Annotated in this window: 52 protein-coding genes, 6 tRNA genes and 1 riboswitch (1 of these 59 only partly in view); of the genes, 37 read left to right on the top strand and 21 right to left on the bottom strand. The window is 67.7% G+C overall.

Translation table 11 applies throughout. The features are described from left to right. The 10 genes from ABIB14_RS11035 to ABIB14_RS10990 form a co-directional block, all read left to right on the top strand. Nucleotides 1-135: the end of an APC family permease gene (locus tag ABIB14_RS11035; RefSeq protein WP_354235915.1), read on the top strand. Its footprint begins 1,842 nt before the window's first position; the window shows 135 of its 1,977 coding nt (coding positions 1,843-1,977); the start codon falls outside the window, past its left edge; it ends in the stop codon at nt 133-135. Continuing rightward, nucleotides 132-1,496, top strand: a complete 1,365-nt coding sequence (locus tag ABIB14_RS11030) for a class I SAM-dependent RNA methyltransferase (RefSeq protein WP_354235914.1) — start codon at nt 132-134, stop codon at nt 1,494-1,496. The genes ABIB14_RS11035 and ABIB14_RS11030 overlap by 4 nt, the downstream gene beginning before the upstream one ends. Nucleotides 1,497-1,687: 191 nt before the next feature. Next, nucleotides 1,688-4,501 carry an aconitate hydratase gene (locus tag ABIB14_RS11025; protein ID WP_354235913.1) on the top strand — a complete coding sequence of 938 codons (2,814 nt, stop codon included), beginning with the start codon at nt 1,688-1,690 and terminating at the stop codon, nt 4,499-4,501. A gap of 233 nt (nt 4,502-4,734) precedes the next feature. Then, nucleotides 4,735-6,708: a 1-deoxy-D-xylulose-5-phosphate synthase gene (dxs, locus tag ABIB14_RS11020; RefSeq protein ID WP_354235912.1), complete on the top strand. Its 1,974-nt coding sequence runs from the start codon at nt 4,735-4,737 to the stop codon at nt 6,706-6,708. A gap of 20 nt (nt 6,709-6,728) precedes the next feature. Beyond that, nucleotides 6,729-7,286: a hypothetical protein gene (locus tag ABIB14_RS11015; RefSeq protein ID WP_354235911.1), complete on the top strand. Its 558-nt coding sequence runs from the start codon at nt 6,729-6,731 to the stop codon at nt 7,284-7,286. Nucleotides 7,287-7,317: 31 nt separating this feature from the next. Then, a complete protein-coding gene (locus tag ABIB14_RS11010; protein ID WP_354235910.1) occupies nt 7,318-8,295 on the top strand; it encodes an aldo/keto reductase in 978 nt (325 codons plus the stop codon). A gap of 456 nt (nt 8,296-8,751) precedes the next feature. Then, nucleotides 8,752-10,269, top strand: a complete 1,518-nt coding sequence (locus ABIB14_RS11005) for an efflux RND transporter periplasmic adaptor subunit (protein ID WP_354235909.1) — start codon at nt 8,752-8,754, stop codon at nt 10,267-10,269. A gap of 2 nt (nt 10,270-10,271) precedes the next feature. Further along, nucleotides 10,272-10,988 (top strand): ABC transporter ATP-binding protein, encoded by a 717-nt coding sequence (locus ABIB14_RS11000; protein WP_354235908.1) that lies wholly within the window; start codon nt 10,272-10,274, stop codon nt 10,986-10,988. Further along, nucleotides 10,985-12,229, top strand: coding sequence for an ABC transporter permease (locus ABIB14_RS10995; RefSeq protein WP_354235907.1), 1,245 nt, complete (start codon nt 10,985-10,987; stop codon nt 12,227-12,229). Before ABIB14_RS11000 ends, ABIB14_RS10995 begins: the two co-directional genes overlap by 4 nt. A gap of 7 nt (nt 12,230-12,236) precedes the next feature. Beyond that, nucleotides 12,237-12,773 carry a hypothetical protein gene (locus tag ABIB14_RS10990; RefSeq protein ID WP_354235906.1) on the top strand — a complete coding sequence of 179 codons (537 nt, stop codon included), beginning with the start codon at nt 12,237-12,239 and terminating at the stop codon, nt 12,771-12,773. Between the two features lie 62 nt (nt 12,774-12,835). Here ABIB14_RS10990 and ABIB14_RS10985 read toward each other — a convergent pair whose 3' ends face one another. The 9 genes from ABIB14_RS10985 to ABIB14_RS10945 all read right to left on the bottom strand — a co-directional run bounded on the left by ABIB14_RS10985 (nt 12,836) and on the right by ABIB14_RS10945 (nt 23,076). Further along, entirely contained in the window at nt 12,836-15,016 is a 2,181-nt protein-coding gene (locus ABIB14_RS10985) for a 3-hydroxyacyl-CoA dehydrogenase NAD-binding domain-containing protein (protein WP_354235905.1), read from the bottom strand. Continuing rightward, nucleotides 15,013-16,278: a thiolase family protein gene (locus ABIB14_RS10980; RefSeq protein WP_354235958.1), complete on the bottom strand. Its 1,266-nt coding sequence runs from the start codon at nt 16,276-16,278 to the stop codon at nt 15,013-15,015. The genes ABIB14_RS10985 and ABIB14_RS10980 overlap by 4 nt, the downstream gene beginning before the upstream one ends. Nucleotides 16,279-16,461: 183 nt before the next feature. Next, a complete protein-coding gene (locus tag ABIB14_RS10975; RefSeq protein WP_502909649.1) occupies nt 16,462-17,901 on the bottom strand; it encodes an HRDC domain-containing protein in 1,440 nt (479 codons plus the stop codon). Nucleotides 17,902-17,964: 63 nt separating this feature from the next. After that, a complete protein-coding gene (locus ABIB14_RS10970) occupies nt 17,965-18,609 on the bottom strand; it encodes a DUF3000 domain-containing protein (protein WP_354235904.1) in 645 nt (214 codons plus the stop codon). Between the two features lie 69 nt (nt 18,610-18,678). Then, entirely contained in the window at nt 18,679-19,767 is a 1,089-nt protein-coding gene (locus ABIB14_RS10965; protein ID WP_354235956.1) for a threonine aldolase family protein, read from the bottom strand. 35 nt (nt 19,768-19,802) lie between these two features. Further along, nucleotides 19,803-20,549 carry an SDR family oxidoreductase gene (locus tag ABIB14_RS10960; protein ID WP_354235903.1) on the bottom strand — a complete coding sequence of 249 codons (747 nt, stop codon included), beginning with the start codon at nt 20,547-20,549 and terminating at the stop codon, nt 19,803-19,805. After that, nucleotides 20,549-21,943, bottom strand: a complete 1,395-nt coding sequence (locus ABIB14_RS10955; protein WP_354235902.1) for a DUF6421 family protein — start codon at nt 21,941-21,943, stop codon at nt 20,549-20,551. Before ABIB14_RS10955 ends, ABIB14_RS10960 begins: the two co-directional genes overlap by 1 nt. A gap of 147 nt (nt 21,944-22,090) precedes the next feature. Beyond that, nucleotides 22,091-22,570, bottom strand: a complete 480-nt coding sequence (msrB, locus tag ABIB14_RS10950; protein ID WP_354235901.1) for a peptide-methionine (R)-S-oxide reductase MsrB — start codon at nt 22,568-22,570, stop codon at nt 22,091-22,093. Between the two features lie 14 nt (nt 22,571-22,584). Then, on the bottom strand, nt 22,585-23,076 hold the full coding sequence (locus tag ABIB14_RS10945; RefSeq protein WP_354235900.1) for a hypothetical protein: 492 nt from the start codon (nt 23,074-23,076) through the stop codon (nt 22,585-22,587). A 220-nt stretch (nt 23,077-23,296) separates the two neighbouring features. Between ABIB14_RS10945 and ABIB14_RS10940 the strand changes: the two genes are divergently transcribed. Next, nucleotides 23,297-24,547, top strand: a complete 1,251-nt coding sequence (locus tag ABIB14_RS10940; protein WP_354235955.1) for an alpha/beta hydrolase family protein — start codon at nt 23,297-23,299, stop codon at nt 24,545-24,547. A 28-nt stretch (nt 24,548-24,575) separates the two neighbouring features. Here the strand turns inward: ABIB14_RS10940 and ybaK are convergent, their stop codons facing one another. Genes ybaK through ABIB14_RS10925 form a run of 3 tightly spaced genes read right to left on the bottom strand, consistent with a single transcriptional unit; the run spans nt 24,576 to nt 26,485 of the window. Continuing rightward, nucleotides 24,576-25,073: a Cys-tRNA(Pro) deacylase gene (gene ybaK / locus ABIB14_RS10935; RefSeq protein ID WP_354235899.1), complete on the bottom strand. Its 498-nt coding sequence runs from the start codon at nt 25,071-25,073 to the stop codon at nt 24,576-24,578. Nucleotides 25,074-25,083: 10 nt separating this feature from the next. Continuing rightward, complete coding sequence (locus ABIB14_RS10930) at nt 25,084-25,554, bottom strand: SufE family protein (RefSeq protein ID WP_354235898.1); 471 nt, start codon at nt 25,552-25,554, stop codon at nt 25,084-25,086. A gap of 10 nt (nt 25,555-25,564) precedes the next feature. Beyond that, on the bottom strand, nt 25,565-26,485 hold the full coding sequence (locus ABIB14_RS10925) for a sulfurtransferase (protein WP_354235897.1): 921 nt from the start codon (nt 26,483-26,485) through the stop codon (nt 25,565-25,567). 213 nt (nt 26,486-26,698) lie between these two features. Between ABIB14_RS10925 and zapE the strand changes: the two genes are divergently transcribed. Next, nucleotides 26,699-27,736 carry a cell division protein ZapE gene (zapE, locus tag ABIB14_RS10920; protein ID WP_354235896.1) on the top strand — a complete coding sequence of 346 codons (1,038 nt, stop codon included), beginning with the start codon at nt 26,699-26,701 and terminating at the stop codon, nt 27,734-27,736. Nucleotides 27,737-27,899: 163 nt separating this feature from the next. Here the strand turns inward: zapE and ABIB14_RS10915 are convergent, their stop codons facing one another. The 6 genes from ABIB14_RS10915 to ABIB14_RS10890 all read right to left on the bottom strand — a co-directional run bounded on the left by ABIB14_RS10915 (nt 27,900) and on the right by ABIB14_RS10890 (nt 28,882). Then, the gene (locus tag ABIB14_RS10915; RefSeq protein ID WP_502909648.1) at nt 27,900-28,166 is read right to left on the bottom strand and encodes an antitoxin; all 267 of its coding nucleotides are present in this window, start codon (nt 28,164-28,166) and stop codon (nt 27,900-27,902) included. 157 nt (nt 28,167-28,323) lie between these two features. Continuing rightward, a tRNA-Val gene (locus ABIB14_RS10910) sits at nt 28,324-28,398 on the bottom strand. Between the two features lie 48 nt (nt 28,399-28,446). Then, nucleotides 28,447-28,519 (bottom strand) — tRNA-Gly (locus ABIB14_RS10905). Nucleotides 28,520-28,576: 57 nt separating this feature from the next. Beyond that, nucleotides 28,577-28,651 (bottom strand) — tRNA-Val (locus ABIB14_RS10900). Between the two features lie 41 nt (nt 28,652-28,692). Continuing rightward, nucleotides 28,693-28,763, bottom strand: a tRNA-Cys gene (locus ABIB14_RS10895). Nucleotides 28,764-28,809: 46 nt separating this feature from the next. Continuing rightward, nucleotides 28,810-28,882: transfer RNA gene (locus ABIB14_RS10890), tRNA-Gly, on the bottom strand. Nucleotides 28,883-29,321: 439 nt separating this feature from the next. On the opposite strand from ABIB14_RS10890, the gene ABIB14_RS10885 reads away from it, so the two are divergent. Together ABIB14_RS10885 and ABIB14_RS10880 are read left to right on the top strand one after the other, a co-directional pair. After that, nucleotides 29,322-29,393 (top strand) — tRNA-Val (locus ABIB14_RS10885). A gap of 86 nt (nt 29,394-29,479) precedes the next feature. Beyond that, nucleotides 29,480-30,325, top strand: coding sequence for a cytochrome (locus ABIB14_RS10880; protein ID WP_354235894.1), 846 nt, complete (start codon nt 29,480-29,482; stop codon nt 30,323-30,325). Nucleotides 30,326-30,382: 57 nt separating this feature from the next. Here ABIB14_RS10880 and ABIB14_RS10875 read toward each other — a convergent pair whose 3' ends face one another. Together ABIB14_RS10875 and ABIB14_RS10870 are read right to left on the bottom strand one after the other, a co-directional pair. Next, the gene (locus ABIB14_RS10875; RefSeq protein ID WP_354235893.1) at nt 30,383-30,538 is read right to left on the bottom strand and encodes a hypothetical protein; all 156 of its coding nucleotides are present in this window, start codon (nt 30,536-30,538) and stop codon (nt 30,383-30,385) included. A 400-nt stretch (nt 30,539-30,938) separates the two neighbouring features. Beyond that, a complete protein-coding gene (locus tag ABIB14_RS10870) occupies nt 30,939-31,202 on the bottom strand; it encodes a hypothetical protein (RefSeq protein WP_354235892.1) in 264 nt (87 codons plus the stop codon). A gap of 222 nt (nt 31,203-31,424) precedes the next feature. On the opposite strand from ABIB14_RS10870, the gene def reads away from it, so the two are divergent. From def to hisF, 12 genes are all read left to right on the top strand, one after another. Next, a complete protein-coding gene (gene def / locus ABIB14_RS10865) occupies nt 31,425-32,000 on the top strand; it encodes a peptide deformylase (RefSeq protein WP_354235891.1) in 576 nt (191 codons plus the stop codon). Beyond that, on the top strand, nt 31,997-32,917 hold the full coding sequence (fmt, locus tag ABIB14_RS10860; protein WP_354235890.1) for a methionyl-tRNA formyltransferase: 921 nt from the start codon (nt 31,997-31,999) through the stop codon (nt 32,915-32,917). The genes def and fmt overlap by 4 nt, the downstream gene beginning before the upstream one ends. Then, entirely contained in the window at nt 32,914-34,536 is a 1,623-nt protein-coding gene (locus tag ABIB14_RS10855; protein WP_354235889.1) for an RsmB/NOP family class I SAM-dependent RNA methyltransferase, read from the top strand. Before fmt ends, ABIB14_RS10855 begins: the two co-directional genes overlap by 4 nt. 63 nt (nt 34,537-34,599) lie before the next feature. Next, on the top strand, nt 34,600-35,256 hold the full coding sequence (gene rpe / locus ABIB14_RS10850; RefSeq protein WP_354235888.1) for a ribulose-phosphate 3-epimerase: 657 nt from the start codon (nt 34,600-34,602) through the stop codon (nt 35,254-35,256). Between the two features lie 159 nt (nt 35,257-35,415). Next, nucleotides 35,416-35,567: riboswitch (FMN riboswitch) on the top strand. A 272-nt stretch (nt 35,568-35,839) separates the two neighbouring features. Continuing rightward, entirely contained in the window at nt 35,840-36,919 is a 1,080-nt protein-coding gene (gene ribD / locus ABIB14_RS10845) for a bifunctional diaminohydroxyphosphoribosylaminopyrimidine deaminase/5-amino-6-(5-phosphoribosylamino)uracil reductase RibD (RefSeq protein ID WP_354235954.1), read from the top strand. After that, a complete protein-coding gene (locus tag ABIB14_RS10840) occupies nt 36,919-37,557 on the top strand; it encodes a riboflavin synthase (protein ID WP_354235887.1) in 639 nt (212 codons plus the stop codon). Before ribD ends, ABIB14_RS10840 begins: the two co-directional genes overlap by 1 nt. Beyond that, nucleotides 37,554-38,234, top strand: coding sequence for a 3,4-dihydroxy-2-butanone-4-phosphate synthase (ribB, locus tag ABIB14_RS10835; RefSeq protein ID WP_354235886.1), 681 nt, complete (start codon nt 37,554-37,556; stop codon nt 38,232-38,234). The genes ABIB14_RS10840 and ribB overlap by 4 nt, the downstream gene beginning before the upstream one ends. Nucleotides 38,235-38,256: 22 nt before the next feature. Next, the gene (gene ribA / locus ABIB14_RS10830; protein ID WP_354235885.1) at nt 38,257-38,949 is read left to right on the top strand and encodes a GTP cyclohydrolase II; all 693 of its coding nucleotides are present in this window, start codon (nt 38,257-38,259) and stop codon (nt 38,947-38,949) included. A gap of 56 nt (nt 38,950-39,005) precedes the next feature. Beyond that, complete coding sequence (ribH, locus tag ABIB14_RS10825; protein WP_354235884.1) at nt 39,006-39,491, top strand: 6,7-dimethyl-8-ribityllumazine synthase; 486 nt, start codon at nt 39,006-39,008, stop codon at nt 39,489-39,491. Between the two features lie 80 nt (nt 39,492-39,571). Continuing rightward, nucleotides 39,572-39,835: a phosphoribosyl-ATP diphosphatase gene (locus ABIB14_RS10820; RefSeq protein ID WP_175321714.1), complete on the top strand. Its 264-nt coding sequence runs from the start codon at nt 39,572-39,574 to the stop codon at nt 39,833-39,835. A 99-nt stretch (nt 39,836-39,934) separates the two neighbouring features. Beyond that, nucleotides 39,935-40,777: an ATP phosphoribosyltransferase gene (gene hisG / locus ABIB14_RS10815; RefSeq protein WP_354235883.1), complete on the top strand. Its 843-nt coding sequence runs from the start codon at nt 39,935-39,937 to the stop codon at nt 40,775-40,777. A 64-nt stretch (nt 40,778-40,841) separates the two neighbouring features. After that, nucleotides 40,842-41,618 carry an imidazole glycerol phosphate synthase subunit HisF gene (hisF, locus tag ABIB14_RS10810; protein WP_354235882.1) on the top strand — a complete coding sequence of 259 codons (777 nt, stop codon included), beginning with the start codon at nt 40,842-40,844 and terminating at the stop codon, nt 41,616-41,618. A gap of 258 nt (nt 41,619-41,876) precedes the next feature. Here hisF and ABIB14_RS10805 read toward each other — a convergent pair whose 3' ends face one another. Further along, entirely contained in the window at nt 41,877-42,521 is a 645-nt protein-coding gene (locus tag ABIB14_RS10805) for a TIGR03085 family metal-binding protein (RefSeq protein WP_354235881.1), read from the bottom strand. 143 nt (nt 42,522-42,664) lie between these two features. On the opposite strand from ABIB14_RS10805, the gene hisI reads away from it, so the two are divergent. The 11 genes from hisI to ABIB14_RS10750 form a co-directional block, all read left to right on the top strand. Continuing rightward, nucleotides 42,665-43,105, top strand: coding sequence for a phosphoribosyl-AMP cyclohydrolase (gene hisI, locus ABIB14_RS10800; RefSeq protein WP_354235880.1), 441 nt, complete (start codon nt 42,665-42,667; stop codon nt 43,103-43,105). A gap of 85 nt (nt 43,106-43,190) precedes the next feature. Continuing rightward, nucleotides 43,191-44,759, top strand: coding sequence for an anthranilate synthase component I (locus ABIB14_RS10795; RefSeq protein WP_354235879.1), 1,569 nt, complete (start codon nt 43,191-43,193; stop codon nt 44,757-44,759). Continuing rightward, on the top strand, nt 44,756-45,385 hold the full coding sequence (locus tag ABIB14_RS10790; protein ID WP_354235878.1) for a Trp biosynthesis-associated membrane protein: 630 nt from the start codon (nt 44,756-44,758) through the stop codon (nt 45,383-45,385). Before ABIB14_RS10795 ends, ABIB14_RS10790 begins: the two co-directional genes overlap by 4 nt. A 102-nt stretch (nt 45,386-45,487) precedes the next feature. Next, nucleotides 45,488-45,775, top strand: coding sequence for an HGxxPAAW family protein (locus tag ABIB14_RS10785; RefSeq protein WP_354235877.1), 288 nt, complete (start codon nt 45,488-45,490; stop codon nt 45,773-45,775). 2 nt (nt 45,776-45,777) lie between these two features. After that, nucleotides 45,778-46,593, top strand: coding sequence for an indole-3-glycerol phosphate synthase TrpC (trpC, locus tag ABIB14_RS10780; protein ID WP_354235876.1), 816 nt, complete (start codon nt 45,778-45,780; stop codon nt 46,591-46,593). A 92-nt stretch (nt 46,594-46,685) separates the two neighbouring features. Next, complete coding sequence (gene trpB, locus ABIB14_RS10775) at nt 46,686-48,047, top strand: tryptophan synthase subunit beta (protein WP_354235875.1); 1,362 nt, start codon at nt 46,686-46,688, stop codon at nt 48,045-48,047. Beyond that, the gene (gene trpA, locus ABIB14_RS10770; protein WP_502909647.1) at nt 48,044-48,910 is read left to right on the top strand and encodes a tryptophan synthase subunit alpha; all 867 of its coding nucleotides are present in this window, start codon (nt 48,044-48,046) and stop codon (nt 48,908-48,910) included. Before trpB ends, trpA begins: the two co-directional genes overlap by 4 nt. Before the next feature lie 3 nt (nt 48,911-48,913). Beyond that, nucleotides 48,914-50,227, top strand: a complete 1,314-nt coding sequence (gene lgt, locus ABIB14_RS10765; RefSeq protein WP_354235874.1) for a prolipoprotein diacylglyceryl transferase — start codon at nt 48,914-48,916, stop codon at nt 50,225-50,227. Between the two features lie 263 nt (nt 50,228-50,490). Beyond that, nucleotides 50,491-55,107: a glutamate synthase large subunit gene (gene gltB, locus ABIB14_RS10760; protein ID WP_354235873.1), complete on the top strand. Its 4,617-nt coding sequence runs from the start codon at nt 50,491-50,493 to the stop codon at nt 55,105-55,107. Continuing rightward, complete coding sequence (locus tag ABIB14_RS10755) at nt 55,100-56,557, top strand: glutamate synthase subunit beta (protein WP_354235872.1); 1,458 nt, start codon at nt 55,100-55,102, stop codon at nt 56,555-56,557. Before gltB ends, ABIB14_RS10755 begins: the two co-directional genes overlap by 8 nt. 90 nt (nt 56,558-56,647) lie before the next feature. After that, a partial coding sequence (locus ABIB14_RS10750; RefSeq protein WP_354235952.1) for a pyruvate kinase occupies nt 56,648-56,802 on the top strand: 155 nt, incomplete at its 3' end.

Below are 56,802 nucleotides of genomic sequence, written 5' to 3'. Positions count from 1 at the left end.
GAGCAGCTGGTGCATAACCAGACGGCGCTGCGGATCAAGACCCGGCTTCACTTCGAGCCCGGCGTCATGGTGGCCAGTGTGCCGTGGCAGCTCAAATCGTCCGAAGAATCGAAAAACCTGCAGGATATCCAGTGAACACCGTCAGCACCGACCCGGCCCGTACCGAGCTCGTCGTCGACGTCGGCCCCGTCGCGCACGGCGGCCACTGCGTGGCCCGGCACGAGGGCCGCGTGATCTTCGTCCGGCACGGTATCCCGGGCGAAAAGGTCCGGATTCGGCTCACCGACGACGGCGGGTCCGCCAAGTTCTGGCGCGCCGACGTCGTCGAGGTGCTGGAGCCCTCCCCGGACCGGGTGGATCACTTCTGGCACGCTGCCGACGCGCAGCGCTCCTGGTCCCACGGCCACCCGCCGGTCGGCGGCGCTGAGCTGGGCCACATCTCGCTTCGACGCCAGCGCAGCCTCAAAGCCGAGGTCCTGGCCGAACAGCTGCGCCGGCTGGCCGGCGTCGAGCTCCCGGCGGCGGGGGAGTCGATAGTCGAGGCCGTGGGAGAGGCTGCGGCCCCCGCCGGGACTGCCACCGGCCTGGCCTGGCGGACCCGCGCCGGGTTCGCCGTTACGCCCGGCGGCAAGCTCGGCATGCACGCGCACCGCAGCGATGAGGTGTTTCCGGTCCGCGAGATGCCGCTGGCCGTTGAGGGCATCAATTCGCTGCGACTCTGGGACCTCGACCTGCAAGGCATCGAGCGGGTCGAGGTCGCGGCGCCCGGAAACGGTTCGCGGCCGCTGGTGCTCCTGGTGCCGGCAGCCGGGGCCCGGTCCAAGCGGCTCAGCGCCGCCCTGGCCCAGTTGCCGGACGACGTTTCGGTGGCCCGCGTGGACCCGGGCACGGGGGCGGTCACGCAGCTCCGCGGCCGCACCTGGGTGCAGGAAACCGCGGCGGGCCACGATTATCGGGTCACCGGGGACGGGTTCTGGCAAATCCACCGCGACGCCCCGGAGACCCTCGCGGCGGCGGTGACCGGCTTCCTGCACGACGGCGGCTACCTGGGCGCAGGGTCTGTGGTGGCTGACCTTTACGCCGGCGCCGGGCTTTTCACCGCGCCTCTCGCCGACGCCGTCGGCGTCACCGGCTCCGTACTGTCCGTGGAGGGCGCCCAGGGCACCAGCCGGGATGCCCGCAAGAACCTGCACGGCGCGTCCCAGGTCGAAATCGTCCAGGGCAAAGTTGAGCGGGTGCTGCGGCAGACGCCACGCAATTTTGATGCCCTGATCCTGGACCCGCCACGGGCCGGCGCCGGCAAGGCGGTGGTCAACCAGCTGGTTGCGGCGGGTCCCCGGGCGATCGCCTACGTCTCCTGCGATCCGGCGTCCTTCGCGCGGGACGTGGGCTACTTCCAGCAGGCCGGCTGGGGACTCGCGGGGCTGCGCGCCTTCGACCTCTACCCGCATACCCACCACATGGAAACTGTGGCGTTACTGACTCCGCAGCGCTGATGCCACTACTATGGCGGTAGTAGTCCGTCGTCGCGCCGGCGTCCCTTTTCCATGGCGGCTGTTGAGTCATCAGGGCAGTGCCCTGTGGTTTCAAGAGTTGTGTTCAAGTGTTTCGCCTTAGTTAGGCTTGCCTAACTAGCAAGGGGTCTGCGGCGCGGCAAAGATGAAACTGTTGCGAGAGGAGTCCTGCGATGAGCATTGTGGACAGCTTCGGTTCAAAAGGCAAACTTAATGTAGCCGGTACCGAATACGAAATTTTCCGGTTGAACTCCGTTGAAGGTGCAGAAAACCTTCCGTTCAGCCTCAAGGTATTGCTTGAAAACCTGTTGAGGACCGAGGACGGCGCGAACATCACGGCCGACCATGTCCGTGCACTGGCCGGTTGGGATCCCAACGCCCAGCCCGACACTGAAATCCAGTTCACGCCGGCGCGCGTGATCATGCAGGACTTCACTGGCGTGCCCTGCGTTGTGGACCTTGCCACCATGCGGGAGGCCGTGAAGGAACTCGGCGGTGACCCCAAGCGGGTTAATCCGCTGGCGCCGGCGGAAATGGTCATCGACCACTCCGTGCAGATCGACGTCTTCGGTAACTCCGGCGCACTGGAGCGCAACATGGAGATCGAGTACCAGCGCAACGGTGAGCGCTACCAGTTCCTCCGCTGGGGCCAGACCGCGTTCGATGACTTCAAGGTCGTCCCGCCGGGTACCGGCATCGTGCACCAGGTCAACATCGAGTACCTGGCCCGCACGGTGATGACCCGTGAGATTGACGGGGTGCTCCGCGCCTACCCGGACACCTGCGTCGGCACCGACTCGCACACCACCATGGTCAACGGCATGGGCGTGCTCGGCTGGGGCGTCGGCGGCATCGAGGCCGAAGCTGCCATGCTCGGCCAGCCCGTCTCCATGCTGATTCCGCGCGTCGTGGGCTTCAAGCTGACCGGGTCCATCCCGGCCGGCGCCACCGCCACCGACGTGGTGCTGACCATCACCGAACAGCTGCGCCAGCACGGCGTGGTCGGCAAGTTCGTGGAGTTTTACGGCGAAGGCGTCGCGGCCGTTCCGCTGGCCAACCGCGCCACCATCGGCAACATGAGCCCGGAGTTCGGCTCCACCGCCGCGATGTTCCCGATCGACGACGTCACCCTCGACTACCTGCGCCTCACCGGCCGGTCCGAGGAAAACGTCGCCCTCGTGGAGGCGTACGCGAAGGAACAGGGCCTCTGGCACAACCCCTCCCGCGAGATCAAGTTCTCCGAGTACCTTGAGCTGGACCTGTCCACGGTGGTCCCGTCGATCTCCGGCCCGAAGCGCCCGCAGGACCGCATCATCCTCACCGAGTCCAAGGCCCAGTTCCGTGAGGACCTGCGCAACTACGTGAAGGAAGACCTCGCCGACGGCAGCCTGGACGAAGCGATCGACGAAAGCTTCCCGGCGTCCGACTCGCCGTCGTTCACGGCCTCCTCGACGCACCTCACGGAGCAGGCGCCGCACGCACACGGACCGCACTCCAACGGACGCCCGTCCAAGACCGTGGCGGTCAAGACCGCCGACGGCCGGGAGTTCGAGCTGGACCACGGCGCGGTGTCGATCGCCTCGATCACGTCCTGCACCAACACGTCCAACCCGTCCGTGATGCTGGCTGCCGCACTCCTGGCCCGCAATGCCGTCGACAAGGGCCTGACCTCGAAGCCCTGGGTCAAGACCTCCGTGGCCCCCGGCTCCAAGGTCGTCACCGATTACTACAACAAGTCGGGTTTGACCCCTTACCTGGAGAAGCTCGGCTTCTACATCGTCGGCTACGGCTGCGCGACCTGCATCGGCAACTCCGGCCCGCTGGACGCGGAGATCTCCGAGGCCATCCAGGCCAACGACCTTTCAGTCACGGCCGTGCTGTCCGGCAACCGTAACTTCGAAGGCCGGATCAACCCGGACGTCAAGATGAACTACCTGGCCTCCCCGCCGCTGGTCATCGCGTACGCCCTGGCCGGCACCATGGACTTCGACTTCGAGAACGACGCCCTGGGCCAGGACGAGGCCGGCAACGACATCTTCCTGAAGGACATCTGGCCGAATCCGGTCGAGGTCCAGCAGGTCATCGATTCCTCGATCGACAAGGAAATGTTCGCCCGCGGCTACGAGGGTGTCTTCGAGGGCGACGACCGCTGGAAGGCTCTGTCCACCCCGGCCGGCGACACCTTCGCCTGGGACGAGAAGTCCACCTATGTCCGGAAGCCCCCGTACTTCGAGGGCATGCAGGCGACACCGGAGCCCGTCCAGGACATCACCGGCGCCCGTGTGCTGCTCAAGCTCGGCGACTCCGTTACCACGGACCACATCTCCCCGGCCGGTTCCTTCAAGTCGGACACCCCGGCCGGGCAGTATCTGCTGGCCAACGGGGTGGAGCGCAAGGACTTCAACTCCTACGGCTCACGCCGCGGCAACCACGAAGTCATGATCCGCGGCACCTTCGCGAACATCCGGATCAAGAACCAGCTTCTCGACGGCGTTGAGGGCGGCTTTACCCGCGACTTCACCCAGGCCGACGGCCCGCAGGCCTACGTCTACGACGCCGCGCAGAACTACCAGACCGCCGGCACCCCGCTGGTGGTCCTGGCCGGCAAGGAGTACGGCTCCGGCTCGTCCCGTGACTGGGCCGCCAAGGGCACCGCACTGCTGGGTGTCAAGGCTGTCATCGCCGAAAGCTACGAGCGCATCCACCGCTCCAACCTGATCGGCATGGGCGTCCTGCCGCTGCAGTTTCCGGCCGGCGAGAACGCCGCCGGCCTGGGCCTGACCGGCACGGAAACCTTCGCCGTTGAAGGCGTCACCGCCCTCAACGACGGCACCACGCCGAAGACCCTCAAGGTCACCGCGACGGCCGAAGACGGCTCCACCAGGTCCTTCGATGCGGTCCTGCGCATCGATACCCCGGGCGAAGCCGACTACTACCGCAACGGCGGCATCCTGCAGTACGTACTCCGCCAGATCTCCGCCCACTAGCGGTAGCTGAGCAGTACAGCAGGTCAGCAGTACAGCAACTGAGCAGTACAGCAACTGAGCAGTACAGCAGCTGAGCAGTACAGCAGCTGAGCAGTACGGCGCGAAAGCCCCGGCCCGTTCCGACGGACCGGGGCTTTCGCGTCCCCGGCGCCTCCCCGACAGGTGCCCGGCACCCGGTCCCGCTGCGAGGCGTTAGAGTTAAACGGCATGTCTACCACCCGAAGGAGGGGCCGTTGGGAATCTTGGAGACCATCCGGAGTCCGCAGGACCTGAGTAAGTTGTCCCAGGCGCAGCTGGATCAGCTGGCAGCCGAGGTCAGGGAATTCCTGATCGGCAACGTCTCCCAGACGGGAGGACACCTCGGGCCGAACCTCGGCGTCGTTGAACTCACCATCGCGCTGCACCGGATTTTTGATTCCCCCCGCGACAGCATTGTCTTTGACACCGGCCACCAGTCCTATGTGCATAAGCTCCTCACCGGGCGCCAGGACTTCAGCACCCTGCGCCAGCAGGGCGGCCTGTCGGGCTATCCGGACAGGGGGGAATCCGCCCACGACATCGTCGAGAGTTCGCACGCCTCCTCCTCGCTGTCCTGGGCCGACGGCATCTCCCGCGCCCGCCGGCTGACCGGTGACGGGGACCGCTACGTGATCGCCGTCGTCGGCGACGGCGCCCTGACCGGCGGCATGGCCTGGGAGGCCATCAACAACATCGCGTCAGATAAGAAGCGCCGCGTCGTGATCGTGGTGAACGACAACGGCCGCTCGTACGCGCCCACCGTCGGCGGCTTCGCCGACTACCTCGCGTCGCTGCGCCCCACCATCGATTCGCTCCGCGCCGCGCCCGCCTACGAACGTGCCCTGGACTGGTGGAAGAAGCGGCTGCAGAGCGGCGGGCCGGCCGGCCAGTTCACCTACAAGAGCCTGCATGCCATGAAGAAGGGCATTAAGGACTGGTGGGCGCCACAGGGCATGTTCGAGGACCTGGGCATGAAGTACATCGGGCCGGTGAACGGCCACGACCTGCAGGCCATGGAAAACGCCCTGTCCACGGCGAAAAACTACGCCGGCCCGGTGATCGTCCATGCCATCACCGAGAAAGGCCACGGCTACGCGCCGGCCCGGGCCAACGAGGCGGACCAGTTCCACGCCGTGGGCATCATCGACCCGGAAACCGGTGAGCCCACCGAGGGAGGCGGCGCGAAGTCCTGGACCTCGGTTTTCGCCGACGAGATCGCTGAGATCGCCGACGAACGCGAGGACATCGTCGGTATCACCGGCGCCATGCTGATCCCTGTGGGGCTGCACAAATTCGCCGCCCGCCACCCGGAACGGGTGTTCGACGTCGGCATCGCCGAGCAGCACGCCCTCACCTCTGCGGCCGGCATGGCCTTCGGGGGACTGCACCCGGTGGTTGCCGTCTACGCGACCTTCCTGAACCGCGCCTTCGACCAGCTGCTGATGGACGTAGCGCTGCACAAGGCCGGCGTCACGGTGGCGCTGGACCGGGCCGGGGTCACCGGGCCCGACGGCCCCAGCCACCACGGCATGTGGGACATGGCGATGGTCCAGATCGTTCCCGGCCTGCACCTGGCCGCGCCGCGCGACGCCAGCCGGCTGCGCGAGGAACTGCGTGAGGCCGTCGCCGTCGACGACGCACCCACCATCATCCGCTACTCCAAGGGCACCGTCGGCGCCGAAGTCGAAGCCGTTGAACGGCTCAGCGACGGCGTCGACGTGCTGGCGCGCCGCCCGGCCGGATCGAGCGACAACGACGTGTTGATCGTCAGCGTCGGCGCGATGTCCGAACTCGCGCTGGACGTCTCGAACCGGCTCGGCGCCCAGGGCATCAGCTCCACGGTGGTGGATCCGCGCTGGGTCCTCCCGGTCCCCAACTCCGTGATCGCCCTGGCCTCGCACCACCGCCTCGTTATCTGCATCGAGGACGGCGTGCGGGCCGGCGGTGTCGGGTCCCGGATCCGTCAGGAAATGCGGGCCGCCGGGGTTGACACAGCGCTCAACGAGGTGGGACTCCCGGTGGAGTTCCTGGGCCACGGGAGCCGCAGCCAGGTGCTGGAGCGGGTCGGACTGACCGCCCAGCAGATCACGCACGACGTCGTCGCGCAGGTCCTGGGGACCAAGGTGCCGTTCGCGCGGCCGCTGCCCGGACAGCAACACCCCAGCACCGGCAGCCTGCCGATCCTGTGACCGATTACGAGAGGACAGCCATGAGCGGCATCATCCGCGTCTACAAGAGCGACGAAGAGGGAGTCCTGCACTTCAGGGAAGCCTGGATTGATGAGGAGTTCCACGAGTTCGTGATGAACCACGGCGTCGTCGGTCACCAGAGCAGGACCGAGGAGACCGCCGTGGCGGACACCGCTGCCGGGGAGGGCCTGATGGCGGCCTTCGCGGCGCAGTGCGCCGAGGACGGCTACGCGGAGATACCGGACCGGGAACAGTTCTGGGTGGTGGCGCAGTACGCGCTCAAGACCAAGGACGGCACCAGCCGCGACCGCTACCTCGAGGAAAAGGCCAAGGATGCCCTGATCGGCCACCTCGCCTGGCGCGGCCTCGGGGTGGTGGACCGCTCCGAGTTCGCAGACGCCAAACTCAACATCTTCTGCCTCACACCGGACGTGAACAAGACCGTCAACGCGATCAAGGTCTGCATCCGCGGGGAGGACCTGGACTTCACCAAGTTGAGCATCGGCGCCGCACCGTTCGACGGGACCGACTTCAAGCTCAAGCACTCGGCCAAACCGTCGAACAGCTTCACGCTCTAACCCTGGCCGCGGCCGATATAGGCTGGATCCCATGACTGAATACCGCCGCGTAGGAAATTCCGGACTGACCGTCTCGGCTGTGGGACTTGGCTGTAACAACCTGGGCCGGGCGAACACCGCCACCGAGTCGCAGGCGGGCACCGACGCCGTCGTGCATGCGGCCCTGGACGCCGGCATCACCTTCTTTGACGTCGCCGACGCCTACGGGCGGGAGCCCGGACTGAGCGAATCCATGCTGGGCATCGCTTTGGCCGGACGCCGCGAGGACGCCGTGATCGGCACCAAGTTCGGTTTGGACATGGGCGGCTCCAACGGCAACGACTTCGACGCCCGCGGCTCCCGCCGGTACATCATCAGGGCGGCCGAGGCATCGCTGCGGCGGCTCGGGACGGACTGGATCGACCTCTACCAGTACCACACCCCGGATCTGCTGACACCCATCGACGAGACCCTCGCAGCCCTCGACGAGCTCGTGACCAGCGGAAAGGTCCGCTACATCGGACACTCCAACCATGCCGGCTGGCAGATTGCCGAGGCTGAATTCGTGGCCCGCGCCCGCGGCGGGTCACGGTTCGTCTCGAGCCAGAACCACTACAACCTGCTGGACCGCCGCGCCGAACTGGAGGTCACCCCGGCCGCCGTTGCCTACGGCCTGGGCGTGCTGCCGTACTTTCCGCTCGCCAACGGCCTGCTCACCGGCAAGTACTCAGCGGGCCGGGCACCGGCGGGATCGCGGCTGAGCCACACCCGGACCAACCTGGTCCACGACGCCGACTGGAAGCAGCTGGGCGCCTTCTCCGCTTTCGCCGCCGAAAGGGACCTGACCGAGATCCAGGTGGCCTTCTCCTGGCTCGCCGCCCAGCCGTCGGTCAGCAGCGTAATCGCGGGCGCCACCCGGCCCGAGCAGGTCCGGCAGAACGCCGCCGCCGTCGCCTGGGTCCCGGATGCCGCCGAGCTGGCCGAGCTCGATGAGATCTTCCCGCGCACACCCAAGGTCGCCTTATTCTGAGCGCGGCACTTCCGGAGGCTTCAGCCGCCGCGCAGTCGGTCCTGGCCTGCACCGCGGGTAACGTCGGGGCCCGGCAGGTGGCGCCGAACAGCCTGTCCCTGCTGGAATCGTGCGGACGGGAGGGGATTGAAGCCGCCCTCGGCGCCGGGTTGACGCTGAAGATTCCGCTCGTCACCACCGGAACCCGAACTGGTGCTGCCGGATAAGCCCGAGGGATTGCGGCACCTCCGGCAATCCGCTGGCGGCGTGCTTGTCCGATGCGGTCCGCTTCTACCGGGAGTTTCACCGGCGCTGCGGCCAACGACCCCGTGCAGTGTTTGAATGAGCTGATCTCCTCGGTGCGCCCTCTGGCCCGGTGGCTGGACGCGCGGTAGCCGCCGGGTCCCGGCTGGCGGTACCGGCGGCCTCCCACGAATTTCCCGGGCTTCGCTCAGGCACTGTGGATACTGTCCTGCCATGACCTCAAAAACCCTTGTCATCAATTCCGCCCTGGGCGCCGCTATTCTGGCGCTCGGCGCGGGGACCTACCTGTCCGTAACGGCCGCGGGGTCAACGTCCTCCGCGGCCTCGGCCCGGACGGTTGTGGTGAGCAAGGCCAGCATTTCCTCGGTCGCGACAGCATCGGGCAATGTTTCGCCCGCCACTACCACCGTCGTGAACGCCCAGAACTGCTCCGGCCCCATTGTGTCGGTCAGCGCCGCACTGGGTCAGCAGGTCACCGCCGGCCAGCAGTTGCTGACCATCGATCCGACGAACGCGCAAAATACGCTCAAGACGGCCCAGGCGCAGCTGGCTTCGGTGAGCGCGCAGGCCAATCAGCAGCAGGTCTCGGCTGCGGGCCAGGTCTACTCCGCCAACCAGACCCTGGTCAACGCCCAGCAGTCCGCCGACCTCGATGCCTCCCAGCAGGCCGCAGCCGTGGCGGCGGCGCAGAAGGCCGTCGACTCGGACACCAAGGCTGTCGCCGCAGCGCAGGCCCAGCCAGTGCCAAACCCGAAACCGGCCAGTTCGACGGACCCCGCCGCCGCGGCACAGATCCAGCTGGCGAAGGACCAGCAGGCCCTGTCGCAGGCGCAAAACCAGGCGGCCTCCGCCCAGCTCAAGGACAAGCAACAGGTTTCGACGGCCGCCACTACCCTCGGCAATGCTCAAAATACCGCCGCCTCCGCCGGCGGAACCAATGTCACCAGCGCCCAGCTTGCGGTCGAAACGGCCCAGACCAGCCTCGCCGCATGTGACCTGAACGCCCCAGTGGCAGGCACGATTACGGCGCTCAATGCCACGGTGGGCGCCCTGACGGGCTCAACCGGGTCCGGGACCGCAGCAGCTGCCGCCGGGGCCACGGGTTCGGCGGGCGGGTCCGGTGCTGCCGCCGCTTCAACGTCGTCCACGTCCGGCGGCGGCCTCGTCACCATCAGCGACACGGGTCATTTGCAGGTGGTTGCAGGATTCTCCGAATCGGATATTGCGACTATGAAGCCGGACCAGACCGCCCAGTTTGTCTTTCCAGCCCTGAGCCAGGACACCAACGCCACCCCTGTGACCGGCAAGGTGATCTCAATCGCCCAGACGTCCAGCACCACCAACGGCGTCGTAAGCTACCCCGTCATCGTGTCCATCGCCAACCCGCCGTCAACCCTGCGGCTGGGCCAGAGTGCCAATATCTCCGTTACCACCGCCGTCGCGGATAACGCGTTGCTTGTCCCCAGCCTTGCGGTGACCACCAGCGGGGGTCGCCAGAGCGTCAGTGTCCTCAAGAACGGGACGTCGACTGCCGCGCGTGTCACCACCGGGATCACCGCGAACGGCAGGACCCAGGTGCTCACCGGGCTCTCGGAGGGCGACCAAATTGAACTTCCCGCTATCTCAAGCACCGTGGACGGCAGCACCGGGAGCACCGGAAGCAACGGCTTCGGCGGTGCCGGATTCACGGGCAGCAACCGCGGCGGCGGCACCCGAAACGGGGGGCAGTAGGAATGGCGGTCATCGAACTATCCGGAGTTACTAAGGTCTACGGCAACGGTGAAGCGGAGGTCCGGGCGCTCGACGGCGTCAGCGTCAGCATCGAGCGCGGCGAGTTTGTGGCCATCATCGGGGCATCCGGTTCCGGCAAGTCGACCATGATGAACCTCATCGGCTGCCTGGATGAGCCGACGTCGGGCAGCTACCTGCTCGACGGCATCCACACGGCCGAGCTCGACGAATTCCAACAGGCGCAGATCCGCAACCGCAAGATCGGCTTTGTCTTTCAAAATTTCAACCTGATTCCGCGCACCAAGGCCGTTGAGAATGTGGCGATGCCACTGGCCTATGCCGGGATCGGACGGCCCGAACGGCGCACGCGCGCCCTGGCAATGCTCGATTCTGTCGGGTTGTCCTGCCGCGCGGACCACAAACCCTCTCAGCTCTCGGGCGGGCAGCAGCAGCGCGTGGCCATCGCACGGGCTCTCGTCACGAATCCCGTTCTCTTACTCGCGGACGAACCGACGGGCGCGCTGGATTCACGCTCATCCTCGGAAGTCCTTGACCTGTTCGAACGGCTGCACGCTGCGGGCCGTACCATCGTGATGATCACCCATGAGATGGACGTGGCAGAACGGGCCGGCCGGGTACTGCGGATGCAGGACGGCCGGATTGTCTCGGACGTCCCGCAACGGCCACTCGCCGGGCGCGCCCTGGCCGGGGTGCAGTGAGCTTCCTTGAGTCGGCGAGGTTCGCCGCCGCCGGAGTCGCGGCCAACAAGCTGCGTTCGATTCTGACCACATTGGGAATCCTCATTGGCATCGCCGCGGTGATTGTGTTGCTTGCCGTCGGAGCCGGTACCAGCAACGCCATCAAGGCCCAAATCGGCAAGCTGGGGACCAATGTGCTGACCGTGACCAGGTCAACGACCGTCGGCGGGCGTGCCGGCGCAGGCTCCCAGGTCGGGGGGTCCCGCACCCGCAGCACCAACCTCACGCTCGACGACGACAAGGCCCTCACCGACCAGGTGCTGGCCCCCGACGTGGCGCGAACGGCACCGATCGTGCAGGCGCAAAACGTGACCGGCACCTACAGCAGCGCAACTCATTCCGTGGCTAGCTTCCTCGGTACCACCCCGTCATATTTCGCGATCACCAACAGTGCCGTTGCGTCCGGTTCACTCTTCACCGAAGCGGACCAGCAGGCGGGAAACCCGGTGGCCGTAATCGGCAATACCGTCGCTGCCGACCTCTTCGGCAACAACACAGCTTCTGCCATCGGGGAGACCATCCAGCTGAACGGCCAGAACTTCAGCGTCGCAGGTGTGCTCAGCGCCAAGGGGTCCTCGGGACTTAGCGACCCCGACGACGTCGTGGTGGTGCCGCTGTCCACCGCCCAAAACAAGTTCACCGGATACGCACCGACGCTCGCGTCCATCACCGTGCAAGCCTCTTCGGCCGATGTCATGAACCAGGCGCAGAACGAGCTGCAGATGATCCTTGACGCCCGACACCGCGTGGACGCGACCAGCCGCGACTACCAGGTGCGCAACCAAGCCCAGATCCTGACGACGGCCACCAACACCACGCAGACCCTGACCATACTGCTGGGTGCCGTTGCAGCCATCAGCCTGCTGGTCGGCGGGATCGGGGTCATGAACATCATGCTGGTCACGGTCACCGAACGGACCCGGGAAATTGGCATCCGCAAGGCTATTGGTGCTTCCCGCGGGAGCATCGTGGCCCAGTTCCTGATCGAATCCTTGATCATCTCAGTCATCGGCGGCGTGGCGGGAATTGTCCTCGGTTTTGCCGGCAGCGCGTTTCCCGTGCTTGGGGTCCAGCCCGAGGTCCAGCCGTGGACGGTGTGGGTCTCCCTTGCCGTGTCCGCCGTCATTGGACTGGTGTTTGGTGTCTACCCCGCAAACAAAGCCGCGAAGCTGCGGCCCATCGACGCACTCCGCTACGAATAGGATTCCCATGAAGAGTTCCACCCCAGGTATAGGCCGCGCCGCGCGCGGCGTCGACGAATCCGCCCGGCAGCTCCCTACGGAAGCACTACCGGCAGCGGAGCCGACGGCGTTGATCAGCTGGCCCTTCGGCGCCCGGCCGGAAGCCGGCGCTGCCGCTGCTGAACCCGGCGTGCTGGCTGACCCGGACGCAGCCGCTGAGGCTCCGGCGCTGCCCGGTGCCGATGAAGAACCGTTCATCCCCAAAAGCAGGTACGTCCTGGGACGGTCCACGAAAGTCCTGGTCTGCCTGGTCCTCGTGGCAGCCGGCATGTTTGGCGGTTCGGTGATCCAGAAGCAGATCGATGCGGGAACACGCGCGTCCCGCAGCACCTTTGGCACCGTCCAGGGCCCCGGCGCAGGGACGGGATCCAGTTCCGGGACCCAGTCGCCGGCCCCGCGCCGTCGCGGCGGGGCTGCCGGGGGAGGGGCTGCGGAGGGAGGGGCGGCGGGGGGCGTCGGATCCAGTGCGCCGACCGCCGTTCCTTCCGTCGCCGCCGGTAAGTAAATGTCGGGGCCCCGCCTGCGCCGCTGAACAGCGGCGCAGGAGGGGCCCCGCAGGCGGCAGGCTCAGGCGGCCGGCGCCGAAGCCACCCCCGGTGCCAGGAACTTTTTGCCGGTGACCCGCTCCGAGGCGCCGACCCGGTCCAGGTAGGGGGTGATGCCGCCGAGGAACATCGGCCAGCCGGCGCCCAGGATCATGCAGAGGTCGATGTCCTCCGGCCCGGACACCACACCTTCGGCCAGCATCAGGCCGATCTCCTCCGCAAGGGCGTCCTGCGTGCGGCGCAGCACCTCTTCGGCGCTGGAGGGCGAGTTCCCGAAAGACATCAGGGCCAGGGTTTCGGCCGGGATGACGGGCTTGCCGGCCTTCACCGATGCCGGATCCCAGATGGATTTGACGCCGTTCTCGATCAGCGCTTGCAGGTTCTCCGAGACGGTGAAACGGGCACCGAACGCGGCGCGCAGGGATTCCTGGACGTGCTGCGCGACCGGCAGCCCCACCATGGCACCGAGCGTGAACGGCGTCATTGGCAGGCCCATCGGGCGCAGCGCGTTGTCGGCCACCTCGGCGGGGGTGCCCTCATCGAAGGCGGCAGTCACCTCGCCCATGAGGCGCAGCAGGAGCCGGTTGACCACGAAGGCGGCGGCATCCTTGACCAGCACGGCGGACTTCTTGAGCCCCTTGGCGAGTTCGAACGCGGTCGCCAGGACGGCGTCGTCGGTCTTCGGAGCGCGGACGATCTCCAGCAGCGGCATCACGGCCACCGGGTTGAAGAAGTGGAAGCCCACCACTCGCTCCGGGTTCTGCAGGTCCTCCGCCATGGCGGTGACGGACAGCGAGGAGGTGTTGGTGGCCAGGATGCATTCGGTCGAGACGATGGCCTCGACCTCCTTGAAGACCTGCTTCTTGACGTTGAGTTCCTCGAACACGGCCTCGATCACGAAGTCGGCGTCGGCGAAGGCTTCCTTGGAGACCGAGCCGCTGACCAGTGCCTTGGTCCGGTTGGCGGCATCCGGGCTGATCCGCTTCTTTGCCAGCAGCTTGTCAACCTCGGCGTGCACATAACCGACGCCCTTGTCCACGCGCGCCTGGTCGATGTCCGTCAGCACGACGGGCACCTTGAGCTGGCGGGCGAAGAGGAGTGCGAGCTGGCTGGCCATCAGGCCCGCGCCGACGACGCCGATCTTCGTGACAGGCCGGGCGAGTTTGCGGTCCGGGGCGCCGGCGGGACGCTTGGAGCGGCGCTGCACGAGGTCCAGGAAGGCGTACACCGTGGAGCGGAACTCGTTGGTCTGCATCAGGTCCGCGAGCGTCTGGCACTCAAGCTCCGCCGACTCCGACTGCGTCATGGTGCGGTTGGCTTCCAGCACGTCCAGCACCTTGGCCGGGGCCGGCGAGGCGTTGGAGGTCTTGGCCTTCACAAACGCGCGGCCGGCGGCGACGGCGGCCGCCCAGCGTTCGGCCACCTCCGGCGCGGCGGGGTCGACGGCGTTGGCGCGTTCCGGCGTGACGGTGCCGGCAATGACCCGGGCAGCCCAGGCGACGGACTGTTCAACGAAGTCGGCCGGTTCGAAGATGGCGTCGGCCACGCCGAGCTCGTAGGCCTGCGGGCCGGTGAGCGTGCGGTTGTTGCTCAGCGGGTTCTCGATCATCACCTTGAGGGCATTCTCGGGCCCGATCAGCCGCGGCAGGATGTAGACGCCGCCCCAGCCCGGGATCAGGCCGATGAACGCTTCCGGCAGGGCCAGTGCCCCGGCCCCGGTGGACACGGTGCGGTAGGTGGACTGCAGCGCGATCTCCAGCCCGCCGCCCAGGGCCAAGCCGTTGATGAACGCGAAGCTGGGCACGCCAAGGTTGGCCAGGGTGGCGTAGACGTCGTGGCCGAGCTGGGCCATCCAGAGGCCCTGCTCGCGGCCGCTGACCGACTTGACCGTGGACAGGTCCGCGCCGGCCACAAGGAAATAGGGCTTGCCGGTAACGCCGACGCCGACAATCTCGCCGCGGGCGGCGCGGTCCCGCAGCCCCTCCAGCGCGGTGCCGAGTTCGATCAGGGTATTCGGGCCCAGGGTGGTGGGCTTGGAGTGGTCCAGGCCGTTGTCGAGGGTGACCAGTGCGAAGGTTCCGGGGCTCGTGCCGCCATCCTTCGTCCCGCCTGCTGCAGGAAGCTGGATGTCCTGGACGTAGGAGTGCGTCACCGTTTCGTTCGGGAACAGCTCGGCAAGTTTGTGGAAATCGGCGGCGCTCATGCTGCGGCTCCAGTCTCGGTGGTGGCGTAGTCAGTGCCGTAATCGGCGTGGTGCGGGTTCTCCCAGATGACGGTGGCTCCCATGCCCAAACCGATGCACATGGTGGTCATCCCGAAGCGGACGGATGGGTCCTCCTCGAACTGGCGGGCCAGCTGGTTCATCAACCGGACGCCGGAGGAGGCCAGCGGGTGCCCGACGGCGATCGCGCCGCCGTAGCGGTTGACCCGGGGGTCCTCGTCCGCGATGCCGAAGTGGTCCAGGAAGCTCAGCACCTGGACGGCGAAGGCTTCGTTGATTTCGAACAGGCCGATGTCCTCGATGCCGAGGCCGGAATTCTTCAGGGCCTTCTCAGTGGCGGGGACCGGGCCGATGCCCATGACCTCCGGTTCGACGCCGGCGAAGGCGTAGCTGACCAGGCGCATCCTGACCGGCAGGCCGAGTTCCTCGGCGGCGTCTGCGGAGGCCAGCAGGGCCGCGGTGGCGCCGTCGTTGAGGCCGGCGGCGTTGCCTGCGGTGACACGTCCGTGGGCACGAAACGGGGTCTTGAGTGCGGCGAGGTCCTCAACCGTGGTTCCGGGGCGCGGCGGCTCGTCCGCGGTGTTGACGGTCCAGCCCTGACCGGGCTTCATGGTGGCGACCGGGACCAGGTCGGGCTGGATCTGGCCCTTGGCGTAGGCGGCGGCCAGCTTGTCCTGGGAGGCAACGGCGTAGGCGTCGGTGCGTTCCTTGGTGATGGCGGGGAAGCGGTCATGCAGGTTTTCCGCGGTGTTGCCCATGTTCAAGGCTGCCGGGTCGACGATCCGTTCGGACCTAAAGCGCGGGTTGGGGTCCGCGCCGGCCCCCATCGGGTGGTTGCCCATGTGCTCCACGCCGCCGGCGATCACGACGTCGTACGCGCCGAAGCCAATGCCGCTCGCCGTGGTCGTCACGGCAGTCATGGCGCCGGCGCACATCCGGTCGATCGCGAAACCGGGCACGGTCCGCGGCAGGCCGGCCAGCAGGGCGGCGGTACGGCCGATCGTCAGGCCCTGGTCGCCGGTCTGGGTCGTGGCAGCGATGGCCACCTCGTCAATCCGTTCGGCGGGGAGCGACGGGTTCCGGCGCATCAGCTCGCGGATGCACTTGACCACGAGGTCGTCGGCCCGCGTTCCTGCGTAGATGCCCTTCTCGCCGGCCCGGCCGAACGGGGTGCGGACGCCGTCGACGAAGACAACCTCGCGGACGGTGCGGGGATTCGCGCTTTTGTTTTTTCCGCTGCTCAGGTTTACGCTGCTGTGCTGTCCGCTCGGGCGGTCTTGGCTCACGTGGAACTCCTCCTTGAGACTTGGGTGCCGGATCCCTGGCCGCGGCCGGTTGGTTCCGGACGGACAGAAGTGATCCAGGCGACATCCCTAGTCATGTTACTCATGAGTAACTTAGCTGGCAAGGAGTGCGGCGCGGTCCCGTCAGGAAAGGGCTTCGGGTGGGGCATCGGTTAGGTCAGCCTTGGTTTCAACCTCGGCCGCTTTGGCATCCTTGGCCGGTAGCGGCTGCGGGTTCAGGAACGCGTCCGTGATCAGCGGAGCCGTGAGCTGGATTTGCCACTGGCGGGCGCCGAGGTTTTGCAGCTCCTCGGCGACGCCTTCCTCGCTGATTTCCGCCGGCGGACGCCACGCGACGCGGCGGAGGTAGTCCGGGGTGAGCAGGTTCTCGACCGGCAGGTTCAGCTCCTCGGCCCGGACCTGCAGCTTGGGCCTTGCTGTGGCGAGCCGCGCGGCGGCCTCCGGGTCCCGGTCGGCCCAGACCCTCGGCGGCGGGGGAGCATTGGTGGGCAGATGCAGCGGCGGCAGCTCTTCGAGGCTCCGGGCGGTGCTGATGCAGCGCAGCCAACGCGGGGCTTCGCGTTGCGCGGCCCGGCCGTGGAAGCCCTTGGTGCCGAGCAGCTGCGGCACGGTGCTGGGCATGGCCTTGGCGGCGGCTACGAGGGACGAATCGGGGATGAGCCGGCCCGGCGCGATGTCGCGCTTCTGCGCCAGCGAGTCCCGCTCCAGCCAGAGTTCACGGACGGCGGCGAGCTGCCGTCGGTCACGGATCTGGTGCAGCCCGGATGTTTTGCGCCAGGGATCGACCCGCGGCGGGGCAGTGCCCGCGTCGAGGATCGCAGCGAATTCCTGCTCCGCGTACTCCAGCTTCCCGTCGGCGATCAGTAGTTCGATCAGCTCCTCGCGTAATTCGGCGAGGACCTCGACGTCGAGCGCGGCGTAGCGCAGCCAGGGTTCGGGCAGCGGCCGGGTGGACCAGTCGGCGGCGGAATGCTCTTTTGCCAGGCCGAAGCCCAAGAGCTGTTCGATCACGGCCGCGAGGCCCACGCGGGGCAGTCCGGCCAGCCGGGCCGCGAGCTCGGTGTCGAAGAGCTTGTCCGGCCACATGCCCAGTTCGGACAGGCAGGGGAGATCCTGGCTGGCCGCGTGCAGGATCCATTCGACGCCGCGCAGGGCCTCATCGATGATGCGCAGGTCCCCGAACGGTTCCGGGTCGATCAGCCAGGTGCCGGCGCCTTCGCGGCGGATCTGGACGAGGAAGGCACGCTGGCCGTAGCGGAATCCTGAGGCACGTTCCGCGTCCACTCCGGCGGGTCCGTGGCCTGCGGCCAGGGCGGCGGCGCAACGTTCGAGGCCGGCCTGCGTTTCGATGACGAGCGGGACGCCGTCGCGGGGAGCGTCGAGGTCGATCACCTCGGGAACCAGGCTGTCGAAGCCTTCCACCGTGATGTGGGCTGCTGTGTCAGCGGCCCCGGCCGTGCTGGGGACTGTGTCGGCGATTGCGTTGGCGGCGGTGTCGGCCGCGGTGTTGGCGGCTGGGCTGGCCGTACCGGCCGTGCCGATTTCCGGATTATGAGGGGTCATGATGTCTCCAGTTTAGCGACATCACTCTCGTTGCCGGGGCGGGCCGCGGCTGCCGGGGGCTTGTCATGCCGGCCCGGGTCGCCGGCGGGGCAGTGCGAAGACCCCGTCGGGCAGCGGCGGCAGGCCGGCAAAAGTGCAAACCATGTCCGACCAGGCCTCCAGGTGCGCGCTGATGTCCCGGCCGGCCGGAGTCCAGGAGGCGCGGAGTTCAATGTCGATGTTTTCGGGCCGGTCGGCCAGCGTGCCGAAGCTTTCGGAGAGGACCCGGGTGGCTGTGCCGCCGGCCGAGCGGTAGGGCGCCTGATTATTCTCCAGCGCCTCCACAAGCCAGGTCCAGGCCACAGAGCCGAGCATTTCGTCGTTGCCCATGTCCGGTTCCAACTGCGCGCGGATGTAGGTGACGATCCGGAATTCCCCCTCCCAGACCGCGACGCCGTCCGGGTCGTGCAGCAGGATGAAGCGGCCGGTGGCGAGCTCGACGTCGTCGCTGCCGGCCGGCGGGGCCAGACCGGCACCAACAGGGCCGTGGACGGCGCCGGGCGCAGGGTCGCCGGGGACCACTACTTCGGCGCCGAGCGCCACAGCGTAAGGCGCGAGCCGGCCGGGCGCCGGGATCTCGTCGAGGCGCAACTCGCTGCGGCAGCGTGCTTTTCGAAGGGTTCCCAGGGCGAAAAGAAAATCCGCCGGAACCTGGTCGAGTGGGTTCACAGTGAAAGGTTATGCATGGGCGCCGCCCCTGCCCGGCAGGCTCGCCGCCCGGCCGGGACAGCGGGGCGCCTAGCCGTCCGCCAGTTCACGCCTGATGGCGGCGATGAAGGAATCAACGTCTTCCTCGGTGGTGTCGAAAGAGCACATCCAGCGGACCTCGCGGGCCGCCTCGTTCCAGTCGTAGAACCGGAAGGACTCCCGCAGCCGGTCCGCCACACCGGCGGGCAGGACGGCGAATACCCCGTTGGACTCGGTCTTCTGGCTCAGTTCGACGCCGGGGATGGACTCGACGCCGGCGCGCAGCCGGGCGGCCATCGCATTGGCGTGCGCGGCCGAACGCAGCCACAGCCCGCCCTCGAGCAGGGCAATGAACTGCGCGGACATGAACCGCATCTTGGAGGCCAGCTGCATGTTCATCTTGCGAAGGTAGACCAGGCCTTGGGCGGCGTCCGGGTTCAGCACCACCACCACCTCGCCGAAGAGCAGACCGTTCTTGGTGCCGCCGAAGGAAAGGATGTCCACCCCGGCGTCGCGGGTGAAGGCCCGCAGCGGCACTCCCAGGTTGGCCGCGGCGTTGGCAAGCCGGGCACCGTCCATGTGCAGCTTCATGCCCTTGGAATGGACATGCTCCGCGATGGCGCGGACCTCCCCCGGGGTGTAGCAGGTGCCCAGTTCGGTGGTCTGCGTGATCGAGACGGCCAGCGGCTGGGCGCGGTGCTCGTCGCCCCAGCCCCAGGCTTCCTGATCGATCAGGGCCGGGGTGAGCTTGCCGTCCGGCGTCGGGACGTGCAGCAGCTTGATGCCGCCGATCCGCTCGGGTGCGCCGTTCTCGTCCATGTTGATATGGGCCGTCGAGGCGCAGATAACCGCGCCCCAGCGGGGCAGCAGGGATTGCAGCGACAGGACGTTAGCGCCGGTGCCGTTGAAGACCGGGAAGCACTCGATGCCCGCGCCGAAGTGCTGCTCCATCAACTGCTGCAGGCGGGCTGTGTAGTCATCCTCGCCGTAGGAGACCTGGTGGCCCTCGTTGGCCGCAGCCAGCGCAGCCAGGACCTCGGGGTGCACGCCGGAATAGTTGTCCGAGGCGAAGCCCCGGACGGAGGGATCGTGGAGCCGCACCGCGGTGCTTGCTGGGGCGCTTTCGATTGTGCCGGTCATTTCTTTGCTCACGCTTTCAGTTTAGGGGAGCCGCGTCATTGGCCAAGCGGCAGCCGCAGGCCGTTCAATTCCGCGGCGGGGGTCTCGAACAGCCTGACGGCGGCCGCCGCCAGCTCCTCGACGTCTGTGAAGCCGGGGAAGCTGCGTTCCGGGGACTCGGCCCGCATGGCCGCGTCCACGAGGGCTTTCACCACGAAGATCACGGCTGCGCTGCGCTGGTCCACAGGCTCCTGTTTGTGTCCCGACTGCCCGCGGTGGAAGCCCTCGGCGACGGCCAGGGTCCAGGCTTCGGCGGCAGCCTTGGCGGCCACATAGCTGGCGCCGCCCGCCGTCGGGCTGTCTACCGCCGTGGAGGAGACCATAGCGAAGCGGCCCGTGTCCGAGGCCGCGAGGTCGTCGTAGAAGACCCGGGTGACGTTCCGGAGTGTGGTGATGGCGCCGCGTTCCAGGAACTCCCAGTCCGCGTCGCTCTGGTCGGTGATTCCCTTGGCGCCGCGCCAGCCGCCCACCAAATGGACGACGCCGTCGACCGACCCGCTTTTTTCGGCCAGGAGCTCACGGACCGTCGAGTGCAGCGACCGGACCTCGGCGAGGTCAGCGAGGTCGCACACCAGCGGGGTGACGCCGCTGCCGGCTTCAGCGGCGGCAGCCTCGATCCGGGGTTTGTCCGAACCGACAGTGAAGACGGTGTACCCGGCGTCGTGCAGGGCGCGGGCGGCGGCGATCCCCGAAGGGCCACTGCCGCCCGTGACCAGAACGTTCAGGCCGCGTCCGTTGCTCATCAGGCGTTCATGGCTGTGCTGGCAATGCCGGCATCGGATGTTCCCGTAATGCCGGCCGTGGATTCGATGACGGGGCGCATCTTCTTTTCCAACGCCTCGTAGAACATCGAGAGCGGGAACTCGTCGTCGAGCACCTGGTCGGTGAGGCCGCGCGGCGGTCCGTCCAGCGGCAGGGCGCCCGGGCCCTTGGCCCAGACCGAGGCCGGGTTGGCCGTGAGGGTGCCGGAGATCAGTTCGTAAGCGGCCAGCCAGTGGGCGGTCTTGGGGCGGTCGATCGAGCGCCAGTAAAGGTCTTCGATCCGGGCACCGAGGGCCACCACGACGTCGGCGGCTTCGTCCCAGTCGATGCTGAGCTTGCTGTCGGTCCAGTGCAGCACGTGATGCTGGTGCATCCAGGCGAAGAGCAACTGGCCACCCAGGCCGTCGTAGTTGCGGACGCGGCTGCCGGTTATGGCGAAGCGGAAGATACGGTCGAAGATGACGGCGTACTGGACCAGCTTGGCGTGGCGCCGCGCTTCGGGGGTCGCTTCCTCGTCTTTCTCGACCTTTACGGATTCGCGGAAAGCGGTCAGGTCACAGCGGAGTTCCTCGAGCGAGTAGAGGAAGAACGGCATCCGCTGCTTGATCATGAAGGGGTCGAACGGCAGGTCGCCGCGCATGTGGGTGCGGTCGTGGATGAGGTCCCACATCACGAAAGTTTCCTGCGTGAGCTTCTGGTCTTCCAGGAGGGCGGCGGCGTCGTCGGGCAGCTGCAGTGAGGTGATTTCCGCGGCGGCGCGCAGTACGCGGCGGAACCGGGCGGCCTCACGGTCGGCGAAGATGGCGCCCCAGGTGAACGTGGGCGTCTCGCGGACGGCGACGGTTTCCGGGAACAGGACTGCCGAGTTGGTGTCGTAGCCGGGGGTGAAGTCGAGGAAGCGGATCGGCACGAAGAGCTTGTTGGAGTATTCGCCCCCTTCCAGACCGGCAATGAACTCGGGCCAGATGACCTCGATCAGCACGGCCTCGACCAGGCGGTTGCTGCTGCCGTTCTGGGTGTACATCGGGAAGACCACGAGGTGCTGCAGGCCGTTGACCCGGTGCTGCTGCGGCGCGAAGGCCTGGAGTGAGTCCAGGAAATCGGGAACGCCAAAACCGCCGTCGGCCCAGCGCCGGAAGTCCACAGCCAGCAGTTCCAAGTAGCGGGTGTCGTGCGGGAAGGCCGGTGCCAGGGCCGCCACCGCTGCCGTGATCGTGGCGACATGGCCCGCCGCGGCCTCGTGATCGGCGGCGTCCGGAACGGAACCGTCCTGGATCTGGAGCGACTGCAGGGCGGTGGCAGCGGCCTTGAGCTGCTGCCATTCCGCGGACTCGGATGTGATCGGAGCAGGGGCGGTGAGGGCGGTGATCGTCATTATCGGTCGCCTTTCGGGTTGCTGGAAGGTCTACGGCGAGCGTAGCAAGCAAACAGCATCTCTAACTCAAAAAGTGACCGAGCGTAAGTAACTCTGAGGCATTTAGGCCACCGCCAGCCGTCCAGGTCCAGCCGGACAGGGGCTTGTTCAGTCCTCGGCTGCAGCGGGGGTGGCCTCCGCGGCAGGGACGAGCTTCAGGGAAACGGAGTTGATGCAGAAGCGCTGGTCCGTGGGCGTGCCGTAGCCCTCGCCTTCGAACACGTGGCCCAGATGCGAATCGCAGGCGGTGCAGCGCACCTCAATCCGTTCCATGCCCAGGGCCCGGTCGTGGATGTAGCGCACCGTGCCGTCCGCCAGCGGGGCCCAGAACGACGGCCAACCGCAGTGGGAATCGAATTTTTCCCGGCTGGTAAAGAGCTCGGCACCGCAGGCCCGGCACTGGTAAACGCCCTCGATGTGGGTGTCCCAGTACTCGCCGGTGTACGGCCGCTCAGTCCCGGCCTGGCGCAGCACCCGGTACTCGTCCGGGCTCAGTTCCTCGCGCCACTGCCGGTCGGTCTTCTCGACCCGGACCTGCGCGGCGGAGGGTACGGGCGCGACTTTGGCCTTGTTGCTGAAAATGCTCATGAATTGAACAACGCTCAGGAGTCCCCGATAAATCCCGAACCGGCATACAAGTGCAGCACAGGCAGGCCGAGCTTGTCCTGCGCTTCGTTGGCCCAGTCGGTATGGAAGGTGTCCGCGACAGCGTGCGGACGGGTAATCACCACGGCCTGCCCGGCGTTCAGTTCCCTGACCTTGGCGACCAGGCCGTCCACGGCTTTGCCCTCCACAATTTCGCCGGTCACGCCGCCGCCCAGACCGCCCAGCGCGGCGAGCGAGGCTGCCAGGGTTTCGGCTGCGGCCGTGCGCTCCACCGCCTGATCGGGCGCCTTGCCCGTCAAGTCCCGGAAGGCCTTGGCGATCTCGAGCATGGACAGGTTTTCCAGGAAGTCCACCAGCAAGTGGCGCTCGGTGTTCGCCGGGACCAGGACCACCAGCGGCGAATCGGCGTCGGCCACGAGGGTCTCGATGTTGACGCGGTCGTCCGCGCCGAGGGGCTCTTCTGTCAGGATGACGATGGGGTCGCTCATGCCCCCAGCCTAGCTGTATTATCCACAGGCGTTCGTGACGCGCCGCCGGCACGGATCGGCCCGCTCGGATGCGCCGGATGCCGGTCCTGGTCGGGAGTTCGGCGAGAATGGTGCCATGGCTTCCATCCCGCGCCCCTCCCAGCCAAGGTACCGGAGCAAAACGGGGCGTCCGGCCGCCCGCACGCCCCCGCCGGCCGCCCGCACGCCCCCGCAGGCCGCCATGGCCGCGCCCGCCGCTGCGGGGACGGAAACTGCTATGTCCGGCAATGCCAAGTGGGCGGTGGGCGGCATCATCGGCGGGAGCGCCGCTGCAGGCCTGCTCGCGGCGGGCTCCTCGGCTCTGGCCCTGTACTTCGCCCGCCGAGTCATCACCCCGGTCCGGGTCCGCGACGAGGACCAGGAGGTCCTCGCCGTGATCGGACAGGGCCTCGGGCTGCAGGTCATCCTCAAGGCCACCCCGGAATCCACCGTGGACGGTGTCTACGGCTTCTTCTTCGACGGCGGCCGCGGGCACGCCCGGCTAGGCCGGATACTGTCCTATTCGCCGGCAGAGCAGACGGTGCTGCGGGAAGTCGAGGGGGTCCACAGCGGAGACCTGACGACGGCGCGGCGCGGCTATTGGAGCGGGACCGTCTACCCGGATCCGGCCGCCATGGGGTTGCCGGCAGAGGACGTGCGGATTGAGGTCGACGGCGGTACGGCGCCGGCGTGGCTGGTCCGCGCCGCACCGGAGGCCGGGACGCCGCCGTCGGACGTCTGGGCGATCATGGTGCACGGGCGCGGCGCGACCCGTCAGGAAGGCCTGCGGGCCGTCCGGGCGGCGCGGGACCTGGGCCTTTCCAGCCTGCTGATTTCGTACCGCAACGACGGGCTGGCGCCTTCGGCAGAGGACGGCCGTTACGGCCTGGGCTCCACCGAGTGGCGCGACGTCGAGGCGGCCATCGGCTATGCCCTCGGCCAGGGCGCCCGCGAGGTGGTGCTCTTCGGCTGGTCCATGGGCGGGGCCATCTGCCTGCAGACCGCTGATTTGTCCCGCTACCACCACCTGATCCGGGCCATGGTGCTGGACGCCCCGGTGATCAACTGGGTTGATGTGCTGGCGCACCACGCCGAGTTGAACCGGATCCCGTCCGCCGTCGGACGCTACGGCCAGTTGATGATGAGCCACCGGCTCGGGCGCCGGCTCACCGGTCTCGCGGCCCCGGTGGACTTGAAGGCGATGGACTGGGTGTCCCGGGCCGTGGAGCTCCGGACGCCGACCCTGATCCTGCACTCCGTCGATGACGAATACGTCCCGTTCGGCCCGTCCGCGGATCTGGCCGGGAAGAACCCGGAGATGGTGACCTTCGAAGCGTTCGCCACGGCGCGGCATACCAAGGAATGGAACGTCGACCCGGAGCGCTGGGAGGCCCTGGTGGCGGCCTGGCTCCGGCTGCAGCTGGCGCCCCGCCCGAATCCCGGGGCGGCCTGATCCGGTAGCGCTGCCCGCCGCGACCCGGTTAGGTCCTGCCGGTTCCGATCCGGGCCGTGTGCGCGCCGGTCAGCTTAATCAGTGCGGCGGGGCTGAGCTCCAGGTCCAGGCCGCGGCGTCCGCCGGACACCAGGATGGTTTCCAGCTTCAGCGCGCTCTCGTCTACGACGGTAGGGGAGGGCTGGCGTTGTCCCAGCGGTGAAATCCCGCCGAGCACGTAGCCGGTGCGGCGCTGTGCCGTCGCCGGGTCCGCCATGGCGGCTTTTTTGCCGCCCAGGGCGGCTGCCATCGCCTTCAGGTCCAGGATTCCGCTGACCGGCACGACGCCAACGGCGAGGCGCCCGTCGACCTCGACCATCAGCGTCTTAAACACCCTGGCCGGGTCGATGCCCAGCACATCGGCGGCCTCCAGCCCGTAGCTGGCGGCGGCGGGGTCATGGCTGTACGGGTGCGCAACGAAGGATACCCCGGCGGCCGCGAGCACCGCGGTGGCCGGGGTTCCCTGGGACGCCTGCTTGCGGGCCACCGGGCCGGGCTCAGCCGTGCTGCGGCAGTGCAGCGACCTTGCGTTTGATCCGGCCGAGCATTGCTGTCATGCCGCGCATGCGGAGCGGAGTGATGGCCCGGGTGAGGCCGAGGAGTTCGGGCATGTCGTCCGGAACGGCGAGGATCTCGGCAGGGCTAAGGCCGTCCAGACCCTCGTGCAGCACGCCGGCGAAGCCGCGCGTGGTGGGCGCCTCCGGCGGGGCTTTGAAGAACAACCTGACACGTTCCGGCGCCTCGCCGGCGTGCCCGCCGTCGGCCGGTTCCGTCTCGATCGTGAGGAACAGCGGCGACTGGCATTCCACCACCTGCTCCATCAGCTCCGGATGTTCCCGGAGCCGCGCCGGGGGGTCGGGCAGCTCGCGCGAAAAATCAAGCAGCAGTAGCAACCGCTCGGCTTCTTCGAGGGCCTGGAAATCGTCAACAATTTCCGCCAGTGCGGCGGGGAGGGCAGGAGTATTCATCACTCCCAGCTTACGCACGGCCGGCGGGCACGGAGCCGCGCTCGGTTCCTTTAACAATCGGGACGCGGACGGCATTGCCCCATTCGGTCCAGGATCCGTCGTAGTTGCGGACGGTTTCGAAGCCCAGCAGGTACTTCAGCGCGAACCACGTGTGGCTGGACCGCTCGCCGATCCGGCAGTAGGCCACGACGTCGTCGCCTTCCTTGAGCCCGGCTTCGTCCAGGTAAAGGGCCTCCAGTTCGGGGCGGCTGCGATAGGTGCCGTCCTCCGCGGCGGCGCGGGCCCACGGAATGGACGCGGCGGTCGGGATGTGGCCGCCGCGCATGGCGCCTTCTTCGGGGTAGGCCGGCATGTGCGTTCGCTGGCCGGTGTATTCCTCCGGGGAGCGGACGTCGATCAGCGGCTTGCCGAAGTGGGCCAGCACGTCTCCCAGGAAGGCGCGGATGGGGGCGTCGTTGCGCTCCACCACCGGGTAGTCGCCCGGCGTGGGAACGGTCCGGTCCGTGGTGACCGGGCGGCCTTCGGCGAACCACTTGTTGCGGCCGCCGTCGAGCAGCCGGACGTCCTCGTGGCCGAACAAGGTGAAGACCCACAGGGCATAGGCGGCCCACCAGTTCGACTTGTCGCCGTAGATCACCACGGTGCTGTCCCGGGAAATCCCCTTGGCGGCGGCCAGCGCGGCAAACGCCTTGCCGTCCACGTAATCGCGGGTGACCTCGTCGTTCAGGTCCGTGTGCCAGTCGATCTTGACCGCACCCGGGATGTGGCCGGTTTCATACAGCAACACATCCTCGTCGGATTCGACGACCACCAGTTCGCCGCTGTCGAGCGCACCGCCGTCAATTGCCGCGGCGAGCCATCCGGTGGAGACCAGACGCTCGGGACGTGCGTAGGCGGCGAATTTTTCGTTCTGCTCAACGGGGTAGGGCATGAGGCTGGCCTTTCACTGGGCGTTCGGGAGGCCGGTGCATTTGTTGTGCCCGGCGCGGGACCTCTCATTACACTAACCACGCTCCGGCGGGATTGTTCCACCGGCTACATACTCGGAAATATGGGCTTGGTCACGTCCGTTTCCGGCCCGGATGGGAAACCTGCCATTGCCGGTATCCTTTCTGGGGATACCAGACCAGCAGAACGGACCACCTTGGTACAGATCGAACAGCTCGCCGCCCGAACGCCGGCGGTTTCCGTGGATCAACTCCTCAAAGGGTTTTATCCATCGCCGCGCTTCGGTGAGGTGTCCTTTGCGAGCTACCGGCCGGATCCGGCCCAGCCCAGCCAGGCCCACGCGGTCCGAGCCCTGCAAGGCTTTGCCGCCGGCGTCGGCGCGCGGGACGGCGATGGTCTGTTCAAGCGGCTGTTCGGCAAGAAGGACACCTCCCGGGCTGGCATCTACCTCGACGGCGGCTTCGGCGTCGGCAAGACCCACCTGCTCGCTTCGCTGTGGCATGCGGCCCCCGGGCCCAAGGCGTTCGGCACCTTCGTGGAGTACACCAACCTGGTGGGGGCGCTGTCTTTCCGCAAGACGGTGGAGGCCCTCAGTCACTACAAGCTGGTCTGCATCGATGAGTTCGAGCTCGACGATCCGGGCGACACGGTCCTGATGTCCCGGCTGATGCGCGAGCTTGCCGACGCCGGCGTCAAGCTTGCGGCCACGTCCAATACGCTGCCCGGCTCGCTGGGCGACGGCCGCTTCGCCGCCGTTGACTTCCAGCGTGAGATCCAGGTCCTCGCCGACCAGTTCGACGTCGTCCGGATCGACGGCGAGGACTTCCGGCACCGCGGGCTGCCGAAGGCGCCCGCGCCGCTGCGCAACGACGAGCTCGCGCGCCACATGCAGGCGGAGTTCGACGGCCAGACGGTGGCCAGGGATGAGTTCAGCACCCTGATCAACCACCTGGCCGGGGTGCACCCCAGCCGTTACCGGCAGCTGCTCGATGGGATCGACGCAGTGGTGTGGCGCAACGTTGAGACCATCACCGAGCAGGCCGTGGCGCTGCGCTTCGTCGTCCTGGCGGACCGGCTGTATGACAAGGACGTCCCCATCCTGGCCAGCGGGGTACCGTTTGACCAGCTGTTCACCGAGGAAATGATGACCGGCGGGTACATGAAGAAGTACTTCCGCGCCGTGTCCCGCCTCACCGCGCTGGCCAGGGAGGGCCAGAACCACGAGCCGTCGTAGCCCGGAACTTTCCACCTAAAACCAACGCGGGGTCACTCACGGCCCGTCCTGAGCGTTCGAAGGGGCCGTAAGTGACCCCGCGTTGCTTGATTCGGCGCCATTAAACGCCGAAGGTGCCGGCGCTGCCTCTCGGCGGGACCGGCACCTCGCTGACGTACCTGGGTCAGAGGCCCTGCTGCCGGGGTTCCCCGGCGACCGGTGGCTCTTCCGCCACATGTGGCTCCGCTACGGGGGCCGTTGCCGATCCGCCGTTTGCGTTGCCCACGAAGTCGGAGGCGCCTCGCTGGACGGAATCGACCTTGTCGGCGTATTTTCCGCCGGTCTTCGAATCGACGAAATCACCCGCCTTTTCGATGCCGTCCTTGATGGCCTGTTCGTTGCCACCAATCAGATGCTGAGCCTTGCCCTTTAGATCGTCAAGTAATCCCACGGGCACCTCCCTTCGGTCGCGGAGCCAGATCGCTCCTAGCGCTTTCGATCCTAGCCGCCGCCCTCGGGGCCTGCCAAGGGTCTACGCCCAGAGGGTAATGACTCTGTCCGGGCCCGTGCGGGGCAACAAAAAAAGCAGCTCGGGGGAGCTGCTTTCGTGGTGGGCGATACTGGGATCGAACCAGTGACCTCTTCCGTGTCAGGGAAGCGCGCTACCGCTGCGCCAATCGCCCGCAACCGGAAGGATCCGGAGTGGAGTTTTGTAAATTTGCTGAACAGAGAGCGGACGACGAGATTCGAACTCGCGACATCCACCTTGGCAAGGTGGTGCTCTACCAGCTGAGCTACGTCCGCATTTATTAGTCCGTTCCGGCGAGCCGGCGGTACTGGATCAAACAAGTTTCCTTGTTTTGGTGGGCGATACTGGGATCGAACCAGTGACCTCTTCCGTGTCAGGGAAGCGCGCTACCGCTGCGCCAATCGCCCCTTTCGCATCCGGCCGGAACCGGAAACCAGGGTTTTCACCGAGGTGGGTACGGGATTCGAACCCGTGTATACGGCTTTGCAGGCCGCTGCCTCGCCTCTCGGCCAACCCACCGTGTAGACAGGGTTCAAAAGAACCTTTGCCGTGACAGTGTCCTGCGAGCGGACGACGAGATTCGAACTCGCGACATCCACCTTGGCAAGGTGGTGCTCTACCAGCTGAGCTACGTCCGCATTGTTGCCGGCGATTCAGTGCCGCAATCGGCATTTCCTCGCGTTCCAACGAGTAAGAACTCTATAGGAGGTTCAGGCAATCTACAAATCGGAAGGCTACCTGCGCCGCCGTACCCCCGCGCTTCCCTGCAATCTAGCGGATTTTGTTAATTACATAAGTGTAATTCTGGCTGCCCGGGAGGGGCTTCTGCCGGCGGCCGCGGTCCTTTAAGTACGACGACGGGCGTTGCCGCAAACGGCCGTGACGCCGTCGGACCCGCCGAGGGTAGATCTGGCTGGTCGGGGCGGCCCCGCTCCAACGATTCGCCGATGGTGGCCGCTACCTTGGCTACAGAGCGGCCATTCTTGTCAGATTAATGGGGCCACCGACGGCCGTGGCGCCCGCGGGATACACCGATTTCTGAATTCCGCCGGGGTGGGCTAGCATTCAATGGCACCGGGGCGATTGGCGCAGTGGTAGCGCGCTTCGTTCACACCGAAGAGGTCACTGGTTCGAACCCAGTATCGCCCACCTGGAAAATGGTCCGTTCCGCTCACAGAGCGGGACGGACCATTTTGTTTTCCTACAGTGTCCGACCCCTGTGAAAGAGTTTTCCCATGACCGCTCCACTTCTTGCCCACGCCACCGACTACGGCCGGATGTATGCCCGCTCGACGTCCGAGCAATTCTCCGTCCCGTCAATCACCACCGTGATCGGCCAGCAGCCCCATGGCCTGGACGGCTGGTTCGGGTACATGGGCGCGAACAGCCTGGCCGCGGATCCGTCCCTGCCCGCCATCCTGGGCAGCCCGGCCAAGATACGCCAGGCTGTTAGCCGCGCGGCCAAGGCGGCTGAGACGCACCGGGACGACGCCGCCAAGCGCGGTGACCGTGTGCACAACTATTGCGAGCAGGTGGCCCTCCGTTCCCTAGGACGCCCGCACCGGATGAAGGAAACCCGGGAGGCTTTGGCGGCCAACGGCGAAGAAGCCTTCGCCGCCCGCTTCGACGAGTGGTGGGAGCTATTCCAGGTGGAGCCGATCGCCCCCGAGATCACCGTGTGGAACAAGTCGGTGGGCTATGCGGGAACCCTTGACTTGGTGGCCCGGATCAACGGCCGCACCTGCCTCATCGACTACAAAACCAAAGGCACCAGCCGGGATGGCACCGTCAAACCGCTCGACGCCAAGGTGGTCATGCAGCTGGTGGCCGGCATGAAAGCCGAGGAAAGCCTGGTGGATCCGGTGGCGGGGGAGTGGGAAGCTTGGCAGCACGGCGAATCCCCGATGCTGCTCGCCGTGGCGATCGGCGAGACGGAAGTCCGCCCGCAGCGGGCCAACCCGGAGGTGCTCAAACATCACTGGTGGAAATTCTGTGCGCTGCGGCGCGTCTGGGAGATGTCCGCCGACACGTCGGCCGCCGGACCTGCCCTCCTGCCGATCGCACCGCCGGTAGCCCGCTGAACAGTTCAATCGGAGGAACATCCCCAAGTCCTTCGATCTGAGACGCATGCTGAAGGGTTAGATTTTTTCCTCGTGCCGAATATCCGCGACGATACGAGGCCGGAAGTACTGCTGCGGGTCGATGAACGGCGGTGGGATGAACCAGGGGACGCTGCTCCGGACGCGGACGGTCGGGTGCTCCTTGTGGATCAGCTGGTGGTGCTCGGAACACAAAAAAGTTCCATTTTCGGTTCCCGTGCCGCCGCCGCGCGACCAATAGTCTATGTGGTGGTCCGCGCACCGGAATGGTGCAGCCTGGAAAAGCGCAGCCTTGGTCCCGGGCGACGAGGGCTTTGCGGATGTGCGGAGGGAAGACGCGCGCGGCCCGGCCGATGTCCAGGGATCCGTCCTTCGCCGCGAGCAGGACCGGAACAATGTCCGCGTCGCAGGGCAGCGCGACTTTGCGGGCGCCGATTAGACCGTCCAGGAGTTACTGCGGCCGGTCCAGCGGCTCAGCGTACGGAGCGTCCTCGGGCTTATCACTGGGGCCGTGCCGGCGCGCGGAATACTGGCGGTATTCATCACGGAGAGGAGATTTCAGAACTGTTTGGGCGTCTCATAAAACTCGACGTGTTCAAGTCCTCGGCACGGCTTGCGGATAAAAAGCACCCTGGAGTTGGCGCAACAGCTCTTCGGACGGCTCCGAACCGGTCTGGTTCAGCGCCTCGATCCAGCCCTGTGACACGCGGGCCGGGAAGTCCGGGTCATTGTCGGCGGCGGTGCGAGTAAAGGCGTGCTCCATCCGGACGACGGCCGCATCGTCGCAGAACGGCCCGACGCGCTCCAACGCAGCCGTGACGATGCCCGCGGAGCGCGCCGACACCTCGCCCGCGGCCACGGTGGACCCTATTCTTCGTGGACGGCCGGGGGCAGCATTCCCGCGAGCCCCGGCCGCGGCGGGAGACTGCTGGCAAGGCACAACCGGTTGCGGGCCTCGGCCGCCCTGCTTTGCAGGCGACGCCGGGGGCCCTGCAACCCGGTGTCCTGCAACCGGGCGTCCGGAATCTCCCACTAAACTGGAGGGAATCCCTTAGCCGCCCACTGTGAGGACAGATAGCCCATGGCCATATTGAATATCCGCATCATCGGGGACCCTGTGCTGCGCACGGTCGCAGATCCCGTGACGGAATTCGGGCCGGAGCTGGGAAAGCTCGTTGCCGACATGACCGAAACCATGGAGGACGTCGAAGGCGCCGGCCTGGCCGCGCCCCAGGTCGGCATCAGCCAGCGCGTCTTCACCTACCGGATCCACGGAGTCGAAGGGCACGTCATCAACCCGGTGCTGGAAAACAGCGAAGACTTCCAGCCGGACGAGGTCGAAGGCTGCCTGTCCATCCCCGGCCTCGGCTTCCCGGTCCGGCGGCACCGCACCACGCGCGTCACCGGCGTCGACCTGCACGGCAACCGGGTGGTGCTCGAGGCTGAGGGGATGCTGGCCCGCGTCTTCCAGCACGAAACCGACCACCTGGACGGGATCCTGTTCACCGACCGGCTCGAAGGCGAGGACCGCAAGACCGCCCTGAGGGCCATCCGCAACGCCAACTACGACGCCATCACGGAGCAGACGACGTCGAAGCGAGCCAAGACGGTCGGCTCCAGCTTCGGCGCGGGTTCCTCCTTCGGAAGCGGCCAATGAGGGTCCTCTTCGCGGGGACCCCTGCTGTCGCCGTGCCGTCACTGGACGCGCTCATCGCAGCCGGGTTCGACGTCGTCGCCGTCCTGACCCGGCCCGACGCGCCGCTGGGACGCAAACGGGTGCTCACGCCCTCCCCGGTGGCCGCCCGCGCCGCGGAGCTCGGCATCGAGGTCATCCATGCCGCCAAGGTCGACGCCGCGGTGACCGCCAGGATCCGGGCTGCCGCGCCCGACGTCGCAGCGATCGTCGCCTACGGCGGCCTCATTCCCCGTGCCGCCCTCGACCTGCCCCGGCACGGCTGGATCAACCTGCATTTTTCCTTGCTCCCGGCCTGGCGCGGTGCGGCGCCGGTACAACGCGCCCTCATCGCCGGGGACGACCTCACCGGCGCGGTGACCTTCCGGCTCGAAGAAGGACTGGACACCGGACCGGTCTTCGGCACCCTGACAGAGGCCATCCGGCCGGTGGATACCGCCGGGGAACTGCTGGAACGTCTGTCGCACGGCGGCGCTGTGCTGCTCACCCAGACCCTTTCCGCGGTCGACGCCGGCAAGGCCACCGCCGTCCCGCAGCAGGGCGACTTCAGCCTTGCCCCCAAACTGACGCTCGAGGACGGCCGGCTGGACTGGCAGCAGCCCGCCCTCGCGATTGGACGCAGGTCCCGCGGAGTCACGCCGGAACCCGGTGCCTGGACCACCCTGCAGGAGCAGCGCGTCAAGCTCGAACCGGTTCTGCTCCGCCCCGGCGCCCCGACACTACGCCCGGGGCACCTGGCTCTGGACGGGAAAGCCGTCCTGGTCGGGACCGGCTCGTACCCCGTGGAGCTCACCCGGGTCCAGCCTTCGGGCAAGAAAATGATGACCGCCGCCGATTGGGTGCGCGGACAGGCAACACTTGAAAGCGTGGTCTTCGAATGAGCGAATCCGGTACAAGCGGCAGCAGCCGCGGACGGGGCCGCCGGCCCGGCGGCCAGGGGTCCGGCGGCCAGAGCAGCCAGGCCTCCGGCGGCCCGGCCTCTGGGGGCCCGGGGTCCCGGGGAGGCGTCAGGCGCGACGCGCAGGGACGCGAACGGAACCGCGGCCCGCAGCGCGGTTTCAGCGAAAATGCTCCCTCCCAGCGCACCCGGCGCGCCGACCCTGCCCGGCTGGTGGCCTTTGAAGTGCTGCGCGCGGTGGCCGCCGAGGACGCGTACGCCAACCTGGTGCTGCCGGCCCGGATCCGGCACCACGGACTGGACAAACGTGACGCCGGATTCGCCACTGAGCTGAGCTACGGCGCGCTCCGTGGCCAGGGCACCTACGACGCGGTCCTGGCCCGCTGCGTGGACCGCCCGCTGGACCAGCTGGACCCTGCCATCCTCGACGCGCTGCGGATCGGCGCCCACCAGCTGCTGGCCATGCGGGTCCCGGCGCACGCCGCCCTCGACGAGACCGTGGGCCTGGCCCGCGCCGTGATCGGCGCCGGACCATCCGGGCTGATCAACGCCGTGCTCCGGAAGGTTTCCGCGCACACCCTGGACGAGTGGCTGGAGCTGCTGCTCCGCGACGAGCCGGACGAGACCAAGGTCGCCTCGGTCCGCTACGCGCACCCCGAGTGGATCGTTCGCGCCTTCCGGCAGTCCCTCGTGGCACACGGACGCCCGGTTACGGAAATCAACGAGCTCCTTGAAGCGGACAACGCCGCCCCCGTGGTGAACCTGGTGGCGCTCCCAGGCCTTGGCAGCCTCGACGAAGCGCTGGAAAGCGGAGCCACTCCCGGCGAGCTGGTGGAAGGATCGGCGCTCTCCAGCGGCGGCGACCTCGGCCGCCTCGCCTCGGTGCGGGACGGCAGCACCAGGGTCCAGGACGTAGGCTCCCAGCTCGTGGCGCGTGCCCTGGCCGCCGTGGACCTCGGCGGGGACGGTCCGGCAGGCGCGGCGTCGGAAGGGCAGGCCGACGGCGAACGCTGGCTTGATCTCTGCGCCGGCCCGGGCGGTAAAGCAGCCCTGCTCGGCGCCCTTGCCCGGCAGCACGGCGCGACCCTGCTCGCCAACGAGCCCGCGCCGCACCGCGCGAAACTCGTCCGACAGGCCCTGGCCGCGGTCCCGCACGAGGTCTGGCACGTCCGCACCGGCGACGGCCGCGAGGTAGGGACGGAAATGGCGGAGAGCTTCGACCGGGTGCTCGTGGACGTGCCCTGCACCGGGCTGGGCGCGCTGCGCCGCCGTCCGGAGTCGCGCTGGCGGCGCACCCCCAAAGACCTCGTGGATCTCGGCCCGCTGCAGCGGCAGCTGCTCAAATCGGCTCTGGACGCGGTCAGGCCCGGCGGGGTCGTGGCGTACGTGACGTGCTCGCCGCACCCGGCGGAGACCACCGCCGTCGTCAGCGACGCGTTGCGTAAGCGCGACGACCTTGAGCTGCTCGACGCCGGCGCCGCCCTGGACGAGGTGAGCCTCACCGGCCACCTTGAGTCCGGCCACGAGCTCACCGCGCAACTCTGGCCGCACCGGCACCGCACGGACGCCATGTTCCTGGCCCTCATCCACAAGAAAGCCTGAGCGCCGGGCCGTACCGGCATCAGCTACCCCCACCTTCCGACCAGCGAAACGACAAGGAAATCCATGGCCCGTTGCTGCATCCACCCGAGCATCCTTTCGGCGGACTTCGCGAACCTCCAGTCCGAGCTTCACCGGATCAGGACCGCGGACGCCGTGCACGTTGACGTGATGGACAACCACTTTGTGCCCAATCTCTCGATCGGCCTTCCCGTGGTCCGGCGCCTGCAGGAAGTCAGTCCGATCCCGCTGGACGCACATCTGATGATCGCGGATGCGGACCGCTGGGCGCCGGCCTATGCCGACTCCGGTGTGGCTTCGGTGACCTTCCACGCCGAGGCATCGGTCGCGCCGGTGAAGCTGGCCCGGGATTTGCGCGAACGTGGTGCCAAGGCGGGCCTGGCGCTGCGGCCCGGCAGCGCGGTGGAGCCGTTCCTGGACATGCTCGAAGAACTGGACATGATCCTGATCATGACGGTGGAACCCGGCTTTGGCGGCCAGGAGTTCCTGGACCTCACCCTGCCCAAGATCCGCCGGGCACGGGCGGCTATCGACGCCTCCGGACTCGACGTTAAACTGCAGGTGGACGGCGGCATCACCGAGGAGACCATCTGGCGCGCCGCCGACGCCGGCGCGGACGTTTTCGTGGCCGGGTCCGCGGTCTACGGCGCCGCTGACCCGGCGGACGCGATCAGCCGGCTTCGGACTGCCACCGGCCAGTAGCCCCCGGCCGGTAGCCCCCGGCCGGTAGCCACCGGCCGGTAGCCACCGGGTTGCCGGCAGGTAGCGCCGGGGACCCGCCACAACATGACGACACTTGTACCGTCCTTACCGCGGGAATAGCCGGACGGACGTGTGGGTTGTGTCAGAATAGCTACACACATACGTGCTCCGGGGTCGGTGTAAGTCCGAACCGGCGGTTATAGTCCGCGACCCGCGAGCCGGCACCTTCCCCAGGGAAGGCTGACGGCGGACGGTTGAACCGGTGAAATTCCGGTACCGACAGTTAAAGTCTGGATGAGAGAAGCACGTACAGCTTTTACTGCGGCGTCCAATCGACGCCGCGGGAGTCCGCTGTCGTAAACCCCCGGAGCCATCGCGGTTCTGAGGGAAGGAACGACACACACATGAACCCCTTGCGATGGCTCTTCGCCACCACCGCGGTCCCGCGGGACCGGGCGGACGCCACATGAGCGCTCAGCATGCGGCCGCCGGGCCGCCCAAGAACCACGGCCAGGACAGCGGCGTAGGTGGCTACGCGGCAGACGTCGCCGACGCCGGCTTCAGCGCCGCCGAGACAGCCGCGATGGACACCGCCCTCGGCGCCGCCGCACAGGGCCCGCGGGGCGCTAACCCCTTGGTGGGCGCCGTCGTCATCGACCGCGACGGCAGACCCCTCGTGACCGGCCACCATCGCGGCGCCGGCACGCCCCATGCGGAGGTCGACGCGATCTCGCAGGCCGCGGCCGCCGGAGTGGACCTCAAGGGCACCACCATGTTGGTCTCGCTCGAGCCGTGCAACCACCGCGGCCGCACGGGTCCCTGCGCCCAGGCCATCATCGACGCCGGCATCGCCGGCGTCGTCTACGCCGTGGACGACCCGCACGATCCGGCGGCCGGGGGAGCGGCAACCCTGCGCGCCGCCGGAGTCCGGGTCCGCTCAGGGCTGGGCGCCGTCGCCGCCCTGGACCTTAACCGGCGCTGGTTCGACGCCGTGGCCGCCAAGCGGCCGTTCGTCAGCTTGCACATCGCGCAAACCCTGGACAGCCGGATCGCCGCCAGCGACGGCACCAGCCAGTGGATCTCCAGCCCGGAGTCGCTGGCCGACAATCACGGCCTGCGCGGCCGGATCGACGCGATCCTGGTGGGCACGCAGACGGTCCTGGTGGACAACCCTCGGCTGACGGCCCGGAACCCGGACGGCGGACCCGCCGACAAACAGCCGCTGCGTGCCGTGATGGGCCTGCGCGGGATTCCCGACGGCGCCGCGGTCAACGGCGGCGACGGCAAGGTGCTGCACCTGCCGACCCGGGAACCCCGCGAGGCCCTGGACCAGCTGTTCGACGCCGGCGTCCGGCACCTGATGGTCGAGGGCGGCTCGCGGATCCTGAGCGCGTTCCTGGCCGCCGGCCTCGTCGACGAGCTCATCGTCTACCTCGCCCCGACTCTGCTCGGCGCCGGGACGGCCGCCCTGGAAGACCTCGGCATCGGCACCCTCGCCGACGCCCAGCACTGGGACTGGGACGAGGCCTCTGGCGGCGCCGTCCGGATGCTGGGACGCGACCTTCGGCTGCACCTCCGCCCCGCCGCCGGATCCGGCGGCACCGAAACTTCATCCGATTCCACCCCGCGCAGCGACGCGGACACCGCCGCAGGAGGCTACTGATGTTTACCGGAATTATCGCCGAACAGGGGAAGGTGTTGTCCGTCGAGCACGACGGCGACACCAGCGCGACGTTGCGTCTGCACGCCCCTGTGAGCACTGACGGACTGTCCTCCGGCGGCTCGATCGCCGTCAACGGCGTCTGCCTGACCGCCACGGACATCGACGGCGCGGACTTCAGCGTCGACGTCATGGGCGAGACTCTGGTCCGGAGCACCATCGGCGGCCTGGCCGCCGGGGATCCGGTCAACCTGGAACGCTGCGTCCCGGCAGGCGGCCGGCTCGACGGCCACGTTGTGCAGGGTCACGTCGACGGTGTCGGCCAACTGCTGGAACGCGAGGCGCTCGGCAACTGGGACCGGCTGCGCTTCGGCGTACCGTCCGGACTGGCCCGCTACATTGCTGAGAAAGGCTCGATCGCCATCGACGGCGTCTCCCTCACCGTCACCGCCGTGAGCCCGGCGCCCGAACCGGCCCCGTGGTTCGAAGTCGGGCTGATCCCGACGACCCTGGCCGAAACGGGCCTGGGCGCCAAAGCTGTGGGCGGCGCCGTCAACCTTGAGGTGGACGTGCTGGCCAAGTACACCGAGCGGTTGCTCGCCTTCGTCCCTACCGCGCACCCTCGGAAGGCCGCATCATGAGCCGGCTGCAGGTTCCCCGCGGGCTCGCCCTGGACGCGCCCGCGCTGGATCCGATCGAGGACGCCATCCGCGCGATGGCGGCCGGGCGGCCGGTGCTGGTGGTGGATAACGAGGACCGCGAAAACGAGGGCGACATCATCTTCGCCGCGCAGCACGCCACCCCGAAGCTGATGGGCTGGACCGTCCGGTACAGCTCCGGCGTGATCTGCGTACCGCTGGACGGCGAGCGGGCGGACGCCTTGGAATTGCCGCCGATGGTGGCCGTCAACCAGGACGCCAAGGGCACCGCCTACACGGTTTCGTGCGACGCGGCAGTGGGTGTGAGCACCGGCATCTCCGCCACGGACAGGGCCCTGACGGCCCGGATTCTGGCCAATCCGACAAGCCAGCCGAATTCGCTGACCCGCCCCGGGCATGTTTTTCCGCTGCGCGCCGTTAACGGAGGTGTGCGGGAACGTCCCGGCCACACCGAGGCAGCTGTCGAATTGTGCCGGTTGGCGGGCCTCGAACCCGTGGGTGTGATTGCGGAACTGGTGCACGACGACGGGGAAATGATGCGGCTGGACGGACTTCGCGGCTTCGCCGCCGAACATGGCTGCCCGCTGATCTCGATTTCTGATCTGGTGGCGTACCTTGATTCCGGGGACGCCGAAAGCCACCCATCGGCATCCGCCTAGATCCTTGGACTGAGGAGAGACAATGACGACTTTTGAAGCGCGGCAGGCCGTCCCGGGACAGCAGCGGCATCCGGTTTCCGGAGGACCGATCGTCCAGTTGCCCACCGCCCACGGTGATTTCGTGGCGCAGGCCTGGACCGACTTGGCCACCGGCGCGGAGCACCTTGCCGTCAGCTCCCCGCTGCCGGCCAGGGACGGCCAAGCCCCCCTGGTTCGGCTGCACTCCGAATGCCTCACCGGGGACGTGTTCGGTTCCTACCGCTGCGACTGCGGCGAACAGTTGGCCTACGCCCTTGAAATGATCCACGAATACGGCGGCACCCTGCTCTACCTGCGCGGCCAGGAAGGCCGCGGCATCGGCCTGGCCAATAAAATCAAGGCCTACGCCCTGCAGGAAGCCGGCTTCGACACCGTTGAGGCAAACGAACAGCTGGGACTGCCGGTGGACGCCCGCTGCTACAAAGCCGCGGCCCAGATCCTCGCTGAGATGGGTCTCCATGAGATCCGGCTGCTGAGCAACAATCCGGACAAGCAGGACCGGCTGGCCCAGGCCGGGGTCCGGGTTGTCGAGATGGTTCCTACCGAGGTTCCGTCCCGGGAGCAGAACATCCGGTACCTGCAGACCAAGAAGGACCGGATGGATCACCGGCTGGTCCTCGACATGGAGTCCGCGCGCGCCACGGGACATCTCGGCTTCAACCAAGAACAAGGCTGACCCGCCCGCGGTACCAGCACCCTGATCAACTCCTACCCCCACAGCAAGGAACTCGCATGAGCGGCCACGGCGCCCCCCAGATCGACCTCACCACCCTCGAACCCGGCGAAACTTCCCGGCTTAAACTGGCCATCGTGGCCGCCAGTTGGCACACCCAGATCATGGATGGCCTGCTCGACGGCGCCCTGCGCGCCGCCAAGGACGCCGGCATCGACGAACCCACCGTGCTGCGGGTCCCCGGAACCTTTGAACTGCCCGTCGCGGTTTCCCGGCTGGCGCCGCACTTCGACGCAGTCGTGGCGCTCGGCGTCGTGATCCGCGGCGGAACCCCGCACTTTGAATACGTCTGCGGAGCCGCCACCCTGGGCCTGACCGAGGTCAGCGTCCGTACCGGCGTTCCGGTCGGTTTCGGTGTGCTGACCTGCGACACCGAAGAGCAGGGCATCGACCGGGCCGGACTGGCCGGCTCCAAGGAAGATAAGGGCCACGAGGCCGTCACCGCGGCCCTGGCCACCGCCGTTATGCTGAAGCAATACTCCTAGGCTGTGTATTCCCTCACATCCGCTCCGTCATGCAAGGACCGGCAGGCGTGGTCCTGCCGTGAACAAGTAGGCTGGAAGGCGTGAAGAATTTCGAGTCGCTGTTTGCAGAACTAAGCGAGAAGGCAGCCACCCGCCCGGAGGGCTCCCGCACCGTCGCTGAACTGGAGTCCGGAATCCACGGCATCGGCAAGAAAGTCGTGGAGGAAGCAGCCGAGGTCTGGATGGCTGCCGAGTACGAATCCGATGAGGCCGCCGCGGAAGAAATTTCGCAGCTGCTCTACCATCTGCAGGTTCTGATGCTCGCCAAAGGACTCAGCCTGGAAGACGTCTACAAGCATCTCTAGCCGCGTCGCACCGTCCTGAGCGGACCTGCTTCCGCTCAGGACGGCGCACCCGTGGCCCGCAGTGCCCTGATGACTTCCTAACCAGAAAGAACACTTGCCATGCTCAGAGTTGCCGTCCCTAACAAGGGATCCCTGTCCGAAGCCGCCTCCGCCATGCTCGCCGAGGCCGGTTACCGCCAGCGCCGCGACAGCCGCGAACTGGTCATGGTGGACCCCGACAACGACATTGAATTCTTTTTCCTGCGCCCGCGCGACATCGCTGTGTACGTGGGCCAAGGAACCCTTGACGTCGGTATCACCGGCCGCGACCTGCTGCTCGACGCCCAGGTGGACGCTGACGAGCTGCTGCCGCTGGGCTTCGCCGTGTCCACGTTCCGGTTCGCCGGCCCGGTGGGGGACTTCGCCGGCATCGAACAACTTGAGGGCAAACGGCTCGCCACCAGCTACGACGGCCTGCTCCGCGACTACCTCGCCGAGCGCGGCATCAACGCCAAGGTCGTCCGCCTTGATGGTGCGGTCGAATCGTCCGTCCGGCTCGGCGTCGCGGACGCGATCGCCGACGTCGTCGAAACCGGCACCACGCTCAAGGCCGCCGGGATGGAAATCTTCGGCGAGCCGATCCTGAACTCCGAATCGGTCCTGATCGGCCGGCCGGGTGAGCAAAACCCTGCCATCGAGGTGCTGATCCGGCGCCTCCAAGGCGTCCTGGTAGCCCGCCGGTACGTGCTGATGGACTACGACATCCGCAAGGAGCTTGTAGAGCAGGCCGCAACCCTGACGCCCGGGCTGGAGTCGCCCACCGTCTCACCGCTGCGCGATTCGGACTGGGTGGCCGTCCGCTCGATGGTGCCCAAGAAGGAAACCAACCGGGTTATGGATGAACTCTACGACCTCGGCGCCCGCGCCATCCTGGTCAGCAGCATCCACGCCTGCCGGATCTAGCGCCGCGCCCCGTGAATCCGACGTCCGTGAGCCCATCGTCCTTGAGCCCAGAGCAGGAGCAGCCATGTCTGTAGCCGTCCGCGTCATTCCGTGCCTGGACGTAGACGCCGGCCGCGTGGTTAAGGGCATCAACTTCGAAGGCCTGCGCGATGCCGGCGACCCGGTGGAGCTCGCGCACCGCTACGACAACGGCGGTGCCGACGAACTGACCTTTCTCGATGTCACAGCGTCCTCGGGCAACCGCGAAACCACCTTCGACGTGGTCCGCCGGACCGCTGAGGAAGTGTTCATCCCCCTGACCGTCGGTGGCGGCGTGCGCGGCGTGGCCGAAGTGGACAAGCTGCTGCGCCACGGTGCGGACAAGGCCGCCATCAACACCGCGGCCGTGGCCCGTCCCGAAGTGATCGACGAGATCACCCGGCACTTCGGCTCCCAGGTCCTCGTGCTCTCCCTCGATGCGCGTCGTACCCGTCCCGGCTCGCAGCCGACACCCTCCGGGTTCGAGGTCACCACCCACGGCGGCCGGCAGGGCACCGGCATCGACGCCCTCGCATGGGCACGCGAGGCGGCGGACCGCGGGGTCGGTGAGATCCTGCTCAATTCGATCGACGCCGACGGCACCAAAGACGGGTTCGACCTTGAGCTGATCCGGCTGGCCCGCGCCAGCGTAAGGGTGCCGCTGATCGCCTCCGGCGGCGCCGGCAAGCCCGAACACTTCCCGCCGGCCGTGGCAGCCGGCGCGGACGCGGTCCTCGCCGCCTCGGTGTTCCACTTCGGCCCGCAGGACATGATCGCGCAGGTCAAGGCCGCCATCCGCGAGGCAGGCTTCGAAGTCCGCTAACCGAGGTCCGGTGACGAGCAGGCGGCGGGTGGTGGGCCCACGCCCGCAGGGTCCCCTGGCCGAGCTTGCAAAGTGAGGCTGCGGGTGGTGGGCCCACGCCCGCAGGGTCCCTGGCTGAGCTTGCAAAGTGAGGCTGCGGGTGGTGGGCCCACGCCCGCAGGGTCCCCTGGCCGAGCTTGCAAAGTGAGGCGGCGGGTGGTGGGCGCACGCCCGCAGGGTCCCCTGGCCGAGCTTGCGAGGTGAGGGGGCGGGTGGGGACTACAGGCCGACTTCGGCGGACTGCAAAAGTGCGACGGCGTCCGGCTGGCCTTCGAACGTGACCAGCGCGTGCCGGGTCCGGCCGTGGGCGTGCATCAGGAGTTCGCCCGGTTCGCCGACGATTGCGACCGAGACGGGAGCACGCTTGGCCACGTGCCGGGGGCCGGAGGGCCGCACCAGCACGATGCCCAGATCTACGCCGCGGTACAGGATGGCGGCCCGCTTGATCAGTTCGGCCCAGAGGGCGTCGGAGTAAGCCTCGTCCAGAGCCCGCGGCGCCCAGCGGTCCACCGCGCGGCGGACATCCTCGGTGTGTACGAAGTATTCGATCAGGTTGGAACTCTCGTCCAGGGCCTTGATCCGCAGGGGGGAGAGCGCAGGTGGTCCGGCGCGGAAGTTGTTGACCAGTGTGGCGTAGGCGTCCGGGGTCCGGAGCTTGGCGGCGAGGTCGGCAGTGGCCTGGTCCGACGCCTTGGACAACCGCTTGATCAGCAGTCCGAGTCCTACCCGGGCCTTGCGCTCCCGCAGGAAGAGATGGGCGGCGAGATGCCGGGTCTGCCAGCCTTCGCAGAGCGTAGGGCAGTCAGGACCGGCCGCCAGCAGGGTTTCGGCCAGTACTTCTCGGGACGGATCGACGAATTGCATCACTTGTGAACGTAGCACGAGACGCGCGCCCGTGTGCACAGGAAGCGCCGTGGTTTCGGCGCCGTCGGGCTTTTAACGGAGTTGTTAAGCCCGGTGCCGCCCCGCCGGACGGCACCGGGCCCGGAGGCACTAGACTTGGGCTGATGTCTGAGCAGCCTGCCCCCGCCCCCGCCAGCGAATTCGCCGGCGAATCCAGCAGCGAATCCGTCAGTGGAACTACTGTCCCGGCTTCGCTCCCTGCCGGTCTTTCCGGTTCCCTGAAAAGGGACAGCGCCGGCCTGGTGGCCGCGATTATCCAGCAGTTCGACACCAGTGAGGTGCTCATGCTGGGTTGGATGGATGATGAGGCACTGCACCGCACGCTGACCAGCGGACGGGTCACGTTTTTCTCCCGCTCCCGCCAGGAGTACTGGCGGAAGGGCGATACCTCCGGCCATGTGCAGTGGGTCAAGTCCCTCGCGCTGGACTGCGACGGCGACGCCCTGCTGGTCCGGGTCGACCAGGTCGGCGCGGCCTGCCACACGGGGACCCGGACGTGCTTCGACGGCCGCGCGCTGGACGCCGTCGTCGGCCCCGTCGACTAACACCGCGGACCGCGGCGCACCCCGGCCTTCAGCGGCCGGCACTTCACCAGCTTTAGATCAAGAGAACAGGCGGACACACGCAGCCATGCAGGACCTCGGAATCATCAGCCCCAGCCTGGACGAGTTCCGGAAACTCGCCGGCCACAGCCGCGTCATCCCCGTCCGGCTGAAGGTGCTCGCCGACGCCGAGACCCCGATCGGGCTGTATCGCAAACTCGCTCAGGGCCAGCCCGGGACGTTCCTGCTGGAGTCCGCCGCGGTGGGCGGCGCCTGGTCCCGCTACTCGTTCATCGGGGCGAGGTCCCGCGCCACGCTGACCACCAGCAACGGGCAGGCGCACTGGCTCGGCGAACCGCCCGTCGGCGTGCCGCTGGACGGCAGCCCGGTCGACGCCGTCCGGGATACCGTCCGGGCCCTGCACACCGAACGCTTCGAGGGCCTGCCTCCCTTCACCTCCGGTCTGGTCGGGTTCCTTGGCTGGGAAACCGTGCGGCACTGGGAAAAACTCACCAGCCCGCCCGAGGATGACCTGGAGCTGCCTGAGATGGCCCTGAACCTCGTCACGGACATGGCCGTGCACGACAACATGGACGGCACCGTGCTGTTGATCGCCAACGCAATTAACTTCGACAACAGCTCCGAACGCGTCGACGATGCCTGGCACGACGCCGTCGCCCGGGTGAAGACTCTGTTGGAAAAGGTCAGCACCCCGACGCAACAGCCCGTTTCCGTGCTCGAAACTGCGGCCCTCGATTTCGCCTCGAGCGTGCAGGAGCGGTGGGCCGAGAGCGAGTACCTGGCCGCCCTGGACCGCGGCAAGGAAGCAATCGTCGACGGCGAGGTGTTCCAGGTCGTGATCTCCCGGCGCTTCGAAATGGAGTGCGGGGCCGACGCGCTGGACGTCTACCGGGTCCTGCGGAACACCAACCCCAGCCCGTACATGTACCTCTTCAGCCTCCAGGACGCCGCCGGCCGCCAGTACTCGATCGTTGGCTCGTCCCCGGAGGCCCTCGTGACGGTCACCGGCGAGGACGTCATCACCCACCCGATCGCCGGCTCCCGGCCCCGCGGCAAGACCGTCGAGGCGGACAAAGCCCTGGCCGAGGAGTTGCTAGCGGACCAGAAGGAACGCGCCGAGCACCTCATGCTGGTGGACCTGTCCCGCAACGACCTCTCCAAGGTCTGCGTGGCAGGAACGGTGGACGTCACCCAGTTCATGGAGGTGGAACGGTTCAGCCACATCATGCACTTGGTGTCCACGGTGGTGGGCAAGCTCGCCCCGGACGCCAAAGCCTACGACGTGCTCAAGGCCACCTTCCCGGCGGGCACCCTGTCGGGCGCCCCCAAGCCCCGCGCGCTGCGCCTCCTGGACGAGCTGGAACCCCACCGCCGCGGCATCTACGGCGGCGTGGTGGGCTACCTCGACTTCGCCGGCGACATGGACATGGCGATCGCCATCCGGTCCGCGCTGCTCCGCGAAGGCCGCGCCTACGTGCAGGCCGGCGGCGGGATCGTGGCCGACTCCGTGAACGCCACCGAGGCGCAGGAAACAGTGAATAAGGCCGCCGCGCCGATGCGGGCCGTCCATACGGCCCAGTCGCTGCGCAACATCACAGCGGAAACCGTGACCGGCGCCGGGACGGAGCAGCCGTGACCGACGCCGCCGGCGCGGTCCGGAGCACCAGCCCCGCCGTTCCCCGCTGGGCCCGCAAGTCCACCCTGGTGCTGCTCATCGCAGCCCTGGCACTGGCGGTCTTCGGCACCACCACCCAGACCTGGCTGGTGGTGCAGCTCGATCCCGGCCAGCTGGGCCAGGGCGTGCACAGCCAGGACGGTCTTCAGGTCCAGGGCAGCAAGGCCGCGACCACGGTGACGGCCCTTGCCCTCGTTGCGCTGGCCGGCGGGCTTGCGGCATCGATCGCCGGCCGCATCGCGCGTTGGATCATCACGGCGATCATCCTGCTCGCCGCCGTCGGGATCGTTGCCGCGGCCGCGACAGTGTTGGCAAACCCGTTGGCCGCGGCGCAGGGCTCCATCGCTGCGGCCACCGGTATCAGCGGGAGCAACGTGAAGGTGGCACTCACCGCGTTTCCCGTCCTCGCCGTCGTCGCCGGTTCCCTGCTTGGGCTCGGCGCCCTCGCGATCGTCCCGGCGGGGCGGTATTGGCGGAGTCGGACGAAGTACGACGTTGCGGCGACCGGAGGCGTTTCGGACCCCGCCCGGCCTGCCGACGAGATCGACAGCTGGGACCGGCTGTCGCGCGGTGACGACCCGACCTGAGCCAATGCCGCCGGCACGGGCAGTTGCGCGGGCTGTAACGCGGCCAATAACGCCGCCAATAAATGGCAGAATGTAAGCAGTATTGATCCTGAGGAGATTTCCATGAGCAAAGCCCCTGTTTCCGCACCCCAGCCTGCTGCCGGCACCGGCATTTACGACGGCGTCGACCACCGCGAGCCGACCGGCCACGGCAACAGCCCGGCGGCCTGGACGACCGTAGCCGTCATGTTGATCGGCGCGCTCATCGCCGCCATTGCCTTCGTCATCGCCAACACCCCGATCTTCATCGCCGGAGTTGTGATCATGCTGCTCGGCCTTGTGGTGGGCTTCGCCATGCGTAAAGCCGGGTACGGCGTGGGCGGCAGCAAGCTGAAGAACACCGGCCACTAAGCATGACTGTTCTTGATGACCTCAATGCCGGTGTCAGGGAGGATATGGCGGCCCGGCAGCGCCTGGTCACGCTCGCAGAATTGAAGGAGCACGCCGCGGCGGCAGCCCCGGCGCGGGACGCCTGGGCTGCGCTGGGAGGCCCGTCCGCCCGTGACCGGCTCCAGGTTATCGCCGAAATCAAGCGGCGCAGCCCCTCCAAGGGCGACCTCGCGAGCATCGCGGACCCGGCTTCACTGGCCGTGCAGTACGCCGACGGCGGCGCGGCAGTGATCAGCGTCCTCACCGAACAGCGCCGCTTCAACGGCTCGCTCGCCGACCTGGACGCGGTCCGGGCCGCGGTGGACGTCCCGCTGCTCCGCAAGGACTTCATGATCGACGAGTACCAGATCTGGGAGGCCCGTGCCCACGGCGCCGACCTGATCCTGCTGATCGTCGCCTCCCTCTCCGACGCGCAGCTGCGCGAATACAGCGCGCTCAGCCGCGACCTGGGCATGAATGTACTCGTGGAGACCCACACGGCCGGCGAAATCGAACGCGCGGTGGCCGCCGATGCCAAAATCATTGGCGTCAACGTCCGCAACCTCAAGACCCTCGATGTCGACCGCTCCGTTTTCGCGGACCTCGCCGCCGGCATCCCGGCCGGCGCGCTCGTGGTGGGCGAATCCGGTGTACGCGGCGTCGATGACGTCCGGCACTACGCGGCCAGCGGCGCCAATGCTGTCCTGGTGGGCGAGGCGCTGGTCAGCGATGCGACTCCGCGTGAGCGGATCGCCGAATTCACCGCCGCCGGCGCCGAAGAAATCGCCGCACGTTCCTGACCGGCGTTCGCGCCGGGCAGCCGGCCGGACGCCGCGGTGCTTCCGTGCGGCACCGAAGATCTAGTTAGCAGTGGAACAGGATGGTGAGACTGATGGTCGATGCGCCAGCAGCCGGCTCAGACGAAAGCCCCGTGGACGCGTTCTTAGACGGCGCCCGACCGAACGAGGACAGGCCGCAGGGGTCACCTTCCCTGCGGCACGCCCCCGGACCGTACTTCGGCTCCTACGGTGGACGCTGGATGCCCGAGTCCCTCATCGCCGCGCTGGACGAGCTCGAGGACACCTTCGAGAAGGCGAAGGCGGACCCGGAATTTACCGCGCAGATCGCCGAGCTGAACAAGAACTACTCCGGCCGTCCCTCGCTGCTGACCGAGGCCAAGCGCTTCGCCGAGCACGCCGGGGGAGTGCGGGTCTTCCTCAAGCGCGAAGACCTGAACCACACGGGCTCGCACAAGATCAACAACGTGCTCGGCCAGGCGCTGCTCGCCAAGCGCATGGGCAAGACCCGCGTGATTGCCGAGACCGGAGCCGGCCAGCACGGCGTGGCCAGCGCCACCGCCGCCGCCTTGCTGGGCCTGGAATGCGTGGTCTACATGGGCGCCGAGGACTGCCGCCGGCAGTCCCTGAACGTGGCCCGGATGGAGCTCCTCGGAGCCACGGTCATCCCTGTCACCAGCGGCTCCCAGACGCTTAAGGACGCGATCAACGAGGCGCTCCGCGACTGGGTGGCCAACGTCGACAACACCCACTACCTGCTGGGCACGGCCGCCGGAGCGCACCCGTTCCCGGCCATGGTCCGTTACTTCCACGAGGTCATTGGTGAAGAGGCGCGCGCCCAGATCCTGGCGCAGACCGGCCGGCTGCCGGACGCCGTCTGCGCCTGCATCGGCGGCGGCTCCAACGCCATCGGCATCTTCCACGGCTTCCTGGATGACCCCTCGGTGAAAATTTACGGCTTCGAAGCCGGCGGCGACGGCGTCGAAACCGGCCGTCACGCGGCTACCATTACCCTGGGCAAGCCCGGCGTGCTGCATGGCGCCCGTTCCTATCTCATGCAGGACGACGACGGGCAGACTATCGAGTCGCACTCGATCTCGGCCGGCCTGGACTATCCGGGTGTCGGACCTGAACATTCCTACCTTGCCGACATTGGCCGGGTCCGCTACGAGCCCATCACGGACAGCGAGGCTATGGAGGCCTTCCGGATCCTGTGCCGCACCGAGGGCATCATTCCGGCCATCGAGTCCGCGCACGCCCTCGCCGGCGCCATCAAGGTCGGACAGCGGCTCGCCGGCGCAGGCAGCGATGCGGCCGGTGCCGTCTCGGACAAGATTGTGCTTGTGAACCTCTCCGGCCGCGGTGACAAGGACGTGGCCACCGCAGCGGAATGGTTCAACCTGCTGGACCAGGATTCACCCGAAGCCGAGATCGCCCAGGAGGGGGAGCAGCTGTGAGCAACGACGACATCAGCGCCCAAGGAAGCACCGAAGTTGCCGCCGAACGTACGGCAGGCACGACGCCGCATGCGAGCAAGTCGGCGGCCGCCATCGACCGGGCCAGGGCCCAGGGCCGTGCAGCCCTCATCGGCTACCTGCCCGCCGGGTACCCGAGCGTCGAAGACACCATCGCCGCCGGCATCGCCCTGGCCGAAAACGGCGCCGACCTGATCGAGATCGGCATCCCCTATTCGGACCCGGTGATGGACGGTCAGGTCATCCAGGCCGCCACCACCGAGGCGCTCGCCAAGGGCTTCCACGTCGGGCAGGTCTTCGACGTCGTGCGCGGCATCACGAGCAGGACCGAGGCCGCCGTCCTGGTCATGACCTACTGGAACCCCGTGCTCCGGATGGGCGTGGACGAGTTTTCCCGCCGGCTGGCCGACGCCGGGGGAGCAGGACTCATCACCCCGGACCTGATTCCGGACGAGGCGGCGCAATGGATGGCCGCCTCGGACAAGTACGGCCTGGACCGGGTGTTCCTCGTGGCACCGTCCTCCACCCCCGAGCGGATGAAACGCACCGTGGATGCGAGCCGCGGCTTCGTCTACGCCGTCTCCATCATGGGCGTCACCGGGGCGCGCGCCTCGGTCAGCACCGCCGCAAAGGACGTCGTCGCCGCGGCCCGCGCCGCCGGCGCCGAACGAGTCTGCGTCGGTTTGGGTGTCTCCAACGCGGGGCACGTCCGCGAAATCGCCGCCTACGCCGACGGGGTAATTGTCGGCACCGCCCTCGTCGCGGCGATCGGTGAGGGCGGTGTGGATGCCGTAGCGTCCTTGACGAAAGAGCTCAGCACCGGTCTCAGCCAGAAAGAAGCGTAACCAATGCAGTCAGTCCTTCACGCGGCGGCGATGGTTTCCGCGAGCATTCCGAGCCCGGGCTGGTCCGGTTTCGATATCCCGCTGCCCTGGGGGTCCCTGCGCATCCACGCCTACGCGCTGTGCATCCTGGCCGGCATCATTGTCGGCCTCTGGCTTACGTCCGTGCGGTGGGCCCGCCGCGGCGCCCCTGAGGGCAGCATCTGGGACATCGCCATCTGGGCGATCCCGTTCGGCATCATCGGCGGTCGGCTCTACCACGTGGTGTCGTCGCCGGACGCCTACTTCGGTCCCGGCTTCGACGGCACCGGAGACCTGTCCCTGATCCCGCAGATCCAACGCGGTGGCCTGGGGATCTGGGGTGCCGTGGTGCTGGGCGTCGTCGGTGCCTGGATCGGCTGCCGGCGGGCAGGCGTCAAGCTCAGCGCCTTTGTGGATGCCGCGGCCCCGGGCCTGCTGCTGGCGCAGGCGATCGGCCGTTGGGGAAATTATTTTAACCAGGAACTTTTCGGCGGCCCCACCACCCTGCCGTGGGGCCTGCAGATCGACGCCGGCAGCCCCAACTTCCCGGCCGGCCTGCCCGCCGACACGCTGTTCCACCCGACCTTCCTTTACGAATCTCTGTGGAACCTCGTCGGGGTGGTGGTATTGCTGGCTCTGGACCGGAAGTTCTCCTTCCGCCGTGGCCGGCTGTTCTGGCTCTACGCCATCTACTACACGCTGGGCCGCGTCTGGATTGAGGCCATGCGGATCGACGATGCCGAGCAGATCAACCTCTTCGGCATCACCACCCGGCTGAATGTCTGGACCAGTATCTTCGTACTGCTCGCCGCACTGGTGGTCTTCGTCGCCCTGGGCCTGCGCAAACGTGAAGCGCCGGACACCCCGTACCTGCCGGGACGCGAGCCGGCTGTCGCCGTGGAGGACGGCGACGGCGCGGGCGGGGACGCCCTCGTCGAAAATGCCGACGATGGTGCCATGAAGTCGGAGGGTGATGCCGACGCGGACGACGCCGCAGTCGACCACGACGGCGCGGCAGCCGGCGCGAAGGCCGTCCATCATGCGGACTCTTCTGTCTCGGATACTGAATCCCGTGATAATCTCCCGGATAACCAAGGCGGTCCGCGCCGGGCTATGGACTCGTCGGAAAAAGACTTGTCCGAAGCGGAAAGGCCTGGAACGGCCTCTGCCGACGCGGCCCCGGCTCTGGCGGCCGGGGAATCGGCCGGCGGAACCAAGGCCGCCACCGGTGAAACGGCTGCCGGAGTTTCCGGCCGCCGGGCGACCGAAACCGCGCCGGAGGCTGAGAGCACCAAGTAGCTCAGCACCGGCTACCGGGCTGCACGGCGACCGCCTGCCGGGCCCGGATCCACAGCGTCGTGGCGAATAGGAATGCAGCGCAGGCAGATAGCTGATCGCGATGCAAACCAGGGCCGGCGGCCAGCGTAACTGTTCGTACAGAGAGCGTCGCTGGCCTACAATTCGAGTAGGAAATTCACGTTGTTGCGCCCGTTACGCCGGCGCACCGATTCGGGCCAATGTTGTCCCTCCCATACGCACGATCAGGAGGAAGGACGTCTCCCATGACCCAAACCCTGCACAGCCCCAGTTGGTCCGGTCCGGAGCAGCCCGGCACGGCCATGTCACCGTTCAAGCGTTTCGCGGCCCTGCCCGAAGCCGCCGGACTCTACCACCCGGAACACGAGAAGGACGCCTGCGGCCTGGCCATTATCGCCACGCTGCGCGGCGAGCCCGGCTACGACATTGTGGCAGCCGCGCTTACCGCCCTCCGCAACCTCGAGCACCGCGGTGCCGTCGGTGCCGATGAGGGAACCGGCGACGGCGCCGGGCTGCTGATGCAGGTGCCGGACGAGTTCTTCCGCGCCGTCGCCGACTTCGAACTCCCCGCCCCCGGCCGGTACGTCGTGGGTACCGCGTTCCTGCCGGCCGAACAGCGTGAATCCGACGCTGCCAAGGCAGGCATCGAGAGCCTCGCCGCCGACGAGGGGCTCACCGTCCTCGGCTGGCGCGAAGTCCCGATTGTGGCCGACCTCGTCGGCTCCATGGCCCGGGCCTGCATGCCGTACTTCGCCCAGCCGTTCTTTGCTTCCAGCACCGGTGAAGCACTCACGCACAACGAACTTGACTCCCGCGCCTGGCGGATCCGCAAACGCGCCCAGAACAAGTTCGGCGTGTACTTCCCCTCGCTGTCCTCCCGGACCATCGTCTACAAGGGCATGCTGACCACCGCACAGCTCGAGCCGTTCTACCCGGATCTCTCGGACACAAGGTTCAAGACCAAGCTCGCGATCGTCCATTCGCGCTTCTCCACCAACACCTTCCCGTCCTGGCCGCTGGCCCAGCCCTTCCGGACCATCGCCCACAACGGCGAAATCAACACCGTCAAGGGCAACCGCAACTGGATGCGGGCCCGCCAGTCCCAGCTGGCCAACCCGCTGCTGGGAGGCTCGCCGGAAGAGCTATACCCGATCTGCACCCCGGGCGCCTCGGACTCGGCGTCCTTCGATGAGGTTGCCGAACTGCTCTGGCTCTCAGGCCGTCCGATCACGCACTCGATCATGATGATGATCCCCGAGGCCTGGGAAAACCACGCCACCATGGATCCGGCCCGCCGCGCGTTCTACGAATACCACTCGATGCTCATGGAACCGTGGGACGGCCCCGCCGCCGTGTCCTTCACCGACGGCAACCTGGTCGGTGCCACCCTGGACCGCAACGGCCTGCGCCCGGGCCGGTACTGGATCACCGAGGACGGCCTTGTCATCTTCGCCTCCGAGGTCGGCGTGATCGACGTCGAACCCTCCAAGGTGGTCAAAAAGGGCCGGGTGTCGCCCGGCAAGATGTTCCTCGTGGACACCGCATCGGGCCGGATCATCGACGACGCCGAGGTCAAGGCCGAGGTGGCGGCAGCCAACCCCTGGGCTGAATGGGTCAAGGACAACCTGATCGATCTCAAGGACCTGCCCGAGCGTGAGCACGTCGTGCACACCGCGGCCTCGGTCAACATCCGCCAGCGCACCTTCGGCTACACCACCGAGGAACTCAAAATCCTGCTCGGCCCGATGGCCCGCACCGGTGCCGAACCGCTCGGCGCCATGGGATCCGACACCCCGGTGGCCGTGCTCTCCAAGCGCCCCCGGCTGCTTTTTGACTACTTCGTGCAGTCCTTCGCACAGGTGACCAACCCGCCGCTGGATGCCATCCGGGAAGAGCTCGTCACGTCCCTGACCTGCGCCATCGGCCCCAACGGCAACCTGCTGGACACCAAACAGGTCCGCCAGCCGCAGGTATCGCTGCCGTTCCCCGTCATCAATAACGACCAGCTCGCCAAGATCGCGAACATCGAGAACGCAGACGGCGACAGGGTCGCCATGAAGGTCCGCGGACTCTACCGGCCCGAGGGCGGCGAAAATGCGCTGCGTGCGCGGCTCACCGAAATCTGCGAGCAGGTCTCCGGCGCCATTAACCGCGGCGTCCAGTACGTCGTGCTCTCGGACCGTGACTCAAATGCCCAGTGGGCTCCGATCCCGTCCCTGCTGTTGGTCAGCGCCGTGCACCATCACCTGCTGCGCAGCGCCAACCGCACCAAGACGGCGCTCGTGGTCGAGGCCGGCGACGTCCGCGAAACCCATCATGTGGCCGTCCTGATCGGCTACGGCGCCTCGGCCGTGAACCCCTATCTGGCAATGGAATCCGTCGAGCAGCTCATCGCCGCCGGAGACGTCGTCGGCGTCACCGCGCAGGACGGTGTCTACAACCTGATCAAGGGCCTCGGCAAGGGCGTCCTGAAGATCATGTCCAAGATGGGCATTTCCACTGTCGCTTCCTACACCGGCGCCCAGACCTTCGAAGCGCTCGGCCTGGGCCAGGAGCTGGTGGACGAGTACTTCGCCGGCACCAACTCCCAGCTCGGCGGCGTCGGCCTTGACGTCGTCGCCGCGGAGGTCGCGGCGCGGCACCGGATGGCGTACCCGGAGAATGGCATCGAAGTTCCGCACCAGCCCCTGCTGGGCGGCGGCGAGTACCAGTGGCGTCGCGACGGCGAGCCGCACCTGTTCAACCCGGAGACCGTGTTCCGGCTGCAGCACGCCACGCGGGAACGCCGTTACGACATTTTCAAGGCCTACACCCGCGGCGTGGATGACCAGTCCGAGAACCTGATGACGCTGCGCGGGCTGCTCAAGTTCAAGGACGGCATCCGCCCCGCGGTCCCGCTCGAGGAAGTGGAGCCCGTCTCGAGCGTCGTCAAGCGTTTCTCGACCGGTGCCATGAGCTACGGCTCGATATCGCAGGAGGCCCACGAGACCCTCGCGATCGCCATGAACCGGCTCGGTGGCAAGTCCAACACCGGTGAAGGCGGCGAGGACGTGGACCGCCTGCTCGATCCCACCCGGCGGTCCGCGGTCAAACAGATCGCCTCCGGACGTTTCGGCGTCACGAGCCTGTACCTGTCCAACGCGGATGACATCCAGATCAAGATGGCGCAGGGTGCCAAGCCCGGCGAAGGCGGCCAGCTGATGGCCCAGAAGGTCTACCCCTGGGTGGCCCGGACCCGGCACTCCACGCCCGGCGTCGGACTCATCTCGCCGCCGCCGCACCACGACATCTACTCGATCGAGGACCTCGCGCAGCTGATCTACGACGCGAAGCGTGCCAACCCCTCGGCCCGAGTGCACGTCAAGCTCGTCTCCGAGGTCGGGATCGGCACGGTCGCCGCCGGCGTCACGAAGGCCAAGGCCGACGTCGTGCTCGTATCCGGCCACGACGGCGGCACCGGCGCCTCGCCGCTGAACTCGCTCAAGCACGCCGGTGTGCCGTGGGAACTCGGCCTCGCCGAGACCCAGCAGACCCTTATGCTTAACGGCCTGCGCGACCGCGTGGTGGTGCAGGTGGACGGTCAGCTCAAGACCGGTCGCGACGTCGTGATCGCCGCGTTGCTGGGCGGTGAGGAGTTCGGTTTCGCCACCGCGCCGCTGGTGGTCTCCGGCTGCATCATGATGCGCGTCTGCCACCTGGACACCTGCCCGGTGGGCGTCGCAACGCAGAACCCCGAGTTGCGCTCACGTTTCAGCGGCAAGCCCGAGTTCGTCGTCAACTTCTTCGAATTCCTGGCCGAGGAGGTCCGCGAAATCCTTGCGGAACTCGGCTTCCGGACCCTGGAGGAAGCGATCGGCCACGCCGAGATGCTCGACACCCGCGGGGCGATCAATCACTGGAAGGCCGAAGGGCTGGACCTGGATCCGATCCTGCACGGCCTCGAATTCGACGACGACGTCCCGCTGCGGAACCTCACCGGCCAGAACCACGAACTGGACAAGCACTTCGACCAGCGGCTGATCACGATGGCCGCCGAGGCCCTCAGCGACCGCACCCCGGTGAAGATCGCCGTCAACGTGATCAACACGGACCGCTCGGTGGGCACCATGCTCGGCCACGTGGTGACCAAGACCTTCAGCACCGACCTGCTGGCCACGGACACGATCGACATCACCCTGACCGGCACCGCCGGCCAGTCGCTCGGCGCGTTCCTGCCGGCCGGGATCACGCTGCGGATGTACGGTGACTCCAACGACTATGTCGGCAAGGGGCTCTCCGGCGGACGCATCATCGTCCGCCCCGACCGGACCAACGTCTTCGCGGCGGAACGGAACGTGATCGCGGGCAACGTGATCGGCTACGGCGCCACCAGCGGCGAGCTGTACCTCCGCGGCCAGGTGGGGGAACGCTTCATGGTGCGTAACTCCGGTGCCACCGCGGTGGTCGAGGGCATCGGGGACCACGGCTGCGAGTACATGACAGGCGGTCAGGTTCTCATCATCGGGCGCACCGGCCGTAACTTCGGCGCCGGCATGTCCGGCGGCACGGCGTATGTCCTGGACCTGCGGACCGAACGGGTTAACAAGCAGGCCCTCGACGCCGGCGAGCTGCAATTGCGTGAACTCGACGCCGAGGACCGCGAGATTGTCCACGGCCTCCTGGCCAAGCACCTCGAAGAAACCGAGTCGCAGCTCGCGGCCCGGCTCCTCGAGGACTTCGATGACACCGCGGCCCGCATTACCAAAGTCCTGCCGCGTGACTACGCGGCCGTCCTGCAAACCCGACTCGACGCCATCGAAGAGGGCCTTGACCCCGACGGCGAAGAAGTATGGTCTCGAATCCTGGAGGTGACCGGTGGCTGATCCACGCGGATTTTTGAAAGTACGCCAGCGTGAAACGCAGCCGCGTCGTCCCGTCCCGGTCCGCATCATGGACTGGAAGGAAGTGTACGAGGCCCAGGAAAAGGGCGTCCTGAAGAGCCAGGCCGGCCGGTGCATGGACTGCGGCGTCCCGTTCTGCCACCAGGGCTGCCCGCTGGGCAACCTCATCCCGGAGTGGAACGACCTCATTTGGCGGGACAAGGGCGAGGAAGCGATCGAGCGGCTGCACGCCACCAACAACTTCCCGGAATTTACCGGCCGGCTCTGCCCGGCCCCCTGCGAGGCGTCCTGCGTGCTGGGCATCAACCAGCCTGCCGTGACCATCAAGCAGGTCGAGGTCTCCATCGTGGATCAGGCCTTCGAGAACGGCTGGGTCAACCCGCTGCCGCCGGCTCGACTCTCCGGCAAGACCGTCGCCGTCGTCGGCTCCGGCCCTGCCGGCCTCGCCGTCGCCCAGCAGCTGACCCGGGTGGGCCACACCGTGGCCGTCTATGAGCGCGATGACAAGATCGGCGGCCTCCTCCGGTACGGCATCCCCGACTTTAAGATGGAAAAAGAGCACGTGGACCGCCGCCTGGACCAGATGAAGGCCGAAGGCACCCGCTTCCGGACCGGCGTCGCCGTCGGCACCGACGTCACCTGGGAGCAGCTGCGCCGCCGCTACGACGCCGTCGTGGTCGCCACCGGCGCCACCGTCCCGCGGGACCTGCCGATCCCGGGCCGCGACCTCGAAGGCGTGCACTTTGCGATGGACTACCTCGTCCCGGCCAACCGTGTCGTGGCCGGCGAGACAGTGGAAAACCAGATCAACGCCGCCGGCAAACACGTCGTCATCCTCGGCGGCGGCGACACCGGCGCGGACTGCCTCGGCACCGCGCACCGCCACCAGGCGGCGTCGGTGACCACACTGGCGATCGGCAAGCAGCCTTCCGCCGAGCGGGCCGCGCACCAGCCGTGGCCGACGTTCCCCACCCTGTTCGAGGTGGCCAGCGCCCATGAGGAAGGCGGCGAACGCACCTACCTCGCGTCCACTGTCGAGTTCGTCGGCGAGAACGGCAAACTGACCGGCGTCAAGGTGGCCGAGACCGAGTTTATTGACGGGAAGCGGCTGCCCCAGGCCGGCACCGAGCGGATCATCCCGGCGGACCTCGTGCTGCTGTCCCTGGGCTTCACCGGCGCCGAGCCGGCCGGGATCACCGAACAGGTGAATGCCGGGTTCGACGGCCGCGGGAACGTGGCGCGGGACGGCTACTACATGACCAGCACCGAAGGCGTCTTTGTCGCGGGCGACGCCGGCCGCGGGCAGTCCCTAATTGTCTGGGCCATTGCCGAGGGACGCGCCTGCGCCGCCGCGGTGGATAAGTTCCTGATGGGCAGCACCATTCTCCCGGCGCCCGTTGCGCCCACGGACCGGGCGATCGCCGTCCTGTAGCCCGGTCCGGCCCCTTCCCGGGCCGGCCGGACACCGGCCGTTCTTCCCCGCGACACCTCTAATAGACCAAGAGACAACTAGGGTAGGTATATGAGACGCGCTAAAATTGTGGCCACCTTCGGACCGGCGATCGCGAGCTTCGAGAACACTCTCGCGGTGCTTGAGGCCGGGGTCGACGTTGCCCGGATGAACATGAGCCACGGGGATTACGCCGTGCATGACACCACGTACGATAACGTCCGGAA

It is taken from the genome of Arthrobacter sp. UYEF3 (assembly GCF_040546245.1).
Taxonomy (GTDB): Bacteria; Actinomycetota; Actinomycetes; order Actinomycetales; family Micrococcaceae; genus Arthrobacter.
This window is presented reverse-complemented; position numbering and strand designations above follow the sequence as displayed.

Excerpts from the sequence above, each read along its gene's own strand:
- ABIB14_RS11025 (WP_354235913.1), top strand. The coding sequence starts at position 1,688 with ATGAGCATTGTGGACAGCTTCGGTTCAAAAGGCAAACTTAATGTAGCC.
- ABIB14_RS11015 (WP_354235911.1), top strand. The coding sequence starts at position 6,729 with ATGAGCGGCATCATCCGCGTCTACAAGAGCGACGAAGAGGGAGTCCTG.
- ABIB14_RS11010 (WP_354235910.1), top strand. The coding sequence starts at position 7,318 with ATGACTGAATACCGCCGCGTAGGAAATTCCGGACTGACCGTCTCGGCT.
- ABIB14_RS11005 (WP_354235909.1), top strand. The coding sequence starts at position 8,752 with ATGACCTCAAAAACCCTTGTCATCAATTCCGCCCTGGGCGCCGCTATT.
- ABIB14_RS11000 (WP_354235908.1), top strand. The coding sequence starts at position 10,272 with ATGGCGGTCATCGAACTATCCGGAGTTACTAAGGTCTACGGCAACGGT.
- ABIB14_RS10990 (WP_354235906.1), top strand. The coding sequence starts at position 12,237 with ATGAAGAGTTCCACCCCAGGTATAGGCCGCGCCGCGCGCGGCGTCGAC.
- ABIB14_RS10985 (WP_354235905.1), bottom strand. The coding sequence starts at position 15,016 with ATGAGCGCCGCCGATTTCCACAAACTTGCCGAGCTGTTCCCGAACGAA.
- ABIB14_RS10975 (WP_502909649.1), bottom strand. The coding sequence starts at position 17,901 with ATGACCCCTCATAATCCGGAAATCGGCACGGCCGGTACGGCCAGCCCA.
- ABIB14_RS10965 (WP_354235956.1), bottom strand. The coding sequence starts at position 19,767 with ATGACCGGCACAATCGAAAGCGCCCCAGCAAGCACCGCGGTGCGGCTC.
- ABIB14_RS10960 (WP_354235903.1), bottom strand. The coding sequence starts at position 20,549 with ATGAGCAACGGACGCGGCCTGAACGTTCTGGTCACGGGCGGCAGTGGC.
- ABIB14_RS10955 (WP_354235902.1), bottom strand. The coding sequence starts at position 21,943 with ATGACGATCACCGCCCTCACCGCCCCTGCTCCGATCACATCCGAGTCC.
- msrB (WP_354235901.1), bottom strand. The coding sequence starts at position 22,570 with ATGAGCATTTTCAGCAACAAGGCCAAAGTCGCGCCCGTACCCTCCGCC.
- ABIB14_RS10945 (WP_354235900.1), bottom strand. The coding sequence starts at position 23,076 with ATGAGCGACCCCATCGTCATCCTGACAGAAGAGCCCCTCGGCGCGGAC.
- ABIB14_RS10940 (WP_354235955.1), top strand. The coding sequence starts at position 23,297 with ATGGCCGCGCCCGCCGCTGCGGGGACGGAAACTGCTATGTCCGGCAAT.
- ABIB14_RS10930 (WP_354235898.1), bottom strand. The coding sequence starts at position 25,554 with ATGAATACTCCTGCCCTCCCCGCCGCACTGGCGGAAATTGTTGACGAT.
- ABIB14_RS10925 (WP_354235897.1), bottom strand. The coding sequence starts at position 26,485 with ATGCCCTACCCCGTTGAGCAGAACGAAAAATTCGCCGCCTACGCACGT.
- ABIB14_RS10880 (WP_354235894.1), top strand. The coding sequence starts at position 29,480 with ATGACCGCTCCACTTCTTGCCCACGCCACCGACTACGGCCGGATGTAT.
- def (WP_354235891.1), top strand. The coding sequence starts at position 31,425 with ATGGCCATATTGAATATCCGCATCATCGGGGACCCTGTGCTGCGCACG.
- fmt (WP_354235890.1), top strand. The coding sequence starts at position 31,997 with ATGAGGGTCCTCTTCGCGGGGACCCCTGCTGTCGCCGTGCCGTCACTG.
- ABIB14_RS10855 (WP_354235889.1), top strand. The coding sequence starts at position 32,914 with ATGAGCGAATCCGGTACAAGCGGCAGCAGCCGCGGACGGGGCCGCCGG.
- rpe (WP_354235888.1), top strand. The coding sequence starts at position 34,600 with ATGGCCCGTTGCTGCATCCACCCGAGCATCCTTTCGGCGGACTTCGCG.
- ribD (WP_354235954.1), top strand. The coding sequence starts at position 35,840 with ATGGACACCGCCCTCGGCGCCGCCGCACAGGGCCCGCGGGGCGCTAAC.
- ABIB14_RS10840 (WP_354235887.1), top strand. The coding sequence starts at position 36,919 with ATGTTTACCGGAATTATCGCCGAACAGGGGAAGGTGTTGTCCGTCGAG.
- ribB (WP_354235886.1), top strand. The coding sequence starts at position 37,554 with ATGAGCCGGCTGCAGGTTCCCCGCGGGCTCGCCCTGGACGCGCCCGCG.
- ribA (WP_354235885.1), top strand. The coding sequence starts at position 38,257 with ATGACGACTTTTGAAGCGCGGCAGGCCGTCCCGGGACAGCAGCGGCAT.
- ribH (WP_354235884.1), top strand. The coding sequence starts at position 39,006 with ATGAGCGGCCACGGCGCCCCCCAGATCGACCTCACCACCCTCGAACCC.
- hisG (WP_354235883.1), top strand. The coding sequence starts at position 39,935 with ATGCTCAGAGTTGCCGTCCCTAACAAGGGATCCCTGTCCGAAGCCGCC.
- hisF (WP_354235882.1), top strand. The coding sequence starts at position 40,842 with ATGTCTGTAGCCGTCCGCGTCATTCCGTGCCTGGACGTAGACGCCGGC.
- ABIB14_RS10805 (WP_354235881.1), bottom strand. The coding sequence starts at position 42,521 with ATGCAATTCGTCGATCCGTCCCGAGAAGTACTGGCCGAAACCCTGCTG.
- hisI (WP_354235880.1), top strand. The coding sequence starts at position 42,665 with ATGTCTGAGCAGCCTGCCCCCGCCCCCGCCAGCGAATTCGCCGGCGAA.
- ABIB14_RS10795 (WP_354235879.1), top strand. The coding sequence starts at position 43,191 with ATGCAGGACCTCGGAATCATCAGCCCCAGCCTGGACGAGTTCCGGAAA.
- ABIB14_RS10785 (WP_354235877.1), top strand. The coding sequence starts at position 45,488 with ATGAGCAAAGCCCCTGTTTCCGCACCCCAGCCTGCTGCCGGCACCGGC.
- trpC (WP_354235876.1), top strand. The coding sequence starts at position 45,778 with ATGACTGTTCTTGATGACCTCAATGCCGGTGTCAGGGAGGATATGGCG.
- trpB (WP_354235875.1), top strand. The coding sequence starts at position 46,686 with ATGGTCGATGCGCCAGCAGCCGGCTCAGACGAAAGCCCCGTGGACGCG.
- lgt (WP_354235874.1), top strand. The coding sequence starts at position 48,914 with ATGCAGTCAGTCCTTCACGCGGCGGCGATGGTTTCCGCGAGCATTCCG.
- gltB (WP_354235873.1), top strand. The coding sequence starts at position 50,491 with ATGACCCAAACCCTGCACAGCCCCAGTTGGTCCGGTCCGGAGCAGCCC.